Here is a 55,581-nt window from a genome sequence, read left to right as displayed (position 1 = left end):
GTCTCATAATCGAGTACTGGTTCGTGTTCAAATTTTTCATAAGAAACATTTGTTTTATGTAGTAAAGCAAGTACATCTTCGTACATATGGAGTACTACCCCTTTCTATTGTTAGTACAGTTTCTTCTCGCGGCGTCAACTGAATGTTTCGGAAAGGGATATTACTTGGATGGCACGTCCCATAAGCGTTTTATGATAGATTGTTCATTTAGTGTAATTTCGTAAATATCAGGATTGGTTAAAGTTTTCCATTCATGAAAGCCAATGGAAGAATCAAAGTGCCTTAAAATTAATGTAAGTAAGTTTCCATGTGTAACGAGTAATGTTGTGTCATGCTCTAGTTTTAAAATGTCTTGGATAAGCGATATGGCACGGTCTGTTGCTTGTTTTGTTGACTCTCCGCCTGAGAAGGCAATATCTATGTTTGTAAAAGTGGATTCTAATTTTTGCATCCAATCATCCATTGGAACGTCGCTTAATATGCGTTCAGCTAGCCGTTCGTCTTCTTGGATAGATAAGTTAGCTTGAAGCGCATAGGGCCGAATGGAATCGATAGCTCGGACAAATGGGCTTGAAATAATATAGTTTATTTGTAGGTGATTTTCTAAGAGGAATGTAGCAAGGGTGTTTGCTTGTTCTCTTCCTACGTTTGTTAATTCGGCATCACGTTCTTGGCCAGTTGCGGAACAATGTCGTATTACAATAAGTTTCTTCATAATTCATCCCCATCTTTCATCCCCATCTTTCAAGTTGACGCTTATATACTTCGACAAAAGTGGAAAATATTCCTTTTTTCTCGGAAAGGGCATAGTGATCTGAGTGTGTGGAAAAGTAATGTGGATAATGAAAATTGAGGTGCCATTATGAAAAAAATGATATGTATCGTATTCATGATTTGTTTTCTTGCGCAAATATCCACAACATATGCACAATCCAATCAAAAGTTAGACTATCCAAGCAATCGAAATAAGCCATTTGTAAGTGAGGATGTGTTTTACGAACAGTTAGATAAGAAAATTTATAAAGAATACAACAATGCAGCGTATAGCGTTCGTAAAAAAATTTCATTTAAAGAAGTGGCCGATGAGGAATCTTCTTTCCGACAAAAAATAGCCGTGGGTTGTCGAAGTAAAGTGGTGCTGCAAGATGCTTTTGTTCACCCTGATCGCCAAGTGTATTTTTTCGCTTCCTTTTCTCAAAATGAAGTAGAAGAGTTTCATAAGTATATTGTTATAGATGCGGAAACAAAGAGAGAACTGCGAGCAGGGAAAAGTTATCATCATTACGATAATCCATATAAAGTTCAACTAATAATCAGTGCGGGATAAAAAATAACCCACCAATTGGTGGGTTATTTTTTTACTCCGGTACACTCATTAATTTTGCTTTCATTTTGCGAATAAGAACGACAGCACCAATTGTGAAGAGAAGGGTAATTCCTTCTGCAACAAAGATGTTAATTGTATTTGTTTGGTAAAGTGCCGCGAAAAAGTCTACAAATGCGTGGAATAGTATAGCGTACACAAGGAATATATATTTCTTCTGTTTTACTGCGTATAAAACAAGCATTGTAAAGGCGATTTGTAGCACGAGTGCCATAATTCTTTCTAAGCTACCAAGGAAGTATAAGTAGGCAGGTTGCTGGATTAGCATGTCTTGTATAATGCTGAGCTCAGGCTTCTGTTCAACCAATCGAGTGAAGCTACCATCGTTAATAGAATTAGCAAAGATTAATGCTTGGAATGCAGAGAATCCGCCAACTAAAATAGATTCAATGCCGCCGTGACCAATTCCGTAAGCGAAGCCATCTTTATATTCTAGATATTTTTTTAGTAAGAAGAAGAAGGCAACGAAGCGTCCTAATTCTTCAAAAATACCAGCAGTCAGTCCGCCATAAAGTGCGAAGGCAAATGGATTTTCTAAAATTGGAGCGATTGCTGGATTACCGCGCATAAATAGTTGGAACGGTGTTTCGAGAATTTGGGTAAATCCGATAAAGATAAGAACACCAACGCCGACTACTTTCCAATTAATATTATATTTTTTACGGAAATAAACGAGTACAATAATTGGGACCAGAATCGAGACAATGAGTTGAAAGATGATGCTGGCAATTACAGTATTTGAAACCATACTTTCACCGCTTTCTAATATATGTACATATCTATTATGCATGAAATGTGGGAGAGATGAAACTTTTAGTAATAAAATGAATTTACTTATTGACTCTAACGTTGCGTCATACTTTATCGTATGTACTAAGGGGGAGATACAAATGGCAATGAGAGTAAAAGAAGTAGCTGATTTAGTTGGAATTAGTGTGCGCACACTGCATCATTACGATGAAATTGGATTGTTAACCCCAGACGAGACGACAGAGTCTGGATATCGTCTGTATTCCAATGAAAATTTAGAGACATTGCAGCAAATCTTATTTTTTAAAGAGCTAGGCTTCCCTTTGAAGAAAATTAAAGAAGTTATCATGAGTCCATCATTTGATCGCGAAGAAGCGCTACAGCTTCATAAGAAAATGCTTCTTGAAAAGCGAGCTAGGTTAGATAAAGTGATTGCGACGATTGATAAAACCATTCAGCATACAAAAGGAGAGATTGAAATGACGAACAAAGAGAAATTTGAAGGATTCGATTTCAGCCATAACCCATATGAAGAAGAAGCACGTGAAAGATGGGGAGATACAGCTGTAGATAAAGCGAATGAATATGCGAAAGGCATGTCAAAAGAGAAGCAAGAAGAGTTTAATGATATTTATAGAAATTTAGCGGCGCTTAGACACGGAGCACCTGATTCTAAAGAGGCGCAGTCCGCTATTAAAGTATGGTACGATTACTTGCAAAACTTTGGTCACTATTCGTTAGATGCTTTTAAGGGACTTGGCCAAATGTACGTCGCTGATGAGCGCTTTACGAAAAATATCGATAAGTTCGGCGAAGGGTTAGCGCAGTTTATGTGTGATGCGATGGAGGTTTATGCGGATCGTAATAAAAAGTAAAAAAGGGTGGAGGTTATCTCCGCCCTTTTTTACTTTTTAATCATATCATTCAAAGTCTGATTCTCCGTATTGTTCAAATGAGGATTTTTGCTCATTTCACGTTTTAACATATCGAGGCTTTGCGTATATTCTGTATCATTTAAGCTACCTGATTGAAGGCCTTGAATTTGAGAAATCAACTTTTGGTTTGTTGATACATATGCTTTATAATAGCGAGGGACGATGGACAAAGCAGTTTTATATACTTGATCTGCTACGAGTTTCGGATCTGTTGTATTTGCACGGTATACAACAAATACTTCATCATCGGTAACGAGCGTAGCAGCATTTGTAACGTCGGGAAGTTTGACTGTCATGCTTGTAATCATTTCAGCGACTTTCTCGCGGTTAATGGCTCCTACTTGTTTGTTAGATACTTCATGTTTTTGTTTAGATGAATAGCCGACCCTTGTAAGCCGTGTATTTGTATTTTCCGTATGATACATGTCGTTTTTATTGGAAACAAGAACACGACTTCCTTCTTCACGTTCCATTTCGGCTTTATTCGTTGATTGACAGCCTGCAAATAAGGAAAGAGTGAGGAGAGAGAGTATAATTTGTTTTTTCACGATGTATCACCTCCTTCTCCATAGCATGCACTAATTTTCAATTTTTTGTATTTGAAATTGTTGGTTGGTATGCTTTGTGATACGATAAAAAGAAGAATGCTTAGAGAGGAAGTTAATGATGGAGCAAAAGCAAGAGCAAGAGATGCATGCTACGGTGAGCATTAATAATGTTCAGTACGAAGTAATTAAAAACTTTCGTGAGGGTTTTAGTGAAGAAGCATTTAAAGAGCGTTATGCAGAAATTTTAAATAAATATGATTACATCGTTGGGGACTGGGGTTATGAGCAACTTAGATTGCGCGGTTTCTTTGACGATAGTAATCAACGTTCGACATATGATACGAAAATTAGTACTTTATCAGAGTATTTATACGAGTACTGTAACTTCGGTTGTGCACACTTCGTATTACGAAAAGTGAAGAAATAAAAAATCCTCTTACGATTGTAAGAGGATTTTTTGCATATTCTCATTCACAAACAAATCGAAATAGAATCTCCTTCAGAAAGGAGTGTATTTGGTTTCATTTGTTGTCCGTTCAATTGAATATCCCCACTTTTAATTTTATCCACAATGAGTGTACGGCTCCAGTCGGAAATATATGTGGATAAAGCTTTATCGATTCGGTGGGAGCCGAAAATGAGATCTAATACGATCGTGATTTCGGCTATGCCGTTTTCTTTATGTTGCATAATGGAAATAGTAGTACTTGTTTCCGTTTGATCTTGCTGGGGCATATCGACTGTTTCAACGTGATCAGTAAATGATTTATAAATACGCAGTTTTTGATTCCACGTATGATCTTTCGGACATTTATAAATGGCAAAGCGGTATATGTTTTTTCCATTGGCGTTATGCCTGCGAATATTTGTGTCAGTAAATAGGGTAGTACGTCCGCAATTTTTACAATATTTTTCGATTGTGTGTTGCTCGTTTTCATATAAACTCCAAGAAAGTTGCACTTTCTGCATTTTCCTTCACCTCTTATATTAGTGGCAAAGGAACGTAATACAGCTATTTGGATGTCTTGTAGTATGAAGACATGGGAAGTAGACAAAAATAAAAGGAGGTTCCCTTAGGAACCTCCGTAAACATCATACTACAGATGCGTTACGTTCCTTTGTAATGGGAATGGGCAGACTACTCCCTTGAAAAAGCACGGTGCTTTTTTGAGAGTAATGCTATCCAATTGCTGGTCCATTACAAAGTAAATGTTGGCATACGTAGATAACGTCCTTTCTATCCAAATAGATTTATTCTTCATTATAACATAGAAGATTGAAAATTCAAAACTCTTATAATAAAAAAACACCAGCTAAAATAGCTGGTGCATACGATAAATTATATAAGTTCAAATAAAAATGAGCGTAGTTCTTCTGCAATTTCTTCAGTCATAGAAAATGCGTGCTCTAAGTAGCCTGGTTCGTTTAAATCGTCAGGACCGATGATTGCAAATCTATTGCGCTGCATATCAAGGACAATTGTTTTACCGTAATGACGATCGGAGTATAAAAGCGCTAAATCATGACGCTCATTTTCTCCCATAAAGCTAACGAAACGAGTTCTTGTAGCGACAGTGTCGTCGTACAGAAAGAAACGTTCTTCCATACACATGGCTCCTTTATTAAATATCTAAGTTTAAGTGTGGTTTATGATCTAAATGGTGGTGCGTTTTAATGAATCGTACCGTTCTTGTTTTGTAACGCATAACGATAGAATATGTTTCAGCTAAATCTCCGCCAAGGAATTTCACGCCGTCTAATAACTCACCAGCAGATACACCTGTTGCTGAGAAGATTGCATCATCCCCAGATACTAAGTCATCTAACATAAGAAGTTGACGAGGATCTTCTAATCCCATTTCACGACAACGAGCTTCTTCTTCTTCGTTCATTGGAACTAAGCGAGCTTGCATTTCACCTTCAAGGCATTTTAATGCTGCTGCAGAAATAACGCCTTCTGGAGCTCCGCCGATACCTACAAATAAGTCGATACCCGTTCCAGGTAGTGCTGTTGCGATTGACGCACCAACATCACCATCACCAAATAATTTCACGCGTGCACCTTTTGCACGAACACGGTCAATAATATCTTGATGACGTTCACGTTCTTGAACGATAACTGTTAAATCACGAATTTTTTTATTGTTAGCTTCTGCTACAATTTCAATTGTTTTTTCAATTGGATCATCTAAGCTAATTTTACCAGCTGCTTTTGGACCAACCGCGATTTTTTCCATGTACATATCAGGAGCATGAAGAAGGTTTCCTTTATCTGCGATTGCGATAACTGCCATTGCATTTGCAAGGCCTTTTGCAACGATGTTTGTACCTTCTAATGGATCAACGGCGATGTCTACTTCTGGACCGTTACCTGTTCCTAGTTCTTCACCAATATATAACATCGGTGCTTCATCAAGTTCTCCTTCACCAATTACAACTGTACCTGCCATGTTTACTGAATCGAACATATCACGCATTGCTGTAGTTGCTGCATCATCTGCTTCATTTTTCTTTCCGCGGCCCATCCACTGTGCGGATGCTAAGGCTGCTGCTTCTGTTACACGGACAATTTCTAGTGCGAGTTCACGTTCCAAGATTCCATTCCTCCAATTTCAAAAATCATACAAATATAACTATAACAAATAACGGAGAAAAGGTGAATTCGAAAAATTGTCGATTTTTTCAGAAGAAAGCGTTACAATTAAAATGTAAATGCTTTAATTTCCAGGTAGGTGACATTCATGTATTTTGTAGACAGAAAGAAAATAGAACAAATGCTAGTATGTTTAGAACGAGCAACAAGTACATTTCAAGAGAAAAAGATATATGAAACCGAGTTTGAATTTTACGCATTAGAACGCATAGCTCATTTAATTATTGATTGTGTATTAGATGTAGGGAATGCGATGATTGATGGATTTATTATGCGCGATCCAGGAAGTTATGAAGATATTATCGACATTTTGATGGACGAGCGAGTGATAAGTGCAGAAGAAGGACAAGCAATGAAAGAAGTGATCCTTCTTCGAAAAATGCTTACGCAAGATTATATTCAAATGAATCATGATGAATTATATAAGACGATTCAAAAACATATTGCAGTGGTAGAGAAATACCCAGCAAATATTCGCGGTTATTTAGAAAAGGAATTAGGACCTGTATCTGCATTTGTACCAGAATAATTGTGCTTATAAGATCCCCAGGAATACCTTTTGGGGATCTTATATTGTGTGTGTGAAAGAAAAGGGAGATGGGTGAAGCATGGGGGGAGCACGTACGACGAAAGACGAGATTGTCCAAGTGTTGAAAGTAAAGGGAGAGCATACAGTAGCGGAACTAGCTGACGTTTTAGAGATTACAGAAATGGCGATTCGAAGACATTTAAGTAATCTTGAAAAAGAGGGACTTATTTATTCTAAGATGGTAAGACAACATGTCGGAAGACCAACTTATTTGTATGGATTAAGTGAAAAGGGAGAAGATACATTCCCAAAAGAATATAAGCAATTTGCGATTGATGTGCTAGAAGATTTAGCTCGAATGGGTGATGAAAAAATACTTCGTTACGTTTTAAAAGAGAGAACGAAGCGAATGGAAGAACAGTTGCAAAAGAGAGTGAGTAATCAAAAGAATTTAGCATATAAAGTGCAAGAGATAGCAGCAATACAAGAGAGAAACGGTTACATGGTTCAAATAAAGAGAGATGGAGAGAACTCTTTCATAATTGAAAAACAAAACTGTCCGTTAAAAGAAATTGCAGAGAGATTCCCGCAAGTATGCGAAGATGAAAAAGAGATGTATAATCGTTTATTTGCAGGGGCAGATGTAAAGACGCTAGCAAACATGTGCGAGGGCGATTGTAGTTGTTCTTACCAAGTAAAAGAGAAAAAATGAACGTTATGGGGCGCTTTAAGGTAAAGCGTTTTTTTCTTTTGGAAAAACGGGTAATATAAGAGTAGTATGATAGGTGAGAACGTTAGCATAGAAGGAGAGACATAATCGATGTATAAAGGTTACTTAATTGACTTAGACGGTACGATGTATCGCGGAGAAGAACAAATTGAGGAAGCAAGCGACTTCGTAAAAGCATTAGGAGAGCGCGGCATTCCGTATTTATTCGTTACGAATAATTCAACTCGCAAACCAGAACAAGTGGCAGAAAAACTTGTTCGTTTCGATATTCCAGCTAAAGCTGAGCAAGTATTCACAACGAGTATGGCGACAGCAAACTTTATTTATGAGCGTAAACAAGATGCAACTGTATATATGATTGGTGAAGAAGGCTTACACGATGCACTTGTGGAAAAAGGATTTGAACTTGTGGATGAAAATCCTGACTTCGTTGTTGTCGGTTTAGATCGTGATATTACATATGAAAAATTAGCAAAAGCGTGTCTTGCTGTGCGTAACGGCGCAACGTTTATTTCTACAAATGGGGATATCGCTATTCCAACTGAGCGAGGATTGCTACCAGGTAACGGTTCATTAACGTCAGTTGTAGCAGTATCAACAGGTGTGGATCCAATCTTTATCGGAAAACCAGAATCAATCATTATGGAACAAGCGTTAAAAGTGCTTGGCATAGAAAAAAATGAAGCATTAATGGTTGGGGATAACTACGATACAGACATTTTAGCAGGAGTAAATGCTGGCATGCATACCCTGCTTGTCCACACTGGAGTAACAACTGTGGAGAAGTTAACAGAATATGAAGTACAACCGACGCAAGTTGTGCATAACTTGACGGAGTGGATTGAGAAGATGTAATGGAAAAGGAGGTGACTAAAAAAGTCACCTTCTTTTTTTATTAAAACGCTCGATTCACAACATCTTTAACCTCTTCAAGATATTGTTTACGCACATCGTTATCCACAGAAGGGACGCTTGTATAGAATGTATGCTCAAGCGTTTCAATGCCTGTGAATTCAAAAATACCAACATCTGCAGTTTTCTTCATCGCTTCAAACATACCGCCGGCTAGGTATGCTTCTTTTGTATTTCCCATTGTAGATAATAACAATCCTTTTTTACCGCTTAATAACTTTTCAATGCCGTTTTCGCCGTAAGCATAAGCGAAGCCATGGCTAAATACGCGGTCAACGTATCCTTTTAAAATAGCAGGAAGTCCCGCCCACCAAACTGGATAAATGAATGTAATGCTATCAGCCCAAGAGATATATTCTTGCTCTTCTTTAATATCTTCTGGTGTGTTTCCTTGAGAAAATGAGATGAAATCGGAAGCGCCTAATACTGGATTGAAGTTTAATTCGTATAGATCGCGAACACGTACTTCATGACCTTTTTCTTCTAATTCACTTTTTACCGTTTCTAAAATCGCATGGTTGAAGCTTTCCGTATTTGGGTGTGCATAAACGATTACATGTTTCATTGTTCTTCCTCCTATTTGTGGATATGTGAGTAGTTTTTTGTATTCGTGTAACTAGTATGGTTACTTTTTTGACGAGAGTCAATTTTTCTGACATGAGAAATGTTAGTATGTGACAAAAAAATACAAAATAGTAGGGATTTTGCATTTTTGAATAGAATATATAGATTGGTAAATTGAGAGAGAAGGGGATATAGGGATGAATATTATTGAAATGGAAAGGTTAGAAAAATCGTTTGATATTGGGGATAGTAAAGTCAAGATATTAAAAGGTATCAATCTTCAAATTCAAAAAGGAGATTTTGTTTGTATTATGGGGGCAAGTGGGTCGGGTAAAACGACGTTGCTTCAGTTATTAGGTGGATTAGATATTCCAACAGTAGGTAGTATCCGAGTTGATGGTACAGAGATTTCAACATTAAAAGAAAAAGAGCTCGCTTTATTTAGAAGGCATAAAATTGGTTTTATTTTTCAGCAGTTTAATTTAATTCCAGTGTTTAGTGCGGAGGAAAATGTGGGATTGCCGTTACTGTTAGATAATGTCTCGCAAAAGAAGGCAACAGTGACAGCAAACCGTTTATTAGATCTCGTTGGGTTAAAGGGAAAAGAAAAGCATTTACCAGCACAGTTATCAGGTGGACAACAGCAAAGGGTAGCGATAGCAAGAGCTTTTGCAAATGAGCCAGCTATTATATTAGCAGATGAACCAACAGGGGCTTTGGATTCAGAAAATAGCAAAAATATAATCGCAGCACTCCGCAATGCATGTGATGAGTTAGGACAAACAGCTGTCATTGTAACACATGATCCATTCGTAGCGGCTCACGCCGATAAAGTCGTTTTCTTATTAGATGGGGAAGTGATTCATGAACATGCTGAAAGTAAAGGATGGAAATTTCGAAATATCCCGCAACAAGTTACTCACATTCAAGAGATTATGAATCGTCACTTTAAAGTAGGAGGTAAAGGTGATGCGATGGGTAATTAAATATGCAGTAAAATCGATGAAACAAAATTGGTTGCGAAATATGTTGATCGCTCTCGGTGCAGCTTTAGGTGTTATGTTAGCGACGATGTTATTACTAGGCAATCAATCAGTAGAGCAAAGTGTGAAGGAACAAGTAGTAAGTAGGTATGGAGATTATAATTTGCAATTTGGCTATATAAAAAATGATATGTATTTAAATAACGAAAGTTTAAAAGGAATAGATGGCTTAGAAAATGCTGAAAAAATATCAAAAGTACTTATACCATATCCTTTTCCAAATTATAAAGAGTTATCGGGAAAACCGTCTTATTGGGGTGTTGAGCAAGATTCTCCAGAAATACATTCTTATAAAATATTAGAAGGTCGATATCCGAAAGAAGGGGCTGAAGTAGCACTAACAAAAGGGTATACAGACCGTGAAAATATACGGGTAGGAGATACGATTAAACTACCATTCCCGCAACATGGAGAAAAGACTGTGAAAGTTGTTGGGATTTTAAATCCGCCGTTAATGGCGGCAATGGGGCACGGTGCTTACTTTCCAATTCATTGGCTTCAAAAAGAATTAAATCTACCAAATCAATTCAATCTTGTTCAAGTGAAAACACCCGATGTAAATGTGAAGAGAGCAATTGCTCTTGATGTAAATAAGAAGATAGAAAATATAAAAGTGGATCAACGTACTTATGTTGATAAGGCATTTGAACGATTAAATGTAATGAAGCCGTTAATTTTTAGTTTAGGTGGTATTGCTTTATTTGTTGTAGCTCTTTTAATAATGGGAAGTTTCTTCTTATCTGTCAGAAGTCGATTTAAGCAATGGGCATTATTACGTGCACTTGGCAGTAATCCTAATCAAATTATATTAGTCGTTTTATTAGAGGCTTTATGTATTGGAGCGATTGGATCGTTAGCGGGAGTTATTCTTGGGGCAGGTACGCAAACAATTGCAGCATCATTCATTAATAAATGGGTGAATATTGAGGGGACAGGGAAAGCATCATTCTCGATTTCAGGTGAGATTTTACTCATTACGTTTTTATTAGGGATTGTTATGTCTGTCATAGGGGCTATTATACCAGCTTTCATGGTTAGAAAGATTCCACCAGTGCAAGCACTTCGGCCAGGGCTTCCTAGTAATGAGAAAAAAGAAAAGAGATGGAGTGCTTTTAGCCTTAGCATTTTAATCATTGGTACCGTTATTGGACTCACGGGTAACATATTAGAGCAGTATATCGGTTTTAATCCAAGTGCGATAGGAGCGCTGTTATTTGCAGTTGGTTTGTTATTCGCGATTCCGTTATTTATTCGTATGATAGCACCAGTGATTGCAAAACCGTTTCAAATGATATTACGAGTTGAAACGACGATTAGTAGCCGGAATGTAGTTCGTTATCGGAATAAAGTAGCTGTGTCGGTTGCCATACTAGCATTTGGTTTTATATTAGCGCTTGTTGGAACGATGTATGTAAACTCTATGTATGAAGGTATGAAAAAAGGATTACAAAAACATTTACCAGCGGACTTAGTAATAAGAATTCCGGTAGAGTCGCAAGGAATCGAAACATTACCGTTTAGTTGGATGGAGAAGGTTAGAAAAATTGATGGTGTAGAGGCGAGTGTCGGGAATGCTACTGACTATACAGCAAAGCTTGTAAATTATGATTTTAAAAAAGCAAATCAAGAATGGTATGAATTTGCGAAAAAAAATAATTTTAATTACGATTCAATCGAAGTTGTAGGTAACGATATTGTGTCGTATGAGAAAGTAACAAAGGCGAAAGTGATTGCAGGGCAAAAATTAAACAAGCCATTACAAGAGGGAGAGGGAGTCGTTACGAAGGAAACGGCTAAAAATTTAGGACTTCAGTTACAGGATACGATTGAAGTACAAGGGAAAGGAAAAGAAAAGCAAACGATTAAAGTCGTTTCGATTATTGAGCAAGGATTAAGGCTAAGATCATCAGATGTTTTTGTTAATGAACAATGGGCCCGTGATAAGTTTCACGTGCAAGGATATGAAGCGATTCAAATTATGACAAATTCTAATCAATCATTTGAAGCGATTAAGAAGCAAGTAAAAGAAATTACAAAGAATAAAGAGAACGTAGAAGTTATTAATAGCTATGACTTATTAAAAGAACAGGAGCAGCTATTATCGCAAATGATGATGTTAATTCGTTTGTTAGTTGTCATTATTTTTATTATTTCTGGTATAGGATTAATGAATGCGATTGTTGCAAGTTTACATGAAAGACGTGCAGAAATTAGTATGATTCGTGCCGTAGGAGCTATTCCGAAGCAAATGAGACGGATTGTTTTATTAGAGGGAACTTTACTTGGAGCGATAGCTGGTTGTATTGGCATTTTTGGCGGGATTTTGTTTAGTTATATTGTGTTATCAAGCTTAGAGTTAACGGTTATTATTATTCCGTATAATCAAGTTTTCATATTGGCTCTAGCTAGCGTGGTGCTTGGAGCAGGGGCAGCATTGATTGCTTCATTACAACTAAGAAAGTTCAAATTAAGTGATACTTTAAAGGAGTTATCAGCATAAAAGATTGCTATACCCCGCTCATACAAAGAACAAATAAAACAAATAAAATGATGACGATACCAATGCCAAAGTTAAATACGAGAGTACTATCCATATATGTAACCCCCTTATTTGAAAGTAAAAAGCACTCTAACGAAAGAGTGCTTTTTTATTTTGAGTCTACTTCAAAACTGTGAGAAAGGAATTCATGGGTGTAAAGAGTTACATTATTGTATGTGTTTATGTTTTGAAATGAGTAAGTCCTTGTGAAATATAGAAAAAAAGACATTCTTTCGAATGTCTTTCATGATGACAGAAGATGTCAATTGCTTGAATTTGATAAGACGTCAATTTTCCGATTAACGTCCTTTCTTAATCAAGAAGTGTAACAACAGCGATTCAAATAAATTGTAGCATGTTTGAAATGAGTTTGCGTATGTAATTATGCATATTACGATTAAAGGGAAATCGGATGTGAAAAATGAATGAGTACATATACAAAATATTCGATAAGGGGCGAGAGGGATGGATATACATAAGTTAACAGAAGAAGAAGCGATGGAGATAACGATGTGGACGTACGAGGACCCGTATAATTTATATAGTTTCTCAGGAGGGGCTGAAGTAATAGAAGAGTTGCTCGAGGGGACATATTATGGCTGTTGTGACGATAAGGGAGAACTCATTGGTTATTTTTGTTTTGGGGAAAATGCACAAGTGCCAGGTGGAAGAGATGCTCATTTATATGGTGGAGAAGATGTAGTCGATATCGGAATTGGCATGAAGCCAGCTTTAACAGGAAAAGGGATGGGGAAAACATTTTTTCAAGCTGGGATAGTCTTTGCTGCGACAGCATTTCATTCGAAACATTTGCGACTCAGTGTAGCAACATTTAATAAAAGAGCGATTACGTTATATAAGAACATAGGATTTCAAGCAGGACCAGTTTTTTTGAGCCGTGGAAGAGAATTTATGCTTATGGAATATGAAAGGCCGTCAGTATGAAACTGACGGCCTCGATACTTTATTCTGAATGCTCAGCTCTGTGCGCTAAGCGGCTTGAAGCAGCGGCAGCGATTCCGCCAACGATATCATCAAGGAATGTATGCACTTTTCCAGATGATTTATCATTTAAGTATTCTAAAATACCAGGTTTTAATTTATCGATATATCCAAAGTTCGTGAAACCGATAGAGCCGTACACGTTAACGATAGAAAGTGCGATAACTTCATCAATTCCGTATAAGCCTTCATCACGTTTTACGATATCTTGTAATGGCTGACTTAGCATTCCTTTTTCAGCGAGAACATCAAGTTCAATACCAGTAATAAGTGCGTTTTGTACTTCGCGTTTTGATAGTACACGCTCAACGTTATAACGGCATTCTGACATCTCTAGATTTGTATGGTATTTATTTTGAAGAAAATGAACAAGTTCAGCAATGTCGTCAATTGTTACACCACGTTCTTGTAATAGTTGTAATGCTCTTTCTTGTAGTTGATTGGATTCTTTCATGTTTATCACCTTTTTTTCTTTTTAGTATTTGTATACGTTTCGTTGCTTTATCATGTGCATAGGAATGAAAGGCGAGCACAAGCTCATATATATAAAGAAAAACCATAGGTGGCGACTGCGATGATTCAGCATATTTATGAGCATTATCACATGCATGTTAAAGAATTAATCCCCCTTGGCCCCTATAAAAGCTTTTGGATTCGCAACAAAATTTATGTACTTGTTCCAATTGGAGAAATGGAGGAAGAAGTACTTGTAGAGATGAAAAAGCTCAGTGATTATATGAACCAGCAAGGGGATATAACTGTTGCGACTTTCGTTCCGACTATACACGGCTACTATGTAAGTGAGATAGAAGAAAAAAATTACTGCTTATTAAAAGGTATGCGCACGTTGGAACGACATGCTATATCATTAGGAAGCGAGCTTTCTATATTTCATAAACGTGGTGCATTCTTTCCAGAAGAAATCGAGCAATTAAGCCGCATTGGTGAATGGAAAGCGTTATGGGAAAAAAGGCTCGATCAATTAGAAAGGTTTTGGCAATCACAAGTGATGAACCACCCTACAGACGTATTCGATCAATTGTTTATCGAATCCTTCCCGTATTACTTAGGAGTTGCAGAAAATGCAATTCAGTATGTTGTCGATACAGAGATGGATGATACGCCGCAAATGAGTGATGCGGCAACAATTTGCCAAGAACGATTTACACCTTTATTATGGCATCAAACGAAGCGTCTAAAACTTCCTTTTGAGTGGGTGTATGATCACCCAACTAGAGATATAGCAGAGTTGATTCGCTATATGATGATAGAAAAAAAGAAAGACTGGGAGCAAACAATCGTTCAATTTGTTACAGATTATGAACGTAATTATTCGCTATCCTCATTTGGTTGGCGCTTATTATTTGCAAGGCTCCTGTTCCCGCTCCACTATTTTGAAACAGTTGAACGATATTACCAAACTGGAAACGAAGAACAAAAAAGCATATATAGAGATCGCTTAGAAGCCATTTTACACGATGTGAACCGCTCAGAGCAATTTATGAGGCATTTTTATGGATCACTTCGTTTACCAATCGATAAGTTAGGGATTAGAAAATTAGATTGGCTGTCTTAAAATAAAAAGAGACCGATTGAGGTCTCTTTTTTTATACTACAATTGTATGTAATACATTATGCCCCTACCTGTTGATCTGCACATATATTTAAAATGAATTGATGTTTTTCGATTTTTTCATTTACTTTACTCAATAATTCTTGCTGGATTTCTTTAAATAAAAATTGATAGCTCGCATTCCATGTTGGTATAACGGATGAAAGGTCTAATAAATACTCTTTTTTCTTTTCTAGTTCTTGAATTGTTAAAAAAGTGTTCCCCATTTTTGGCATGTGTCGTCCCCCTATGTTTTTTAATTTATATGTGTGAACGATTCACTATATAGTATCAATTATCTCATTTTTTGAGAAGGATTTCCAATTTGGTTTTATGATGTTAACGGATAATGGATATTTGAATAAAAAAAGAGACCCAAATGGGTCCCTTTTTAGCAAGCGATTCTGAACGAGCCGCTTCCGCTTTTAATAATATCCAGCTCCAGCGGCTAAAATGTTCGGTGGCTTCGCTTCTTCCGCCGAGGCAAAAAGCGCCTCTATGTCAGAAGCTCCATCCCCCTCACATTTTGAACGAGCCGCTTCCGCTTTAAATTAAAATACTTGTTCTACTTCAATAACGCCTGGTACTTCTTCAAGTAATGCGCGCTCGATACCAGCTTTTAGTGTGATTGTAGAACTTGGGCAGCTTCCGCATGCACCCATAAGGCGTAATTTTACGATACCTTCTTCAATGTCTACTAATTCAACGTCTCCGCCATCGCGAAGTAAGAATGGACGTAATTTATCTAATACTTCTAGTACTTGTTCTTGCATATGTGGGTTTTCCATTTTTATCGACTCCTTTCATCAGTTTTATTATAATCAAGATAGAGGGGAAAATCTATTTTTTCTGTTCTTGTTTTATTGTCGAAATATTTTATCATGTTTATAACGTGTTTTTTCAGTATAGGGGTATGGAATAAGTTTGTAAAATGATGTGCTTATGTAATAAGACATCTGAATATACTGTTAGAACAAGAAGTGGGGGAGAAGAAATGGTTAATGTGCAAGTGTATGGGACGAAAGTAATTTGTGCGAGCTGCGTTGGAATGCCATCTTCAACAGAAACGTTTGAATGGTTACAAGCGGCAATTGGTCGTAAATATGAAGGACAAGAAAATAAATTTAATTTCGAGTATATTGATTTTCAGGAAGAACAAGAAGATGAAGATAAGAAAACATTCGCAGAGCGAGTAGTGGAAGAAGATTTATTTTATCCAGTCGTTCTTGTAAATGGAGAAATTGTTGGAGAAGGAAATCCTCGTTTGAAGGATGTTTACGAAGAAATCGAGAAATATTTATAAAACAAGAAGTCTTTGCAAATTAGCAAAGGCTTTTTTTATATGGAGGGATCGATGTGGAAAATGTAGTGAAGCATGCTCTATCAGAAGAAGTAAAACAGTTAATGGGGCAGTACATTGCAGAATTAAAAGAGATTTTTTTAGATGAAAAAATAGTCGGCGTATATATTTACGGGTCTATCGCACTCGGTGCATTTCATGTAGAAACGAGCGATGTAGATTTTGTTACAGTAATAAGTGATTCCGTGAATGAGGCTGAAAAACAACAACTTGTAGAACTGCATAAGAAACTAAGTGATAGTACGTTAGGGAAACGAATGGACGGCATGTATATTCCGCTCGCTGATTTAGGGAAATACAATGATGAAATGAATGAGTACGTGTATTGTGCAGATGGTAAGGCGAATGTAGGACATTGGGATATTAATGCAGTTACATGGTGGACATTGAAAAATCAAGGTATTACAGTTACCGGGAAAGAAGCAGAAGACCTTCCGTTTCAAATAAGGTGGGATGATGTAGTACATACGATGAAATACAACGTAGAACAGTACTGGAGTGAAAAGGCGAAGCAGCCATATTTATTCTTTATAGAAGAGTGGGTAGAATCAGCGGTTGTTACGATGGGGCGTATTTTATATACACTAGATCATAAAACAATCGTTTCAAAGGATAGAGGATTGCAATACTTGTTAGAATGTTCAGTGGAAGAATGGGAGCTTTTATTAAAAGAAGTAGCGAGAATACGGGAGAATCCAAAAGAAAAGCGAATGCTTTCAAGGTGGAGAAGGGCAGATATGACGAAGAGGTATTTGCTGCACTTAATTGAAACATGTAGAGGGAAATGGTAGGAGGAAAACAGACGATGCAGTAGATTGTATCGTCTGTTTTCGTGTTAATAAATGGTATATAATGGTTAAAAAGGTTTAATTATACTGGAGGGATATAATGGACACAGAATTAGTTACATATAAAGAAAAGAATGTACAAATGAGTATACTCAAAGCAATTAGTATTATAGTAATTATTTTTGTGATAATGCATGGAATTGGTTATTTGAACTTTTTATATGACTCCTCATTATATCCGTGGTATGTAGATCATCTTATTCCATTCGTCACATTTTTTACGATTGTTTTAATATATTCACCAGCAAGAAATTACTGTTTACAATTAGTAAAATCAATACAGTTCAATAATTTTAAGCATTATGTAACGATAGTAATGACAATGATCGTCCTCCTTATATACCTTGCAGTATTAACTTTAGTTCTACCAACGGAATTTAGTATGGAGGAGTCTAATATAGTAATAGAGCCTACTATAAATGAACTAATTCTATACGTAGTTGTGCTCACAATTTTTGCACCTGTTTGGGAAGAAATTATATTCCGAGGTATGTTTTTTACGAAATTATCTCAGCGCTTTTCTACAATTACTAGTATTGGTATAAGTGCTTTTATATTTACTTTAGGTCACCCACTTACTTTAGGAAGTATTTTATATATTTTTGGTTTAGGTGTATGTTTAGCTTACACTTATAAGAAAACAAATAATTTACTCGTTCCAATTGGGATTCATGTATTAAACAATTCGTTTTATTTATTATTAAATTTTCAACTGTAAAAAGACGTCCTTTTGAAAAGGGCGTCTTTCCTATTTTGTAGTAGATGGAAAAGGCTTTACAAGTAACGTGTACAGGAAAGATAATATAAAAAATATGTGCATGGAGGAAGATGATGAGTAAATATAAATTACATATAGATAAAGAAGGGCTATGGAAAGGGTGCATTTTAAAGTCGATTGCATGCGCAATTTTTGTAGCGCATGCGCCTGATTTTGCGCATGAAAGTTCATGGGATGGAATTAACTATAGTATGCAAGATAGTCAAGGTGGACAAGGGACAATTACTTTTCATCCGAAATACACAATCGTATGTCTTCAAGACGTGAATAGTGAGAGAATTGACGATTGGATTGATGCAGCAAATTATTTTGAAGGGGCACCTTTGGAAGTGATAGAAATTGCGAAAGAGGAAGCACTTCAATACGTATTAGAAGAAGTAGAAGGTGAAACAGTTCCTTTCATTACAACAGCTTTTTGGATTGAGGATAGCGGTGCGTATTCAATCGATTCATTTGAAGAAATGGAAGAGCACGGTGGATTCTTATTAGAAATTCCATTACTGGATACGGAATCAGCAATGGAAAGACTGGAAGAAGAGTATGAGCTAACAGAGGAACAAATAGAGCTTTTACAACTCGTGTATGAGAGAAAAATCAAAAATCCAAATGAGGAAATTAAGTTATCCAAAGAAGAAGTAGCGATGATTGGAACGGATGATAGTGAAGGGTTAGAAGTTAGTAAAGCGTCGTTTGAAGAAATGAATATTATTTGGGAGTTGTAGGAGGGAATATAAAAGCGTGATAAAGGACTAGTGGGAAGTGCAATGTGAAGTTATATTGCTTTTTCTATTAGTTTTTTTATATAGTTGTAGCGAATTAAAACTGGTAGCAAGATAATAAGAAATATAGATAGTTTCATGTGAAACATTTTTATTATCAAATATGTAAAATGCTTAACTTAGTGTATTAAACGTATCATTCATAAGTATTCTAATATATTTAAAAGTAAAATGAAATAAGAAACGGGTAATTGTCGGAATATATTCGATTTCCGTTCATTTTTATGAAATATATGTACTTTTTGTTAGATTCCTTCATTTTGTATGTATACAATAAAGTTATATAGAAATAAGAGAAGGATGATGTACGTGAAGGACACTGTTTTACAAGAAACAATTTCTACGCAAGATTTACATAAAGTTGTTAAAAAGAATACAGCTTATTATGACTTTAAGTGGGGCAAAGTAGAAAATCCAGCGCAAGGAAATACGTGGAATTGGGTAGCCTTTTTCTTCCCAACTTTTTGGTTAGCTTATCGTAAAATGTATAAGTTGTTTATTATACTTACGTTATTGGCGATACCTAGTATCGTTGTAACTCCTTTTATAGATATTCCAGATGGGATTTATTTAACATGTAGTTTAGCTCTTCAATTAGGAATGATGATATTTACTGGATGGCAAGGAAACCGTTTATATTATAAGCATGCTGTTCGTGTTTTACATAAGGGAGAAGATATGCCTGAGCATGAAAAAGCGTATTACGTGCAATCAAAAGGCGGCGCTAGTTTTGCTGGCATGATTGGTTTACAAGTTATAATTGGGATCGTGTTTGGTGGAGCGATGTTTGGACTCTCTCTTTTACCAACTGAGCCAAATATTAAAAATGTTGTTCGTTCAAGTGGTGAAGGATTTACTTTAGAGGTTATGACTGATAATCCAACATGGAAGTTTGTGAAGAAAGAAAAAGAGTATGATGTAGTAGAGTTTACTGGTTATGATTATATGGAGAAGAAAAACGTGAAAATTAAATTTGCTGTTTATTTTAGTGAAGACTATTTTGAATGGCAAGAAGTACATGAGAATAATAAAAAGTTGAGTGAAGAAGAGTTAGAAGAGTATCAATTTTACATTGAAGAAAATAGTTGGGGGCTCTAGTGAGAACTCGTTCATTTTGAAAAGAAGAATCTTGTGAAGGTTCTTCTTTTTGTATATTAGAAAAGTAAATGCTATTAGGAGGAAAAAGTAGTATGATGGATGTTCATTTTTATGATTGGGCTAAGAAACGGCCTAAAAAACATTATAATCGTTTACATGAAATGAGAATTTTTGAATTGATTTTTTCAAAGAAGTTAAGTAGCTTGGATCTTGGATTAGAAACTGTAGAAAATATAGATATATATTGCCTAGCAAACCCTAATAAAGATATTTCTTATGAACTACATGAGGTCCTGGGGGAGATTTGTATATCCGTACCTTATGATTATATGCAATTTTTAAATCTAGAATCAGTTGAGGAGAAATATAAGCATTTTTGTGAGTTGGTTCACCTCTATGTTGTACCAGCTATTGAAAAATATTCAACACTATCAATAGAAATGATTAAAGAGCATGTGAATGAAGCGCTTCAGGAAATACAGAAGGAGAATTACGAGATTGTATTTTTAGTAGATAAAACACCGAAGAAGAGCCCAAGCCGAAAGAAAACGGCTATATTAAAAGGAATTCATCGTTCGGAAGGATTTCAGCTAATGTGTGAAGTGTATAACGATAAAGGGCTAAGAGTAGTGAATAAATTACTCGTAGAAGAGGTAGGGAATGCAGTAGTCTACTCTAGATTTTTAGGCAAACTAAAATGGGAAAATGAGCACTTAATAGTAGTGAAATCCAAGACAAGTAGCTGGATGGAAGAAGTACATGTCGAATAAGCTAATTAACGAAACATGTGAATACAAAACACCATACGAATTGAAATTTTGTAAAATACAGTCAACTACCCCCGCTGAGATAAAGCGTTTCAGTGGGGGCTTGAGTTAGAACACTAGGTCTTTTCATCTATCACTAGACAGTTGACGCTCTAGCATTCATGCCACCTTATGGTAACACCCCAAGTAAGTTTTTGGTTGGTACTGGCAACGAACGATTGTTTTCCCACTTGCACCACCCTTTCGAAAAAGAGCAGTTCTTCTTTATGGAAGAAGCCACCACTCAGATGAATCCGGCGTGTGCTACAAGCCCCGACGCGTCGAGTACACATAGATGGTTGACGCACCCACTAAGCTATGCGCGAAGCAACAGCCTTACGTTTTTGCACTTCTAATAGAATCGGCGTTTTCACTTTGAGGTTGTCATCCAATTCTACAACTCTGGATTTTCGCAATGTATTCAATGCGCCATTCATATCAGCGTGAATACATGTCCCTGATTTACTTTGGTACAGGCCACGAGTGATTCGTTTGCCACTAAAGCGATACTGTGTCCTATCGTCCTTAGCCCAAACTGGAACCGGATCTTTATCCAGAAAACTAGCTTTTGAAGTATAGCTTTCTTCTTGTTTTAAAAATCGAATACCTTCTTTTATACATTTATTCTCAATTGCTGCAATCAGTTTATGAAATGGAATTTGAACAAATGTTTGATTGTTCTTTTTTCCCATATCTGATTTTTGTTTCCAAGCAACATTATACCCTATGACAATCGTATCTATGTTGCATGCTTTCACTTTTTTGAACAACAGGCCTACAGCTTGTGAAATATAACCATTTATTTGTCTTTCTCGTTTCTGCCAAAGTGCAGCCATTTTATTCGTTACAACACGTTTTGAAAGTCCATTTTCCATATTTTTCAGTTGCAGATTACGTATCATTTTGTTGAAGTACTGGTTAATGGATTTAAGTTTTTTTCCATCAATTAAAAATGCATCACCTGTATTTGTTACGCAACTTACTAATCTATCTACACCTAAATCGCAACTCAAAGCGTTACTAGTGGTCGTGGATTGTTTCTTCATTTGAGAAACGTGCATTTCATATGTGTAATGCACCTCAAAGAACCGACCTTTTTGCTTCGGTACAATCTCAATGTAGGAGATTTTTTTATTTCTTAAATTTTTTGGCATACGTATTTTAATAGAACCGAATTTTTTTCTAAATGTAACATTCATTGGAATGATCCAATACCCGTTCTCATCCACTTTTGGCACTTGATAGATTTCAATGATTCGTTTGTCAGTGGAACGAGAATAATTCGGAAACTTCGGACGACCTGTGAACTTCTCAGGATGTTTCTTCCACTGTTCCAACGCTTTAAAAAAGCTCTTCACTTCTGTAAATAAGGCTCTACGAATCGCTTGAACAGAGTTTGATTGAACGCCCGAGTAGTTCATATCAGCCTGCATGGCATTGTCCACTTCTTTTACAGTAGCCATCCTGTTATCGTTCAAATAACTTTGTTTTATCGTGTACAACCCAACATTTCGCAGTGCTTTTGAACTATGCGACATGCGCTGAAGTAAACGAAATTCTTTTGCAGTAAGGCAAGCTCGTCCGATATTCTGTTTCTGCGTGAACCGTTGCATCGTTTCTCTTTTCTTTTGTTTCCGTAATACTTTCACTGCCTTCTTTCTAGCCATTTTTTTCACCACCTTTCTTAGAGAGTTCATTAAAATGATTTCTTTCCTTGTGATTCAATGTAATTACGAATGGAATCTATAGGTGCACCGCCCATTGTTAAAAGACAATAACTTCGAGACCAAAACATTTCTTTCGATAGATTATGTTTTATCTTAGGAAAATCTCGTTTCACGAAACGGAACAAAATGTGAACATGGTCTTCATCGTAATTCCTTTTGGTTCAAGTAACCGAATGTTATCCAATTTCGTTGTCTTACAATATATTCCCTCCTTATCTATGAAAGATTATATCGTAAGACAAAAAAACAAATATTAGCCCTCAACAAATTGTTATGAACGAAACAAAAGAGTTCAGCCTACCTTCTGACGACAATTAATCTCCACCTGAATTGTTGGGTTTCACCCGTAACACAAATCAGATGGAGTCTTCTTGCCGAAAAGGATAAAAAATGAGAATTTGAGGTAGGCTTGTCAATAACGTGAGACTATGGCACTATAAAGAAATGCTATACAAATTTTATTTATCGAGATGTAAACATCAATTTTGATTTTTACGTATAAATAATGAACGGAGGAAATGAATTTATGGCTACTTTACCAAATTGTCCAAAATGTAATTCAGAATATACGTATGAGGATGGCGTTCTTTTCGTATGTCCAGAATGTGCTCATGAGTGGGGCCAAGATGCAGAAGCTGAAAATAATGATGGTGCAAAAGTTGTGAAAGATGCGAACGGAAACGTTCTTCAAGACGGCGATGCTGTTACTGTCATTAAAGATTTAAAAGTAAAAGGAACGTCTTCAGTTGTGAAGATCGGTACGAAAGTAAAGAGTATCCGTCTAGTTGATGGCGATCACGATATTGATTGCAAAATCGACGGTTTCGGAGCTATGAAGTTAAAATCACAATTCGTTAAGAAGGCGTAGGGAAAAGAGGAGGCAAAATTACATTGCCTCCTCTTTTTATTTTCATTACCGTGCACCATAATCTACTTCTTTCAACTGACAACGCTTATTAAAGAATGTCTTATATCCAAGCTGTAAGAAGATAATAACAGCGAAAGCAGTACTTCCTGAAATACCGAGTATAATGGCGATTTGATATTGAATGGCTGTGAATGGTGATACACCAGATAAGATTTGACCAGTCATCATGCCTGGTAGACTTATAATTCCCATTCCGACCATAGAGTTGATCGTTGGTAAAATGGCAGAGTCAAAGGCGTCACGAATGAGCGAAGCAGCGGCTTCTTTCGGTGTTGCGCCGAGCATAAGTGCTCCTTCAATTTGGCCTCTTTGCGATTTCATACTGTTTAAGAACGTATTGGCACCGAGAGAAACACCTGTCATCGCATTCCCAACTAACATTCCGGTAATCGGAACGATATATTGCGGTGCATACCAAGGGTCATGACCGATAATAACAAAGATAAATAGTAGAAGTGGCCCAATTGATCCGGCGACCATAGAAAGGGCGGCGACTCGTTTTAATTCTTTAGACATTGGGATGTTAACTCGTTTATAAATATTAAAAATTGCAAAGGTAGTAATAGAAGTAATAAGAGCAATTGTATAAAATGGGTTACTATTTTCAAATACGTATGTTAGGACGTATGCAACGAGTACGAGCTGAATTGTCATACGGAACGTTGCGAGCGCGATTTGTTTTTCGCGAGGTATGCCTTTTAATTTTACAAGTCCAATTAAAATAAGAATGAAAATATATGCAGCGGCAAGTTGCCAAATTTGGAGTTCAATAACGCCCTTCAACTGAGAGCACTTCCTTTCTAGTTGCACCGTTTGCTTTACTAATCTCAATAATATCGTCCGCGATTTCTTCTGGAAGTTGTTGTGAGTGTGTGATGAAGATAACTGTTTTTTTCTTTTCTCTTGCCAGTATAGTAAATTGTTTCATAACGCGGCGTTCTGTATCACTATCTAGCGCCGAGGTTGGTTCATCTAATAAATAGACAGGTGGATCCATAAGTACAATACGTGCGAAAGCAAGTCGTTGTTTTTCCCCGCCTGATAATGAATTAGCGTTGTCTTCTAATTTTTTTTCTAAGCTAACAGTCGTTAATGCGCTTCGCAGGGCATCGTCATTTGGAAATGGCTTTTCTGAAAGACGAAGTCCCATTAATAGATTTTCTTTAATCGTGCCATCAAAAATAGGTGGAGTTTGCCCAAGCATGACTACGTCCCGTCGTAATTGAATAGGGGGATAATCAGAAATTAGTTTTCCGTTATATTCAATTGTACCGGATGTTGGAGATTGTAAATCATTTAGCATGCGGAGCAATGTGCTTTTTCCGCTCCCACTTTCCCCGATAATACATGTGATTTTTTCTTTTTGAATCTGTAAATAAGGAATATTTAGTATATCTTTATATGTAATGTCTTTTAATATAAACATAAATTGCTCCTTTCTGATTCTAGTTATCTCGCTATTCACCGGGCTGCCCGTAAAAGCCCAATTGGTGAAGGCTAATAATCAGTGAGGGATGAACAAAACCCCCACTGATTAAAGTTTCACTTTATATCGTATCAAAAAAGAGAGAGAAATAGAAAAATAAGGTTATAAAGAGCACCGTTTCTTTCTCGTTTTAATCTCTAGTAACAAGTTAAGTAAGCGATCCAATTCTTGGCTGAAAGAAATTACCTTATCATGACTGAATCCGTACTTTTCAACGAGATAGACCAATTCTTTCTTCTTCATTTCTATTCGATCGTTTAGTTTCGTTACATTCATAAGTGAATTGTAATGCCTCCTAAAAAAGTATGTATTACATAAAAAATAAGACCGAATGAATTCGGTCTTAAAGGAAATAATAAAACAACTTATAAATAGCATACACTTTTCATCCGTAGTTTTTAATATGAAAATGAAAAATAAAACATGATCCATGTTGAGAAAAATATGTCTGATAATTATTTTTTATGGGTGCAAAGAGGCTGCCTACATTGTAGACAGCCTTTAAAGTATTAACCTTTATGATATTTGTACATCCAAAGAAGACCAGATTTTAATAATCTCGGTACACGCCCCATTAATGGTTGATTTGCTAGTAAACCAAATCCGTGTTTTTTACCGAGAGAACCGAGAACACCTTTTAATTTTATAACAGGTAATTCATCAGGAAGTGACTCATTATTCCAACGTTTTAATAATATTTGGACAATTTGTTCTCCTTGACCTTCAGCAAGCTGAGCAGATGGTGCATGTGGAAGTGCTGCACAATCTCCTACAACGTAAACGTGCTCGTTATTTGGAATATTGTGATATTTTGTTAAAACAACCCGTCCGCTACCATCTTGTTCAACTGGAAGGTTTCGAACAACTTCATTTGCTTGAATACCAGCTGTCCAGACGATTGCATCACATTCAAGTGGTTCATCGTGGTTGTACACAATATTCGGTTCTACTTTTGTAATGTTAGAGTTTCGTATAATGTTAACGTTATGCTTTACAAACCATTCTTCTACATATCTACTTAATTTCTCTGGATATGGGAATAAAATTCTATCTTTTCGATCAAATAAATAGATTTTTAAATCAGAACGGCTTTCGCGAAGTTCACTTGCTACTTCAACGCCACTTAAGCCAGCGCCAACAACAGCAACTGTTGCATTCGGTTCTAGGCCATTTAATTGTTCATATGTCTTACGTGTTTGTTCAATCGATTGTAGACTGTGTGTATATTCCTTCGCCCCAGGAACGTTATGATATTTATCTTCACAGCCAAGTCCAATAATTAAATCATCATATTGGATTGCTTCGCCGCCATCAAGATGAACAGCTTTTTCTTCGAGATCAATATTTGTTATTGTGCCGTATTGAATATTGAGGCGTGGATGTTCAGGAAACGGTATGCGAATATGCGTTTCTGAAATTGTACCCGCTACTAATGCATAATATTCAGTTTTGAAACAATGATATGGTACTTTGTCGATTAATGTCACTTGTACATCATCCGGAAGTTGGTTGCTTGGAAGTAGCCGTTGCAGAATTCTCATTCCACCGTAGCCGCCACCCAGTATTACGAGGTGTTTCATGATGGATTACCCCTTTTCTGTTGAAATATCCCCTAATCCTAAAATTTTATATTAATAAAATATTTCGACTTTACTCAATCAAATTATATCGAATTTGTGAACAAATAACAATGCATGAATGAATACTCTGTTGTACAATAAGAAGAAAAGTAAAGTAAACTGTTTTCTTTCTTTAGTTACTATTTCATTGTGAGGCGCGAAAAGCGCCGTCATGAATATATTTATATAGAGAAACATATTTACTTTGAAGTAAAACAGTGAAGGAATTGAATAGTTTAATAAGTGTGACGAAAACAACGAGAAACAGCTTAGTTTTCTTCTTATAGATAAAGTCAGAAAGTAATTTGTTTTGTAGTACAGGGGGGAGAATTTTGATTAAACCATTAATTGAATTTTGTGTAGGTAACCTTGCAAGTGGTTCACAAGCAGCGTTAGAGAAATTAGAAAAAGATCCTAATTTAGATGTAATGGAATATGGTTGTTTAGGATATTGTGGCATTTGTTTTGAAGGACCATTTGCACTTGTGAATGGTGAAGTTGTACAAGGTGCGACAGTAGAAGAACTTGTAAATAATGTATATGATTATTTGGATGAAAATCCAATGTTTTGAGGTGTTGCGAATGAGCAGCGCCTTTTTCATTTTATCCCGCTTTAATGGGCAGTAAGACCCCCACCTCAAAATTCAGCGAAAGCAAAGAAGTTAGGTGGGGGGTCGGGCTGCCCATAAAAGTCCGATTGGTGAGGGCTGATTAAAGTTTCACTTTATTTTAGATAAAACGTTATTTTGGAGGGTAGGTTATAGATAAATAAAAAAAGGCCCTTTTAGAAGGGCTTTTTTCTTACACACTGTGTGTAAGAATGGCTTATCGCCAAACGTTGTCAAATATGAGAAACGGGGGACATTCATATTGTGTTCTAAAAGCATGCATTCTATACTTAAAATAACAAATTATTTTTGGAGTGAATATAAATGAGCCAATTTTCTTTTACAAAAATGCATGGTCTTGGCAATAGTTATATATATGTAAATATGTTTGAAGAACAAATTCCTGAAGAAGATTTAGCTCTTGTGGCGGAAAAGGTTTCAAATATTAATACTGGTATTGGAGCAGACGGAATGATTTTAATTTGTCCGTCTGATGTAGCTCCGGTGAAGATGCGTATGTTTAATAATGATGGATCAGAAGGAAAGAGCTGTGGTAATGGTTTGCGCTGCGTAGCGAAATATGCGTATGAGCATAAACTAGTAGAGGAAACAGTTTTCACAATTGAAACGTTAGCTGGCATTGTAACGGCGGAAGTAACGGTAGAAGAAGGGAAAGTTACATTAGCGAAAATCGATATGGGTGCACCACGTTTAACACGTGAAGAAATACCGATGCTTGGCGAAGGTGAAACGCCATTTATTCGTGAAAACTTCTTATACAATAATCATCGTTATGCATTTACAGCTGTTTCAATGGGGAACCCGCATGCGGTTATTTTTGTTGAGGATGTAGAACAAGCACCTCTTACAACACTTGGTCCAGTTCTTGAGACACATGAAATGTTCCCAGAGCGAGTGAACGTTGAATTTATCGAGATTTTAAACGATGAAGAAATGAATTTTCGCGTTTGGGAACGTGGTTCTGGTGTAACGCAAGCTTGCGGAACAGGGGCATGCGCTGCCGTTGTAGCTGCTATTTTGAATGGGAAGATGGAACGTGGTAAAGAAATTACCGTTCATTTAGCTGGCGGCGATTTAATGATTGCGTGGACAGAAGAAGGAAACGTGTTAATGAAAGGACCTGCGGAAGTAATTTGCCGCGGAGTGTATGAGTACAAGATAGAAGCGTAAAGATGTATAATGGAATGAGAACAGAAAGGATGGTGTATTTCATGATTGAAGTAACAGAACAAGCAGCTTTTCAAATTAAAGATATGTTAAAAGATGCTGAAGATGGAGAGAAGTATGTGCGCCTTGCTGTACATGGCGGCGGATGTACTGGCCTTTCTTACGGCTTAGGATTTGAAGTAGAACCAAAAGAAGACGACACAGTTCTTGAGTTTTTCGGTGTTGAATTTGTTATCGATACAGAAAGTGCTCCAATTGTTAAAGGAGTAAAAATTGATTATAAACAATCTATGCTTGGCGGCGGATTCACAATCGATAATCCAAACGCAATCGCATCATGCGGATGTGGATCATCTTTCCGTACAGCGACGAATGCTGGTAAGCCAGAAGAGTGCTAAGTTTTTAGCCGAAATAGAAAAAGACCTTTTTAGCGATGGAATAAAATCGTTAAGGAGGTCTTTTCTTTTGCCGTAAAAGCCTGATTACCAAGGCTAATCAATATTTCACTTTATTTTTGCATAGATGCAAGTATCAGTTAGTTGTTTGCCGTCAGCTGAAAAATCTTCATTACGTAATATCCCTTCAAGTTCAAAGCCTAGTTTTTCAGGGAGTGCACGACTTTTCGTGTTATTACATTCACATCGTATTTCAATCCTTCTAAATTTGAATAACTGAAATCCAAGGTTTGTTAACGCACTTACTGTTTCTGTCATATATCCACTGCCACTAAATTGCGTGTTAATCCAGTATCCAATTTCACATTTAGAAACCTTCCAATTAATTCGATGAAGACTAGCAGTTCCAACAAAATCATTCGTCTCTTTATGATAGATAAGATAGCGAAAGCTTTCTCTTTTCAAAAAATCTATATGTGCATTTCTCAGAAGAATTTCCGTTTCTTCAACAGTAGGAATGGACTGAAATAAAGACAACCATTGCTTTAATTCATTAATGGAATCTTTAATAGCTTGTTGTACTATATCCCCTTCACCAGCTTGAAGCGGTGCTCGAAGAATGAGTCTGTCTGTTTCTATTTGTAACGGAACATCTAATAAAATAGGATTCATATTATTTCACCTCTCGAAAACTTTGAATTAGGAAAGAATGAAACTTATGTAAAAAACTTTCGCTCAAAAGTTAGAGAACAATAAATATATATTCAATTCATCACTTAGAAACCCTTTTTCATCTATTGACTTCCAATTTCTTTATCATTTATTTGAGCTTCAAGTTCTCTTTTTTCCAGTTATAATGGAAGGATAGAAAGAGGGGATATGTACTGGAAGATATTTTTGAATTTATATTGAAGTACGTTATAGGTTCTATTTTTAGATTTATAAGATACCTTGTGATAGACATTATAATAGAATGCATAATAGAAGGTGTAATAAACGGTATAAGGAAATTACGTGATAAAATCCGTGATAAGTGGCGAAACTGGCGTGAAAGACGTTATTGGCGGTAATAGGTACAATAGAAAAATTGCTAGTAAAGAGATAGCGGATAAAAAGCCTTAAGGGAGATGAATTATAAAATTCATCTCCCTTAAGGCTTTTTATAATGAAGTGGTAGCAACTCATCCAAAGTTAGAATCTGTACTTATTCCAATTGGTGACGGGATGACGGTTTCTAGAGTGAAGAAATAATTATTATCTTACAAAAGTGTAATGTTCATGTCATGTTTTTGAATTTCTTCTTTAAGCTTGGGGCTTTAAGATAAGAATATAAGAAAAAACATATGAGGTGAAGGAAATGAAAAGATACATTGCACTGTTTAGTATTTTAGTTGTATTTGCAAGTTTGTTAGTTGGTTGTGATATTAACCGTATGGGTAAAGATGAGTACTACGTTCAAATTACAACTGATGGAACTGAGAAGAATGAAAAAGCTGATAACGGTGAGCCGCATAAATCATTCGAGTATAAGTTACCTGCATTTGATAAAGAAGGTAAAGAAAAAGAATTAGAATTTACAGCTGTGAAAAACCTTCGTAAAGAAGCATTCTTACGTGTATATCACTCAGATAAAAAAGGTGTAACAGCTTGGGAAGAAGTGAAGAAAGACGAGCTTCCAGCGAAAGTGAAAGAAAAATTAAGCGTGAAATAAGACAGATAAAAAGGAATTGACGAACAGGGTCAATTCCTTTTTTGATTTTCAAAATCTTCTTCTGAAATCACTGTAAAGCCATGTCTTTTAAATAAAGCAGTTGTTACCCCGTAACCGGTTTGTTTATTACCGTTAAATTCTCCAGTGTAAATCGTAGAACTACCACAAGATGGACTACGTTCTTTTAAAATAATATATTCCGGGTGTAAATCTTTAATTTGTTCTAATGCTTTATAAGCACCACTCACGAAAGCTTCTGTGACATCTTCACCATCTTTCGTCATCACTTTCGCTTTTCCATCCAAAACGTCATCGCCATTTCCGCCAATAATTTCAGCTGAGGGGCGAGGCGTTGGTAGCCCTCCTAATACTTCAGGGCAAATGAGGACTGTATCTTCTTGTTGCAGTAACTCCTCTATTTTTGAAACGAGGTTGTCATTCCCGTCATAACGGCAAGCGATACCACCTAAACAAGCGCTAATTACAATCATATTTTCATCTCCAGTAAAAAAATATTTAGTATCACGCCAATTTCCCTTCCAGCCTCTTACTTATATATGAGGTGATATAAATGGGAAGCTTATATAATTTAATGAAACCATACAGTGAATTTCGAAGTAAAGAAGAGTTTAATACATACCAAAGACAAGTTTTGAAGTGCTATCGATTTCAATTGAATAAAACTGATTCTATCATTATTCATTTTTTAGGGAAATATGCGGTAAATGAGAAACAAAAAACAGTAGGAGTTGCTTGTCCGTTAATGGAGACGATTGCGACGAATGTTGGAAAGAGTATTCGTACAGTACGCCGTTCCATTGCAAAGTTGGAGGAATTAGGAATTATAAAGCGTGTTGCGACAAAAGAGAGACATAAGCGCGGTGGGTATAGTGCGAACCTATATGTTTTTCTTACATCTGCAATTGACCGCATGGATGACCGTATGAAAATGTCCGCATGTGAAAGTGAGGATTATGCAGCTGGCTGTAGTAAAAATGAGCAAAAAAATGAGGGGGAAACAATTCTTTCTAAAAACCTTCCACAAATAAAAGAGAAAAGAAAAGTAACGTACGAGCTTGATGAAACGTATTGTCGTCATGATATACCGAAGCCTTTTATATACGCACTTGTGCCAATGACGAGTAGCCCGAAGAAGATTAACTTACTGTGGAGTAAGGTGGAGCTTGCTTATAAAAAGAGCGGGTTACTAGAGCAAGGTGTTTTACTAGAGCAAATATTAGCTGATGAAGAAGTGAACGGAAATTTCATTTGGCGCGTGAAAAGTGTTGTGAGGGCAGATAAATATGGGGAAATTCGTAAAGACATTGGGGCTCTTTTATATAGTACAGTGCGAGATCTATTTTTAGAGGTTGGATTAGAGTGGGGAGCTGCATTAAGGAGAAGGAAGGGGATATCGCTGTTTGATCCATTTGAAAAAGAGCCATGCGTATAACACATGACTCTAATTATCTAATCGAACTTTCTTACAACTGGCACACGAATCGCTACAAATAGTACGAAGACAATAACCGCAATTGCACCGCTTTTCATAACGGTTACGATTGGAATTCCCATTGCAAGCGCGATTGATGTGAATGCATAAGAGAGCGGGATAAAGCCCATTGATGATAGCATAAGCAAGCTCATTACGCGTCCCATCATTTCTTCTTTTACTGTCGATTGAATCATAGCCATAAGCGGGACGATCGCCATTGCGATTGTAATACCGTAAAACATGCCGGCTAATAATGCTTGCCAAAGTACGGTGCTAAAGTTGATGGATAAGAAGAATACACCAGACAGTAGCATCATGATAATGCAAAATAGTCCGCGTCTACGATTAATATTTTTTAATCCGACAATGACAGCGCCTATTGCCATTCCACCGCCTACAGATGCTTCTAAGTAACTGAACTGGAGCGAGTCACCGTGCAGCACGTTTTTGACAAAGAGCGGGAAACCGACTTGCATCGGACCAATTAAAAATAAGTTTAGAAAGGCGCTACAAATAAGGAAAGTGGAAAGGAATGGTGATTCCTTTACGTATAAGATTCCTTCTTTTATAGAAGTGAACATGCCTTTGTCTGTATTTTGCTGTTCTGGCACTGTAAAGTGTATTTTTTGAACGAGTATGGCTGCGACGATCAGCAGTAAAATCGTAATTGAAAAGATTGTTTCATAGTTCGTAAATTTGATGAGAATACCGCCAAGTACAGGGCCTAGGATGACCGATGCTTGGTTTGTCATTTGTGTAAGTGAATTTGCTTGTGTTAAACGGCTTTTTTCTACTAGTTCCGGCAGAATTGATCCGTCTGCAGACCAGAAGAAAGCGTCAGCAAGTCCAAAGAATAAAGCGAATAAAGCAAATGTATATAGTGTTACATCACCAACGATAAACCATGTGAGAATGGTTGCGACAAGAATCGCACGAATAATGTTGGAGTAAAACATAATATTTTTTTTCGGGAATTTATCAGCTACAGCGCCGCCGACAATCATAAAAATAAGCCTTGGAACACTAAGGGCTACGAAAACAACACCGAGTGAAGCTTCAAGGTTTAATGTTTTTGCTATGTACCACGTTTGTGAAAATGTAAAAAAGGCTAAAGCAAAACTTGAAAAAAGAGTAGCTGCCCAAAGAAAAAGGAAATTCGTATTTTTTAATAACGGTTTCGCATTCTCTTCTAAAGCAGATTTATTTTGTTGTAGTTCCTCCATATTGCTTCCTTTCTATATGACAAATTTAAACTAAAAAACCAGTTAACAATCGTTTTGTCCCGCGTTAACGGGTAGTAAAACCCCGAGTGGGTATAGTTTCACTTTATACAGTTTCTAATATTTCTATACTGCACTTTCTCATTGTAGACAATAATGTCGGATTTGCACAGTGGCTATTTAACGACAAAAAAAGACGCCGAAAGGGCATCTTTTTTAAACTAACGCAATATAAATATCTAATTGTACATTATTTGGATCTAACGCTCTTTCATCATAAAGCTCAAAGTCTGTTGTAAAAGCGCGTTTATTTTCTTTCGACCATTGCCAAATATATTCCCAAGCTTCGCAAACGACTTCAGCAACTGGCCCTTTTCTCGTTGTAAATACCGCGTATGTAGCAGCAGGTATTGTTAAAGATGTCATATTTTCAGGAACGCTTTCTAATGAAGAAACAGGCATACCGATTGTAAATTGATATGTACCAGTTTCATCTGATTCGTAATTTGAATAGAAAGCGAATGTTTCTTTCGTTTGTTGATTTGGAATGTGTTGCATCATTTGTTCTTGGAAGTAGCGATTCCAAAGTGCTGGAATTTCCCCCTCAGTAGATGCCTCTTTTTCATTTGTCGTCGTAATTGAAACACCAATTGCTTGGAAAGCTTCTTTCTTTACGATAATCGGTTCTTTCATTTTATAATCCCCCTATAAACGAAACGTATGTTCTTATTTATTGTAACATATTTTGGAAGAGGGAGATAGTATGATAAAAAGAACTCCTTTCATGTAAAAGGAGTTCTTTTTGTGTCTATATTAAAACATACTTGAGCTATGCATCGGTTGAAGTTTTGCATTTGGATCGAAGTAAGCTTTTGCATTGTTTACTGCTGTTGGTGCTTCGCCAAAGCCGCAAGCAATGAGTTTTACTTTTCCTTCATATGTACAAATGTCACCAGCAGCATAAATACCAGGAATATTTGTCTCCATTTTCGAGTTCACGAGAATGCTGTTTTTTTGAATATCTAAGCCCCAGTTTTTAATTGGACCAAGAGAAGAAACGAAGCCGTAGTTTACAATTACGTCATCCACATCAATGATAACTTTTTCTTCCGTTTTTACGTGTTGAAGAACGACTTGTTCAATGTTGTCATCCCCAATGAGTTCAACTGGAACATATGGTGTACTTACTTCTGCGCGAGAATTTATTAAATTTTCGACGCTATGTTCATGGGCACGGAATTTATCGCGGCGATGAACGATTGTAACTTTGTCAGCGATTGGTTCTAACATCATTGTCCAGTCTACCGCTGAGTCGCCGCCACCAAATACTACGACGCGCTTGCCAGCAAATTTATTCATATCATCAACAAAGTAATGTAAGTTTTTCTTTTCATACTTTGCTGTGCCTTCTAATTCTAAGCGGCGTGGTTGGAAAGCACCATTGCCAGCAGTAATAATGACTGATTTAGAATAGTGAGTTTGTTTATTCGTAACAAGCTTGAATATACCGTCAGCTTGTTTTTCAAGCGTATCAACAGCCTCTTCTAAGCAAACAGTTGGATCAAATTTCTTCATTTGCTCTTTTAAGTTATCAACTAACTCTTGTGCACGCACTTTTGGAAATCCAGCTACATCATAAATGTACTTTTCAGGGTAGAGTGCGGATAATTGTCCTCCAAGTTGAGGTAAGCTTTCAATGATTTTGACACTTGCTTGTCTCATACCGCCATAAAATGCTGTAAATAGTCCTGTTGGACCACCACCAATAATTGTTATGTCGTAAACTTTTTGATTTTCTGCCACTTTCATTCCCCCTATAGATGGAATTTTGATATTGATTTCATATATTGTTCATATGTACACGAAAATCCTGCAAATGATGACACTTTCAAATAAATGATAGCATATTTCAGTTCATAATACTTCTGAAAACGACTGAATTGTGTGTAAGTTTTCGCATAGATGTTTTTAACATTGTATAAAATATACAGAAAGGAAAATACATGAAAAAAAGGCTGAAAAACCCTTGAAAACGCTATGTTATTTTAAAATATTGATAATTCTCTAGGTGCTTGAATTCTGGAATAAAACCGACTAATATAGGGAAGTATTATGTTAAATTTCTATGACAAAATTCGTACGATTTTTTGACTGCGTTTTGTTACGATATAGAATGTGATAAATTCCACATTCTTGACAAATAGAGTTTTTAGTACTTGGTATTATTTTCATTACTATTATATAAAGAAAAGGGTTGTGATTTGGTGAAGACTCCAAAAATCGTAGTTTTAGGTGCAGGTTATGGCGGGATGATTACGACTGTTCGTCTGCAAAAAGCATTATCTGTAAATGAAGCTGAAATTACGTTAGTAAACAACAACAGCTATCACTACCAAGCAACTTGGTTACACGAGAGCGCAGCTGGTACATTACAAGATGAAAAAATCTGTCTAGATATTCAAGACGTTATCGATACAAATAAAGTGAACTTTGTACAAGATACAGTAGTAGAAATTAAAGCTGCTGAAAAACGCATTATCTTAAAAGACGGCGAGTTAGAGTATGACTACTTAGTAATCGGTCTTGGTTTCGAATCAGAAACATTCGGCATTACAGGACTAAAAGAGCATGCATTCTCAATTGCTAACATTAATGCAACTCGTCAAATTCGTGAGCACATGGAAGCTAGTTTCGCTAAATATGCGGATGAAAAGCGCGATGAGTTAGTAACAATCGTTGTTGGTGGTGCTGGATTTACTGGTATCGAGTACGTAGGTGAGCTTGCAAACCGTGTTCCTGAACTTTGCAAACAGTACAATGTACCACGTGAAAAAGCACGTATCATCTGTGTAGAAGCTGCTCCAACAGCACTTCCTGGTTTTGATCCAGCATTAGTAGAATATGCTGTAAAACAACTTGAGAAAAAAGGCGTAGAATTCCGCATCGGTACAGCAATTAAAGAAGGAACTGAAGAAGGTATTATCGTTGCAAACGGTGATGATACTGAATTAATTAAGTCTGAAACAGTAGTTTGGGCTGCAGGTGTTCGTGGTAATGGTATTGTGGAAGAGTCTGGCTTTGAAGCAATGCGCGGCCGCGTTAAAGTTGATGAGTACATGCACGCTCCAGGATACGAAGATGTATTCATGGTTGGTGACGCAGCGTTAATCATTAACGAGGAAATTAACCGTCCATACCCACCAACAGCACAAATTGCAATTCAACAAGGCTACAACATTGCACACAACTTAACTGTGTTAGTTCGTGGCAAAGGCGAAATGAAAAAATTCGCATTCGACAATAAAGGATCTGTATGTTCTTTAGGTCATGACGATGCAATGGGCGTTGTTATGGGTAAAAAGTTAACAGGTTGGAAAGCTTCTTTCATGAAGAAAGTTATCGATAACCGTTACCTATTCTTATTAGGTGGACCTTTATTAGTTCTTAAAAAAGGTAAATTGAAGTTATTTTAATATATAGTAGAAAAAGCAGAAACGGCTATGAGCTGTTTCTGCTTTTTTTGTATAATACACGTTTTTGATATAGGAATAAAAAATAATTGCGTTTCCGAAGAAAGGAAATGCAGATTCGGGAGGCTACTGTTTCGTTTTCTTCATACTTCCGTTCCATATAGTTTCTTTAGCAAATAATTGTCATTCATCAAATACAGAAATAGACATACAAAAACGCCATTCTTTCTTATGATCATACAGAAAGAATAGCGTATTTTTTCATTTTAGGGGATTTTGTTCAACTGGACAAAATGAGGGGAATATGAAAGCATCTTTCGCTAGATAACCATCTTTACAATGATTTTGCCATCGTTCTACTGAATATCAAGTTCACTGCAATCACGATGACTGCACCGATAAGGGTTGCAAATACACGGTCGAACAGAATGGTAAACTGGAACGGCTTGCCCGCTTCCATGATCAAAATAATGAGCGGAATCATGGTTGCAGAGTATACAAGGTAATTTCGAACCTTTAGAAGAGGTCGAACACCTGCGAATAGCCCGATACTTATAACTAATCCCCAAATTGGTAGACTAGTTGCGAGAAGCAAGCTCGCAACAATCACGCCGATTATTGTACCAAGCACTCGTTGTGTTGTTTTGATTGGAAAGAGTTCTATTTTCCGCTGAATAAGGATCGCCACGGTAATTGCAATCCAATAGAAGTGGTGCTCGGGCCAAAGTATTCGTAATCCCTCAGCTATAACTAGACATAATGCGAGCCTGATTGGGAATTGCCAACTGGATAGGTGTGCAAGAGAATCCCACCATATAATGATTTTTTTCGATGTTGGCCCTTTCATAGCTCCATCCAGCGATGATTTAAAACAACGGTGTACCCAGATACCTAGTACCAAGCTGATACTGACGGTCCAAATCGCTCCTGATAAGATTGAAAAAATTAGTGCCATCGGGTACTCCGTCTGGTCTAACATATTGAGGATGATGATCAGGAATATAACAAATCGTGTTGTTCCCACGGTCAAGGAACGACTATATCCGCCAATTAACGTAGCAAGGATTACCAGCAGAATCAAGACTCCGAATGTCAGGTAACCTTGTCCGAAAGAGAGACTAGCAGCAATTGCAGCGAGTGCTACTGATATGAGCGCTGACGCCAACTTTTCCCCGTGATTTATAAAACTCGAGCCGACTTTCACGCTACTGACTGCCAAACTTCCGACCGACGCAGCAAAACCAAGAGCGGGATAGCCGAGAAATGTGGCGAACAGAACAGGTCCGGCCATACCTATGCCAGCGGAAATGAGTTCTACTATTTCTACTTTGGACTCCTTAGACCAAGAAAACAGTTGAGCCCTATATGCTTTTACATTCATCTATAGCACCTCTTACGACCCAAAGAGTAGGGCACAGTTTAATAATAGGCTCTTTCTTTAATCCATGGACATGTGGTGATACTTATGTCCATCAGGCTGATATTTTGAAGTATCCCCAAAATGAAAATTTTATCCCGCATTAACGGGTAGTAAGACCCCCACCTCAAAATTCAGCGAAAGCAAAGAAGTTAGGTGGGGGTCGGGCTGCCCGTAAAAGCCCGATTGGTTCAACTAATAATCAGTGAGGGATGAACAAAACCCCCACTGATTAAAGTTTCACTTTATCTTTCCAGAGTTATTTATAATAATTGAGCTCATTTTTTTCGATATGGGGAAATGCCAATTTTTTTAAGTTGGTGGCAATGGGGCATTATTCTAAGAAAGGAAAAGTCACAGTGTACTTAAAAATATAGTATAATATATAAAAAAGAAAGAATATTCTGTTCTCTCTAGTGGAGGAGGTTGCATCATGGGGAAGCGCGGGAAAGTATGGTTAGCTGTTAGTGGCTTAGTAGCGACAAAAGATGGCAGGTGGCTATTCGTTAAGAAGAAATACAGTGGATTAAAGGGGAAATGGTCTTTGCCGGCTGGTTTTGTGAATGAAGGTGAGACGGTTGATGAAGCTGTGAAACGTGAAGTGTTAGAAGAGACAGGCATTGTCGCTCATGTGAAGGGCATCATTGGTGTTCGATCGGGCGTTATTCGTAATGAGATTAGTGATAATATGATTATTTTCCTTTTGGAGCCTGAAGGGGAAAATATTATTGTACAGGAGAAGGAATTGTCTGAAGTAGCGTTTTTACATCCAGAGACTATTGCGGACGATCCAAATACGTCTGTGCTTATTCAATATTTGCTAGAAGGACGATCAGAACTACATCTTGAAATGGACAAAACATTAAATCCAGGAGAGCAATTTGGTTATACGGCGTATCACGTGTTTACGGCGCATGCGAAGGAGAGGGAGAAGAAGTGAGTATACCGGTATTACTTATTTCAATGATGCTATTCTTTATTTTGTTTTTTGGAATTGGATTTTTACTCAACATGATATTGCGAGCTACATGGGTAATGGTTATTGTGTATCCGATTGTTTGTATGCTCATTATTAATAAAGCGAGTGTGTGGGATTATTTTTCAAAGCCAAAAGAAACATTTTCTTCATTTGGGACAAGTGTATCGCATTTAGGACAAGCAGATGTATTTATTTTATCTACGGGGTTAGTAGGGGCTGCTTTAGCGGGAATCGTCATTAAGAAACTTCGGAACAGTGGATATCAAATGTTTTAATCTCCAATTTACTTGGAGATTATTTTTTTGCATATTCCTTCATCGTATAGGGAATGATTAACGATGAAGGAGTGTGGAATATAAAAATGTTAAAACGATATTGTATTCGCATTATGATGACTTGTTTACTTGTATCCGCATTATGCGTAACATGGAATGCTTTCACAGGAGTTTCTTTATTAGAGATTGTAAAGAAATATGAGGGAACGAGTGCAAAAGAAGTACATGCAGCAGAAGTTAAAAAAAATGTTGCTCCGAGTAAAGAAGTGATAAATGCTTTAGAACAGGCAAATGACTGGTCTAAATATCGTACAATTGAAATGACGGCAACGGGTTATACTTCAGGAGTGGAGTCGACTGGTAAGAGTCCAGGGCATCCGGAGTATGGTATTACATATTCAGGTGTGAAAGCGAAACGGGATTTATATTCCACAATCGCAGCGGATTTACACGTATTTCCGATTGGAACGATTCTATTCGTGCCAGATTATGGGTATGGGGTTGTTGCTGATAAGGGCGGTGCTATAAAAGGAAACCGTCTTGATTTATACTATGATACGGTGAAAGATGTTTATAGCCAATGGGGTAAGAAAAAGGTAAATGTATATGTAGTGAAAATAGGAAATGGTAAGTTTACAGAAGAAGAGTTAACGATGTTAAATGAAGATGAAACGATGCAAGTGTTTCGAGGACAATATTTAAAGCAAAGATAGTCTAGTGGTAATAGCACTAGACTTTTTTAATTTCATAATAGATAAAATTGGATGAGCGTGGATGTTATATATGACATAACAGAATTTAGAATTGTCGCATTTTATCGAAAATAAAGTTATAATAAAGACAGAGTAGAGAAACTTAGGGGGTCTGAACATGTTTCAAGTACAAAAAGAATTAGCAGGTCATGAAGCGGTAATTGTTGCTTTATTTGAAGAAGATAAAACGAGTAGTTTTGTACAAGAGCTGGATAAAGCATTTGAAGGACAGTTACAAGTTTTATTAGAAGAAAAAGAACTTTCTACGAAGAAAAAGGTTATTTCAAAAGTACATAGTTTAGGGAAAACAAATGTGAAACGTTATTATTTTGTCGGTTTAGGTAAGAAGGAGTCTTACACGACAGAAACGTTACGTGCGGCTCTTGGTAAGGCGTTTAAAACACTGCATGCAGCAAAAGTACAAGATGCAGCGATCTTACTAGACTCTTTCGTAACAGAGAAATTGGATGCGATTGATGTAGCTCATATTGCAGCAGAAGTACAAGGTCTTGGTACATATGAATTACAAACGTATAAAACAGATAAAAAGGATCGTGTAGAGCTAGAGAAGTTCACGGCTATTACAGCGGAAGATGCACAAGAAATTGAAGCTGCATTAACAGTTGGCTACGTACATGGACGTGCAACAAATTCAGCTCGTACGCTTGTAAATATGCCGCCAAACGTATTAACAGCGACGAAACTTGCTGAGTACGCTGTTGAGTTAGCGGAAAAATATGATATGGATTATAAGGTTCTTGAGAAAGAAGAGATGGAAGAGCTTGGTATGGGTGCATTACTTGCAGTAAACCAAGGTTCTACTGAGCCACCGAAAATGATTGCTCTTATTTATAAAGGTAAAGAAGAGTGGACAGATGTAATTGGATTCGTTGGAAAAGGAATTACATACGATACAGGTGGTTATTCTTTAAAACCGCGTGAAGGCATGGTAGGTATGAAAGGTGATATGGGCGGTGCAGCTTCTGTTTTAGGCGCGATGGAGATCATTGGAGAACTTCGCCCAGAGCAAAACGTGATTGCTGTTATTCCTTCAACTGATAACGTTGTAAGTGGTACAGCATTTAAGCCAGACGATGTGATTACATCTATGAGCGGAAAAACAATTGAAGTATTAAATACAGATGCAGAAGGTCGCTTAGCGTTAGCTGACGGTATTACGTACGCGAAAAAACTTGGTGCAAACTACCTTATTGATGTTGCAACATTAACAGGTGGTGTAATTGTTGCACTTGGAAATCATACGACAGGCGCAATGACAAATAATGAAGAACTATTTGAACAAGTGTTAGAAGCTTCAATGGAAACAGATGAGCCAATTTGGCAATTACCGATTTTTGACCGTGATAAAGAACGTGTGAGAAATAGTAAATTTGCTGATTTAAATAACTCACCGGGCCGTGAAGGACATGCAGTGATGGCGGGTACATTCCTAGGTGAATTTGCAGAAGATACACCGTGGGTACACTTAGATATCGCTGGAACATCTGAAACAACAGGTGCGCATGATTTAGGACCAGCCGGTGCAACAGGTGCAATGGTACGTACACTAGCAACACTTGTTGAACGTTTTGGAGAAGAATAATTTTTGGAAGAAAAGGCTGTCTCAAATGTTTGAGACAGCCTTTTCTTTTTTGTATAAATGGATTTATTCTACAATTTCATTCGTCTTATAAAGAAATCGTATATAAGGTCCCATTTAAAGCAAATGAAGTGCGACCTGTTTCTTCAGAGACAACTAATATAAGTGCATCGCTTTGTTCTGATAAGCCAATTGCAGCTCTATGACGTGTTCCTAGCTCAGAATCAACCTCGGTACTTTTCGTTAATGGAAGAATATTAGCTGCTGAGACAATATGATTATTTTTAACGAGAACGGCTCCGTCATGAAGCGGGTTACCTGGATAAAAAATGGATTCGAGCAATGGTGCGGTTAAATGAGCGTTTAACGTTGTTCCAGTTTGAATACAAGATTCAAGTGTCTCGTTTCGTTGCACAACAATAAGAGCACCATGTTTCCGGGCGCTTAAATGTTGGACAGCTGTTGTAATGAATTGTGAGCTTTCCGTATAAGGTGATAAATAAGCTTGAATATAGTATGTAGCTGCCAATGTTTGTACATTTGCTAACATATGATGAATATCTTCCATTTTGCACAAAATACATTCATCTTCTTTATCAATGGCATTCCTCATAATTGATAATTCTTTCTCGGCAATTTCAATCATTTGCTTTGTTTGTATTTTGAGCTCTTCTGATAAGCCCCATTCCTGCATAATCCTCATTCCCTTTGGTGGAGTATTTAAGCATAGTGTATACAAATATTCCTAGTAAAATCCTGTTAGATTTTAAAAAATATTGAGATACAGGTTGTTTTTTTCATATAATAAAGGTAAGACAAATGAGAGGAGATAGAAGAATGAATTGGAAACAAGAGTTTAGTCGCTGGCTTTCATATGCAGAGTTAGATGCAGAATTAAAAGAACAGCTAGAAAACATGAAACAAGATGAGAAGAAAATTGAAGACAGCTTTTATAAAAATCTAGAGTTTGGTACAGGTGGTATGCGTGGTGAACTTGGTGCTGGGACGAACCGTTTAAATGTATATACAGTTCGTAAAGCAACACAAGGATTAGCGAAGTTTATTGAAAAATTAGGTGAAGAAGCGAAGAAGCGCGGTGTTGTTGTAGCGTATGATTCTCGTCATAAATCACCTGAGTTTGCAATGGAAGTAGCTGCTACACTTGGTGCACATGGTATTACAACATATGTGTTTGAAAGCTTACGTCCAACGCCAGTGCTTTCTTTCGCAGTTCGTTATTTACATACAGTGAGTGGAATCGTTCTTACGGCAAGTCATAATCCGCCTGAATATAATGGATATAAAGTGTACGGTGAAGATGGTGGGCAGTTGCCTCCAAAAGAAGCTGATGAATTAATTAGCTACGTAGACGCAGTAGAAGATGAATTAACAGTTGAGGTTGCAGATGTGGAGCAATTAAAAGCTGACGGTTTATTACATATTATTGGACAAGAAGTAGATGATGCATATGCTGCAGAATTGAACAATGTCATTATTAATAAAGAAATGGTACAAAATGTTGGGAAAGACTTAAAAATCGTCTTTACACCATTACACGGAACATCAAATATTTCTGTACGCCGTGGTTTAGAAGAAGTTGGATTTACAGATGTAACAGTAGTAAAAGAGCAAGAGTTACCAGATCCGAACTTCTCTACAGTAAAATCACCAAACCCAGAAGAACATGCTGCTTTTGAGTATGCGATTCGTGACGGTGAAAAAATTGGAGCTGATGTGTTAATCGCAACGGATCCTGACGCAGACCGTCTTGGTGTAGCTGTTCGTAATCATGATGGTGAGTTCCAAGTATTAACTGGAAACCAAACAGGTGCATTAATGCTTGATTACTTATTGTCTCAAAAGAAAGAAAACGGAACACTTCCAGAGAACGGTGTTGTATTAAAAACAATCGTAACTTCTGAAATTGGCCGTACAATTGCAAAAGCATACGGTTTAGACACAGTTGATACGTTAACTGGATTTAAATTTATCGGTGAGAAAATTAAACAGTATGAAGAAAGCGGACAATATGAATTCCAATTCGGTTATGAGGAAAGCTATGGTTATTTAATCCGCCCATTCTGCCGTGATAAAGATGCAGTACAATCTGTTCTATTTGCATGTGAAGTAGCTGCATACTACAAATCACAAGGCAAAACGTTATACGATGGTCTATTAGAAGTATTTGAGAAGTACGGTTTCTTCCGTGAAGATCTTGTATCATTAACGTTAAAAGGAAAAGACGGAGCGGAACAAATTCAAAAGATGATGGCAACATTCCGTGAAAATCCTCCGAAGGAAGTAGCTGGCTTAACAGTCGTAGCAGTTGAAGATTATAAAGCAAGCATCGTTACATCTTTACAAGATGGACATAAAGAAGAGATTCACTTACCGAAATCAAATGTGTTAAAATATCAATTAGAGGACGGTTCTTGGTTCTGCTTACGTCCATCTGGAACAGAACCGAAGATCAAGTTCTACTTTGGTGTACAAGATAATTCTTTACAAAATAGTGAACAAAAGTTACTTACTATTAAAGAAGATATTATGAATCGTTTATAATATAAAGTAATTTTAAGTAGTAGGGAGCAAAAGGGAGCGAAATCTCCCTTTTGTTCTATGTAAGGAAATAATCGTTATTGATTCTGACAGAAGAGAGGGTATTTTGTGATGAAAAAAGTAAGAAAAGCCATAATCCCAGCAGCTGGATTAGGAACACGTTTTTTACCAGCAACAAAAGCAATGCCAAAAGAAATGTTGCCGATAGTAGATAAACCAACTATCCAATACATCGTAGAAGAAGCAATACAATCAGGAATCGAAGATATTATTATCGTTACTGGTAAAACTAAGCGCTCTATTGAAGATCATTTTGATAATGCATTTGAGTTAGAGCAAAACTTATTAGAAAAGAAAAAGTATGAGTTACTTGAAAAAGTACAGGCTTCTTCAAAAATGGTAGACATTCATTATATTCGTCAAAAAGAACCAAGAGGATTAGGACACGCTGTTTGGTGTGCACGTAAATTCATCGGTGATGAGCCATTTGCTGTTTTACTAGGTGATGATATCGTTCAAGCTGAAAAACCATGTTTACGTCAATTAATCGAAGAATATGATAAAACGCTTTCTTCTGTTATTGGTGTACAAACGGTTCCAGAAGATGAAACACACCGTTACGGAATTATTGATCCGTTAGAGCAAGAAGGACGTCGTTACCAAGTTCGCAATTTCGTTGAGAAACCAGCAGCAGGTACAGCACCTTCAAACTTAGCAATTATGGGACGTTATGTTTTAACGCCTGAAATTTTCATGTTCTTAGAACAGCAAAATGTCGGCGCTGGCGGTGAAATTCAGTTAACAGATGCAATCCAAAACTTAAATGAAATTCAACGTGTATTTGCTTACGATTTCGAAGGAAAACGCTACGACGTAGGTGAAAAGTTAGGATTCGTTCAAACGACAATTGAAATGGCCCTGCAACACCCAGAATTACGTGGTGACATGGTTACAATGATGCAGAGAATTTTAGCAGAACATACGAATCAAGAGTCTTAATATAAAAAAGGAGTTGTTCCTACTGGAACAACTCCTTTTTCTTATGAAATCGTTGAATGAGAATGCTGATAAGCAGAACGACGTACAGCGTAGTATATGCGAGGTGCGATAATAGCACCGATAATTGTAAAGACAATATCTTTTACTGCAAACCACATCATAATCATCCAAGCAGCTTTATAGCTCATATTACCGCCCATGAAGAGATTGACCGCTCCGTACATGTAAGTAGTACCGATAATATAAGTTAAAATAATTCCTGTGAAAGAGGCAATCGCAAATGTACGGAATGTTGGTCTTTCTTTTTGTTCTACTAATTTTCCAGATACGTAAGCAACAATAATAAATGCGATAATAAAACCACCAGTAGGGTCTAAAAGTGCCCCGAATCCAGCTTTGAAGTTAGCGAAGATTGGTGCGCCGGCTACGCCAACGAGCATATATACCGTCATTGATAATGCCCCAAGTCTACTTCCAAGAAGAAGTCCTGCTAAAATCGCGAAAAATGGTTGCATAGATAATGGGACGCCCGCTACTTGTAAGAATGGTGCCCAAGATACAATGTTTGCACCGATGGCCATAAGAGCAACGAACATGGCAGCTAATGCTAAATCTAAAACGTGAAATCTTCTCATAATGTTAACCTCCTGTTGTTTTTAGGTTAACATTATCGTAGCGAAACTATTTACTTGTTGTCAATTAAAATATTTTGATAAGAAGGTTTCAAATAGTCTCTTAGCAACGTATATGGAATACGAAATTGTGGAATTCCACTTGAATAAGGAGCAATCTCATATAAAGGGAAATAAATGACGAGATTGTCCGGTTCTAAAAAGAAGTGGAATTTTTTCGTACTCATTACCTTTTCAGTTGCATCAGGAAAATAAATGCTTTCATTTCGTTTAATTTGTCTTACAATCTCTGCACGAACTACTTCTTTGTATTTATCCTCTTGCTGAAATAAATCGTCTAAGTGTAGTAATTTTTTTTCGTTTAAATCAAATGTGTTTGCTTTCCACGTATAAAGACCGTGTGCTCCGCCTGTATATTGATAGTAATTCACATATAAGCTGAGAAAAGGTGGTTTATTTAAAGAAACTTTATAGTCAACATTTGCTACGTATGGATGAAATGGAGTACTAGACCCTTCTGTTTCTTTATAATATTTTTTGGCGTCTTTTTCTAATTTGCTTTTAAACTTATCTGTAGATTTTTTGTAATAGAAATTGAGCTTCTGTTGAAATTTAGAGTCGGAAAAGTTGTGAAAGGAAGGTCTGTTAATTTGATATTCTATATAAGGTTTCTTACCTTTTTGCGTGACAGTCTTCACATCGATTGTCAGGTTGGATGCTTTGGCTGCTAGTGTACAATTTGGTACAATAGTCAGCAAGGAGAACATGAGCAGTAGTATACAGAATTTCTGTTTCATTTAGGTGAAACCTCCTTATATAAGTGTTATAGGTAGTTTGAAAACAAATAGGTAAAATTATACATTCAATTAAAACGAGAGAAGGGGGAAACGAGATGGCAAAAACTTTAATGGATTCGCTTGGGATTGAGTTGTTAGAGATGACAGAAGATAAGGTGGTTGCTACGATGCCTGTTGATGGGCGGACGCATCAGCCGTTTGGATTTTTACACGGGGGTGCATCTGTTGCATTAGCGGAAACAGTGGCTAGTGTCGGTTCATACAATTTAATTGATCAAGAGAAATGTATTTGTTTCGGTTTAGAAATTAATGCAAATCATATTCGTTCAAAGCAAGATGGAATTGTAACAGCAATCGGGACACCAATACATAGAGGGAATTCAACGATGGTTTGGGATATTCGTATCATTGATGAAAATGATGACTTATTATGTATTTCAAGATGTACAGTAGCAATTAAAGAAAAACGTGAAAAATAAAAAAGAGGCTGCTCAGGTAGAGCGGCCTCTTTTTCTTATAATTAGAACTGGATTTTCTTCTCTAAGAAACCTTTTAGTTCGCTAATTGGCATACGAACTTGTTCCATTGTGTCACGGTCACGTACTGTAACAGCTTTGTCTTCAACTGAGTCGAAGTCGTATGTGATACAGAATGGAGTACCGATTTCGTCTTGACGACGGTAACGTTTACCGATAGAACCAGTCTCGTCAAAGTCTACCATGAAGTCTTTAGCTAATTCAGCGAATACTTCTGTAGCACCTTCAGATAGCTTTTTAGATAATGGTAAGATTGCTGCTTTATATGGTGCTAAAGCAGGGTGGAAACGAAGAACTGTACGAGAGTCGTTCTCTAATTGCTCTTCTTCATATGCATCACATAAGAATGCTAATGTTACACGATCTGCACCTAAAGATGGCTCGATGCAGTATGGTACGTAACGCTCATTCGTTTGTGGATCGATATAGTTAAAGTCTTCGTTAGAGTGTTCCATGTGACGTTTTAAATCGAAGTCTGTACGAGATGCTACGCCCCAAAGTTCGCCCCAACCGAATGGGAATTTGAACTCAATATCAGTTGTTGCATTACTGTAGTGAGATAATTCTTCTTCACCGTGGTCACGAAGACGCATGCTTTCTTCGTGCATACCAAGTGAAAGTAACCAGTTCTTACAAGTTTCACGCCAGAATGCGAACCACTCTAAATCTTCACCAGGCTTACAGAAGAATTCAAGTTCCATCTGTTCGAATTCACGTGTACGGAATGTGAAGTTACCAGGCGTGATTTCGTTACGGAAACTCTTACCGATTTGGCCAATACCAAATGGAAGTTTTTTACGCATAGAGCGTTGTACGTTTTTAAAGTTTACGAAAATACCTTGTGCTGTTTCAGGACGAAGGAAGATTTCGTTTGTGCTAGACTCTGTAACACCTTGGAATGTTTTGAACATTAAGTTGAACTGACGAATTTCAGTGAATTCTTCGCTACCGCAATCAGGACATTTTACTTCATGTTCTTTCATTAAGTCAGCCATTTGGTCGAAAGTAAGACCATCAACAACCATTTCGATGCCTTTTGCATCTAATGCATCTTCAATTAATTTGTCAGCGCGGTGACGAGCTTTACATTTTTTACAGTCGATCATTGGATCGTTGAAGTTACCAACGTGACCAGAAGCGATCCAAGTTTTTGGGTTCATTAAAATAGCTGCGTCTAAACCAACGTTGTATGGAGATTCTTGAATGAATTTTTTCCACCAAGCTTTTTTAACGTTATTTTTTAATTCGATTCCAAGTGGACCGTAATCCCAAGTGTTTGCAAGACCACCGTAAATTTCAGAACCAGGGAAAACAAAACCGCGATGTTTCGCTAAGTTTACTACTTGTTCCATTGAATACATAAGAAAATCCTCCTTTTGAAAGTTAACGTATTGGCGATGACGTGCTCAGATAACTTGTGAAACGCGCAGTATATGCTTTGAAAAACATAAAAAAACGCTCATCCCAAGGCTTAATTGCCTAGGGACGAGCGTTTGCCCGCGGTTCCACCCTAGTTGATACACAAAAGGGTGCATCCACTTTATCACGTATTGCTCGAGACTGCCGTTTCCTTGCGGCTTCAGGCTTTCACTATCCCTGAATCGCTTTTTGTGCAAGTACTTATAAGTCCGTCATCGCTACTTATATTAATAATAATGAACATATTCTAACACGTTCTTTTTTAAATCTCAATAGAGGAACGCGTCTATCTATGATAGAGTCTCGCCTATTTTTTCATTATCTATTCCATAATTTTGTTTAATGTGCTTAATTGCTTCACGTTTACTGAGCGGGGCAAGCTCGTTATTTTGCACGTATTCCCAAACGACATCTGGATTTGTTTTTGCGTATTCACGAAGGACCCAGCCAATCGCTTTTTGAATGAAAAATTCTTTTGAAGAATGGAGTTGTCCAATAATCCAAAAAAGAAGTTCTTCATCCATTTTTTCTTTATATTTCAGTTGGAATAAAATAGCGGTGCGTTGTAACCATATGTTGTCGGATGCAATCCATTTTGGAATATAGGCAGAAATTAATTCTGGATGTTTTAAAAAGATACCACCTAAAAATGTAGGGACGATGCTATCAACAGAATCCCACCAAGACTTCGTGACAATGAGCTCTTCTAAGAAGGGGATATGAGTTTCGTTTATATGCTTTTTATATTTTTGCATAATATCAAGAGCGGCTGCTTGAAATTCACGCTCTGGTAAGTCCCAAAGTTCATGTATGATAATTTGGAAGTCTTTTTTATCTGGGAGAGTATGGATTTGAATGACGTCTTTTAATAATTGTCTTCTCTCGGGAGTTTGAATACCGAGAAACGGGAAGTGATTTTTCATATAACGTGCCATCGGTTCTGCTTTTTCAGGATTTTGATGAGCTGTAAAATGTTCTTGTAATGCTTGTACAAATGGATGCATAAGTGTTTTCTCCTCTCTCATTATCTTGCTCCTATCATTATACAGAGAGTTTGGTTAATTTTTAAAACATAACTTGCAGTGTAATGAAATATGTTGAAAGTAGAGAGGAGAGGATAAGATGGAAGATCAAGGCGTACTAGCAGGTTTCTTTGCTCTTAGTTTTGCGTTTATTCTTGTTATATTAATTTGGGCAATTATTTCGTATTTGTTAACGGCTTTTGCACTGTATACGATGGCGAAAAATGATGGTGCAACGGATGGTGTTCTTGCTTTTATTCCTTTTGTAAATAGTAAGATATGGGGCGACTTAGCGAAAGACAAATTACCCGATTTCTTGAAAGAAGAAGCAGGATGGAAAGTATTCGGCATATATGTCGCATGTTTCATTTTTAATTTCGTACCAATTCTATATTTAATAGCAACAGCTGTATCGATTGTGTTGTCCATTTATCTCATCTACGCTATTTTAGACAGGTACGGAACGAACTCTATATTATTTACGATTATTCATACCATCACATTTTCAGTGTTCTTGCCGATTCATTTGTTCATTATTCGAAATGAGCCGGTGAGGTATAAGGAGTAGTATATATAATATTTGAGACAGAAAAAGCGCCCTGAAAGCAGGGCGCTTTTTTCTACTACATAAGGTAGCGTAAATAAATATAAATATGAGAAATGATTAAAGAAACGATCATAATTGGGAAACCGACTTTTAGGAATTCCATGTAGCTAAATCTATGTCCCTCGCGATTTGCGATTCCAGCTACAATTACGTTAGCGGAAGCGCCGATTAATGTTCCGTTTCCACCTAGACAAGCTCCTAATGCTAATGCCCACCATAATACATCGATTTGTGCGTCAGAAGGTGATAAACCGAGCCCAACTGCCATATCGTTAATAAGCGGGATCATTGTTGCAACGAATGGAATGTTATCGATTGTTGCAGAGGCGATACCAGATACCCATAAAATAAGGATTGATGCTTGAGAAATATCTCCGCCTGTTATACCAATTACTTTTTGAGCAAGTGTTTTGATTAGGCCGATATCAATAAGTCCTCCAACGAGCACGAATAGCCCTGCGAAGAAGAAGATTGTTACCCACTCTACGCTTGCGAATACTTCTTCGATTTCATGTTCTTTCACACCGATTAACATAAGGACAGTAGCACCAGTTAAGGCGATGATAGCTGCATCAACGTGGAAAATGGAATGAGTCATGAAACCTACAATCGTAAGTCCAAGTACTGTTAAAGATTTTTTCATTAATACGGGATCTTTAATGTATTGTTTTTCATCTAAGCTCATTAACTTTTTAACTTGTACAGGATCAGCAATTAATTGTTTGCGGTACATGAAGTAAAGTATTGTTGCTGTCACACCAATAATAATAATTACGATTGGTGCTAAGTTTAGCAAGAACGCATTGAAGTCTAAATGCTTATTTGCAGAACCAATCATAATGTTAGGTGGATCACCAATTAAAGTTGCTGTTCCTCCAATGTTTGAAAAAATAATTTCCGAAAGTAAATATGGAACAGGATTTACTTGCAGTATGCGCGTAATAGATAAAGTAACTGGAACAACAAGAAGTACAGTTGTAACGTTATCTAAAAATGCGGAGCCAAGCGCGGTAAGTAAGGAAAGTGAAATTAAAATTTTAATTGGATCTCCTTGTGCACCTTTTGCTGCTTTAATGGCAACGTATTGGAAAACACCGGATTTACTTGTAATGTTCACCAAAATCATCATACCGATGAGTAGTGTAATTGTCCCCCATTCGATATGTTTCGTAAAGGCGTTGTGTAAATCAACGACTCCCACAATTACCATGAGTGCTGCACCAAGAAGTGCGATGACAGCGCGATTAATTTTTTCAGAAATAATAATGGCATATGTAATTAAAAAGACTGCGATAGCAAAATAATACTGCCAGTTTGCGAGCTCTTGCGTTGTTTCGTGCAAAACTCTCATCTCCTTTCATTCACTTTTCTTAGTGTGTCAAAAATTAACTAGATGAAACACACATACCGTCATTATAAAGTAGGAAAATGGCGGATGTAAATGAAAGGGGGTATTTTGTCATATTTTCTGCATAGGTCATTTTTTCTTATTTTTAAAAATATTTGTGGGCATTTGACATATATATAAGATACATCCAATCTGAATATTTAAAATAGAATTGGCATTCGAGCTTGTTCGTGTAAGAGTATCAAATAGAAAGGAATGATAAAAATGATAAGGAAGGGATCGTATGGATGAACAACGATTTTTATTTTTGGATTTTGAGTTTACGATGCCCCAGCACAGAAAAAAACCAAAAGGATTTTTCCCGGAGATTATTGAGGTAGGGCTCGTTTCAGTTGTTGGCTGTAAGGTTGAAGACACGTATTCAGCTCATGTTAGGCCGAAGACTTTTCCTTCTTTAACGGATCGATGTAAGAAATTTTTAGGGATTAAACAAGAAGTAGTAGATAAAGGAATTTCGTTTCCAGAACTTGTTGAAAAACTTGCAGAATATGAAAAGAGATGTAAACCGACCATTGTTACGTGGGGAAATATGGATATGAAAGTGTTGAAGCATAATTGCGAAATGGCGGGAGTACCTTTTCCATTCTTCGGACAATGTCGTGATTTATCACTTGAGTATAAGAAGTTTTTTGGAGAAAGGAATCAAACAGGGTTGTGGAAGGCAATTGAGGCATATGGAAAAGTAGGGACAGGAAAGCATCATTGTGCGCTTGATGATGCGATGACGACATATAATATTTTTAAATTAGTAGAAAAAGATAAAGAGTATTTAGTGAAACCGGCACCTCCAACATTAGGGGAACTCGTTGATTTTTCAAAAGTGTTAAAGAAAGTGAGTACACAGTAACGACCAAATTGCACAGTATGTAATTTGGTCGTTTTGTTTTTTAAAGTTTGTAATCTTGTTTCAATTGCGCTAGTGTTTCAAGACTACGTGCTGCAAAAGGTGAATCATCTTCAGAAAATGAATTCATTTGAGTTTCTAATGCTAACTTTAGTGATTCTGTATAATCGGGGATTTCTCCGTCATATTTTTTCACTATTTGTGCTGGAATGTTCGTTTGTTCACGAAAAGCTAAAGCACGTCTTTCATGGAAAAATGGTACGTCTGCTTGTTTTACGTTATGTAGATCACCTTGCACTGGATGCTTCACAACAGCTAATACTTTTACAACGTAACTACCAGGACGGCTATTTGTAATTTCGCCGATGTATTTTCCTGTTTTATAAATACCAGTAACGATTTCACCAATTTCAAATGTTTCTCTCATATTTTTCACCTCAAGTTTATAGTAAGGAAAGTGTGAGAAGGAGTCAAAGAAATCATTCGTTTTCGGAACGCCCCTTGAGAATATGACGGGCTTCAATTATAATTTAAGATTATAAAACAGAAAATTCTGATGTTTTTACAAATCCTTTGATAAGGGGTGTTCCATATGATGCCTTTATATTTTCCAGAAGATAAGACAGAATATATTATTCCAGGGATCGTTTGCGTGCTATTTATTATCGGTGCGGTTGCGACGTGGCGCATGTTTATTCGCGTTTCCAAACGAGAAGCGGAGCGATTACAAAAAGTAGAAGAAAAACTTTTAGCTGAAAAGAAACAGTAATGCATTTTTGTATGTTTCCCTCTATGCTCGGACAATCTAAGGGCAGAATGTATTTTGGAGGGAATAGAATGAAAAGACGGCTTTTTTTCAGTTGTTGTTTATTATTTCTGATGGCAGGTTGTGACCAAGGAAAGCCGAAAGAAATTGACGTGAAATTACATAATGCTTCAGGAGATGAAGTGGCAACTGCAAAAGTAGCTCAGCAAACAAGCGGAGTGAAAATTACGATTAAAGGAGAAGGTTTCGCGCCGGGTCCGCATGGCATACATGTACACGAAATTGGAGAGTGTAAAGCACCAAGTTTCGAATCAGCTGGGAATCATTTTAATCCAGATGATAAAAAGCATGGGCTTCTCAATTCGAAGGGACCGGAAAATGGAGATTTACCGAATGTAATTGCAGACAGTTCAGGAAAGATTAAAGCGGAAATCGATGCACCGCATATAACGCTTGAAGAAGGAAAAACGACGATCCATAGAAAAGATGGCGCGTCTATTATTATTACAGAAAATCCAGATGATGGCATGACGCAACCAACAGGTAAATCAGGTGATCGAATTGCTTGTGGTGTAATTGTGAAAAAAGCATCGGATATGAAGAAGAAGTAGAAGCTACCTTTCACGGTAGCTTTTTTGTTAAACGTCGATAGTAGCAACTATAAATAAAAGGAGGTTGCCTTAACAAATGGGGCAGCCTCCTTTGCTATTATGAAAATGTATGGCGCAGTCTGTTTAAAATTTCCTCCAAAACAGACCTTGGACAACCGATGTTAATTCGAATGTGTTCTTCTCCGCCTAATCCGTACTTCTCGCCAGGTTCAACTATTAGTTTTCCTTTTTCCTCAAGTAATGTGGTGCGCTCATGTTGAGAAAGGTTTAGGCGAGAGCAATCAATCCATAATAAAAAGCTACCTTCTGGCTTTGTAACAGAAAGGGTAGGTATGTGCGTTTCAATGTATTCACATGCAAAACGAGCATTCTCTTCTACATATAAACGGATTTCACTTAACCAATCATTACATTCTGTATAGGCGCTTTGCATCGCGGTATAAGCAAATGTATTTAGCCCATGGAACCCTTGGCGATATTGAATAGACATAAAGGTGTTGCGTAGTGTTTCATTCGGAATAATAATGATAGATGCTTGTAATCCAGCTATATTGAACGTTTTGCTTGGAGCCATGCAAGTAATGGTGCGTGCTGCTAATTCTTCAGATAAAGAAGCAAATGGTGTATGTGTACGATCTCCGTAAATAATATCGGCATGAATTTCATCAGAGATAACAATTACATTATATTTTGTACATAACGTTCCAAGCTTCGTTAGTTCGTCTTTCGTCCAAACGCGTCCGATAGGATTGTGAGGACTACAAAGAAGCAGGAGTTTGATCCCTTGTTGAAATTGTTTTTCTAAATGGTCGAAGTCTATCATATATGCGCCATCTTGTTTATATAATGGACTCACGCATAATTGTCTGTTGTTTGTTGTAACCATTTCGAAAAATGGTGGATAAATAGGTGGTTGTACAAGAATGGATTCGTTTTCTTTTGTGAAAGCTTGTATGCTCGTACTCAGAGCTGGAACGATCCCTGCACTAAAGACAATCCATTCTTTTTGAATATCCCAGTTGTATTGTTTCTTTGCCCAATTACAAATAATATCCCCAATAGTTTCAGGTGGAAGTGTATAGCCGAAAATAGGATGCTCGATACGTTTCTTTAAAGCGGATTGAATGGGTTTTGGTACTTCAAAATCCATATCAGCAATCCAAGCGTGAAGAAGTTCTTCATTTTTGTAGGTATCCCATTTTGTACTATGTGTTCCACGTCGATTTACTGTTTTATGAAATAGTTGCATAAGTTTGCCCCCTTCTTCTGTAAAACCGTTGAGTTATGAAAGTTCTCTCTCTTCTTATAGAATAGCTGATGTGATAGGATAAAGAAAAGCATTAAAAAGTGAAAAGGCGGGAAGCGAATGGGTACATATGAAAAGATGATAGAGGTTGTGAAGAATTGGGATCCGTTTCAAATGGGACCGGAGTTTTATGAAACAGAGGCGAGCGATGTTTTGAACGTCGTAAGCGTGTTTGACGATCCAAAATACATCGCAAAGAAGATTCAACATATATACTTTATGTCTTTTGAGGAAGTGCCTGCGCTTGAAAAATGTGAGAAGTTAGCTGTGGAGTTACTTGTAATAAAAGAAGGCGGAAGTTGTTCATTATAGGCTGTCGGAATTTCCGACAGCCC

66 protein-coding genes and 1 pseudogene (1 of these 67 only partly in view) are annotated in these 55,581 nt (G+C 37.0%); 36 read left to right on the top strand and 31 right to left on the bottom strand.

Translation table 11 applies throughout. The annotated features are described in order from the left end of the window. A protein-coding gene (locus tag BAQ48_RS20980) for a YbaK/EbsC family protein (RefSeq protein WP_071712693.1) crosses the window boundary here: on the bottom strand, positions 1–86 show its start. The gene continues 382 nt to the left of window position 1, outside the view; 86 of the gene's 468 nt are visible here — the first part of the coding sequence; its start codon is at positions 84–86; its stop codon lies off the left edge, out of view. A gap of 74 nt (positions 87–160) precedes the next feature. Further along, positions 161–715 carry a histidine phosphatase family protein gene (locus tag BAQ48_RS20975; RefSeq protein WP_071712692.1) on the bottom strand — a complete coding sequence of 185 codons (555 nt, stop codon included), beginning with the start codon at positions 713–715 and terminating at the stop codon, positions 161–163. A gap of 147 nt (positions 716–862) precedes the next feature. On the opposite strand from BAQ48_RS20975, the gene BAQ48_RS20970 reads away from it, so the two are divergent. Beyond that, positions 863–1,327: a hypothetical protein gene (locus tag BAQ48_RS20970; protein ID WP_071712691.1), complete on the top strand. Its 465-nt coding sequence runs from the start codon at positions 863–865 to the stop codon at positions 1,325–1,327. Between the two features lie 31 nt (positions 1,328–1,358). Here BAQ48_RS20970 and BAQ48_RS20965 read toward each other — a convergent pair whose 3' ends face one another. Continuing rightward, positions 1,359–2,174, bottom strand: a complete 816-nt coding sequence (locus BAQ48_RS20965; protein WP_071712690.1) for a YhfC family intramembrane metalloprotease — start codon at positions 2,172–2,174, stop codon at positions 1,359–1,361. A gap of 100 nt (positions 2,175–2,274) precedes the next feature. On the opposite strand from BAQ48_RS20965, the gene BAQ48_RS20960 reads away from it, so the two are divergent. Continuing rightward, on the top strand, positions 2,275–3,009 hold the full coding sequence (locus BAQ48_RS20960) for a MerR family transcriptional regulator (RefSeq protein ID WP_071712689.1): 735 nt from the start codon (positions 2,275–2,277) through the stop codon (positions 3,007–3,009). A 29-nt stretch (positions 3,010–3,038) separates the two neighbouring features. Here BAQ48_RS20960 and BAQ48_RS20955 read toward each other — a convergent pair whose 3' ends face one another. Further along, positions 3,039–3,617 carry a YhcN/YlaJ family sporulation lipoprotein gene (locus BAQ48_RS20955; RefSeq protein WP_071712688.1) on the bottom strand — a complete coding sequence of 193 codons (579 nt, stop codon included), beginning with the start codon at positions 3,615–3,617 and terminating at the stop codon, positions 3,039–3,041. 115 nt (positions 3,618–3,732) lie between these two features. On the opposite strand from BAQ48_RS20955, the gene BAQ48_RS20950 reads away from it, so the two are divergent. After that, positions 3,733–4,044: a YutD family protein gene (locus BAQ48_RS20950; RefSeq protein ID WP_084064961.1), complete on the top strand. Its 312-nt coding sequence runs from the start codon at positions 3,733–3,735 to the stop codon at positions 4,042–4,044. Positions 4,045–4,088: 44 nt separating this feature from the next. On the opposite strand, the gene BAQ48_RS20945 is transcribed toward BAQ48_RS20950, so the two are convergent. The 3 genes from BAQ48_RS20945 to glpX form a co-directional block, all read right to left on the bottom strand. After that, positions 4,089–4,586: a cytoplasmic protein gene (locus tag BAQ48_RS20945; protein WP_071712686.1), complete on the bottom strand. Its 498-nt coding sequence runs from the start codon at positions 4,584–4,586 to the stop codon at positions 4,089–4,091. A 370-nt stretch (positions 4,587–4,956) separates the two neighbouring features. Then, positions 4,957–5,223, bottom strand: coding sequence for a DUF3055 domain-containing protein (locus BAQ48_RS20935; RefSeq protein WP_000392616.1), 267 nt, complete (start codon positions 5,221–5,223; stop codon positions 4,957–4,959). A 16-nt stretch (positions 5,224–5,239) separates the two neighbouring features. Continuing rightward, entirely contained in the window at positions 5,240–6,211 is a 972-nt protein-coding gene (glpX, locus tag BAQ48_RS20930; protein ID WP_000439090.1) for a class II fructose-bisphosphatase, read from the bottom strand. Between the two features lie 147 nt (positions 6,212–6,358). On the opposite strand from glpX, the gene BAQ48_RS20925 reads away from it, so the two are divergent. The 3 genes from BAQ48_RS20925 (at position 6,359) to BAQ48_RS20915 (ending at position 8,384) form a co-directional block, all read left to right on the top strand. After that, positions 6,359–6,799: a DUF86 domain-containing protein gene (locus BAQ48_RS20925; protein ID WP_000274002.1), complete on the top strand. Its 441-nt coding sequence runs from the start codon at positions 6,359–6,361 to the stop codon at positions 6,797–6,799. A 79-nt stretch (positions 6,800–6,878) separates the two neighbouring features. Further along, entirely contained in the window at positions 6,879–7,511 is a 633-nt protein-coding gene (locus tag BAQ48_RS20920; RefSeq protein WP_071712684.1) for a helix-turn-helix transcriptional regulator, read from the top strand. Positions 7,512–7,619: 108 nt separating this feature from the next. Continuing rightward, entirely contained in the window at positions 7,620–8,384 is a 765-nt protein-coding gene (locus tag BAQ48_RS20915) for a TIGR01457 family HAD-type hydrolase (protein ID WP_063537924.1), read from the top strand. Positions 8,385–8,424: 40 nt separating this feature from the next. Here BAQ48_RS20915 and BAQ48_RS20910 read toward each other — a convergent pair whose 3' ends face one another. Next, on the bottom strand, positions 8,425–9,006 hold the full coding sequence (locus tag BAQ48_RS20910; protein WP_071712683.1) for an NAD(P)H-dependent oxidoreductase: 582 nt from the start codon (positions 9,004–9,006) through the stop codon (positions 8,425–8,427). Positions 9,007–9,202: 196 nt separating this feature from the next. Between BAQ48_RS20910 and BAQ48_RS20905 the strand changes: the two genes are divergently transcribed. From BAQ48_RS20905 to BAQ48_RS20890, 3 genes are all read left to right on the top strand, one after another. After that, positions 9,203–9,991, top strand: coding sequence for an ABC transporter ATP-binding protein (locus tag BAQ48_RS20905; RefSeq protein ID WP_071712682.1), 789 nt, complete (start codon positions 9,203–9,205; stop codon positions 9,989–9,991). Further along, positions 9,975–12,548, top strand: coding sequence for an FtsX-like permease family protein (locus BAQ48_RS20900; RefSeq protein WP_071712681.1), 2,574 nt, complete (start codon positions 9,975–9,977; stop codon positions 12,546–12,548). The genes BAQ48_RS20905 and BAQ48_RS20900 overlap by 17 nt, the downstream gene beginning before the upstream one ends. Positions 12,549–13,052: 504 nt before the next feature. Next, on the top strand, positions 13,053–13,532 hold the full coding sequence (locus BAQ48_RS20890) for a GNAT family N-acetyltransferase (RefSeq protein ID WP_071712680.1): 480 nt from the start codon (positions 13,053–13,055) through the stop codon (positions 13,530–13,532). 19 nt (positions 13,533–13,551) lie between these two features. On the opposite strand, the gene BAQ48_RS20885 is transcribed toward BAQ48_RS20890, so the two are convergent. Continuing rightward, positions 13,552–14,043 carry a phosphatidylglycerophosphatase A family protein gene (locus BAQ48_RS20885; protein WP_071712679.1) on the bottom strand — a complete coding sequence of 164 codons (492 nt, stop codon included), beginning with the start codon at positions 14,041–14,043 and terminating at the stop codon, positions 13,552–13,554. Between the two features lie 120 nt (positions 14,044–14,163). Here BAQ48_RS20885 and yutH point away from each other — a divergent pair, with 120 nt between their 5' ends. Further along, entirely contained in the window at positions 14,164–15,165 is a 1,002-nt protein-coding gene (yutH, locus tag BAQ48_RS20880) for a spore coat putative kinase YutH (protein ID WP_071712678.1), read from the top strand. Positions 15,166–15,221: 56 nt separating this feature from the next. Here yutH and BAQ48_RS20875 read toward each other — a convergent pair whose 3' ends face one another. Both BAQ48_RS20875 and BAQ48_RS20870 read right to left on the bottom strand, forming a co-directional pair. Beyond that, positions 15,222–15,437, bottom strand: a complete 216-nt coding sequence (locus BAQ48_RS20875; protein WP_001125487.1) for a hypothetical protein — start codon at positions 15,435–15,437, stop codon at positions 15,222–15,224. 315 nt (positions 15,438–15,752) lie between these two features. After that, a complete protein-coding gene (locus BAQ48_RS20870) occupies positions 15,753–15,989 on the bottom strand; it encodes a NifU family protein (protein WP_000431159.1) in 237 nt (78 codons plus the stop codon). Positions 15,990–16,195: 206 nt separating this feature from the next. On the opposite strand from BAQ48_RS20870, the gene BAQ48_RS20865 reads away from it, so the two are divergent. The 6 genes from BAQ48_RS20865 to BAQ48_RS20840 all read left to right on the top strand — a co-directional run bounded on the left by BAQ48_RS20865 (position 16,196) and on the right by BAQ48_RS20840 (position 20,834). Further along, a complete protein-coding gene (locus tag BAQ48_RS20865; RefSeq protein ID WP_000248592.1) occupies positions 16,196–16,504 on the top strand; it encodes a YuzD family protein in 309 nt (102 codons plus the stop codon). A gap of 53 nt (positions 16,505–16,557) precedes the next feature. After that, the gene (locus BAQ48_RS20860) at positions 16,558–17,352 is read left to right on the top strand and encodes a nucleotidyltransferase domain-containing protein (RefSeq protein ID WP_071712677.1); all 795 of its coding nucleotides are present in this window, start codon (positions 16,558–16,560) and stop codon (positions 17,350–17,352) included. A 97-nt stretch (positions 17,353–17,449) separates the two neighbouring features. Continuing rightward, positions 17,450–18,127, top strand: a complete 678-nt coding sequence (locus tag BAQ48_RS20855) for a CPBP family intramembrane glutamic endopeptidase (RefSeq protein WP_071712676.1) — start codon at positions 17,450–17,452, stop codon at positions 18,125–18,127. Positions 18,128–18,240: 113 nt separating this feature from the next. Beyond that, the gene (locus BAQ48_RS20850) at positions 18,241–18,909 is read left to right on the top strand and encodes a hypothetical protein (protein ID WP_071712675.1); all 669 of its coding nucleotides are present in this window, start codon (positions 18,241–18,243) and stop codon (positions 18,907–18,909) included. A 360-nt stretch (positions 18,910–19,269) separates the two neighbouring features. Next, positions 19,270–20,064, top strand: a complete 795-nt coding sequence (locus tag BAQ48_RS20845; protein ID WP_071712674.1) for a DUF2628 domain-containing protein — start codon at positions 19,270–19,272, stop codon at positions 20,062–20,064. Between the two features lie 92 nt (positions 20,065–20,156). Continuing rightward, the gene (locus tag BAQ48_RS20840) at positions 20,157–20,834 is read left to right on the top strand and encodes a hypothetical protein (RefSeq protein WP_071712673.1); all 678 of its coding nucleotides are present in this window, start codon (positions 20,157–20,159) and stop codon (positions 20,832–20,834) included. A gap of 347 nt (positions 20,835–21,181) precedes the next feature. Here the strand turns inward: BAQ48_RS20840 and BAQ48_RS20830 are convergent, their stop codons facing one another. Together BAQ48_RS20830 and BAQ48_RS27285 are read right to left on the bottom strand one after the other, a co-directional pair. Next, positions 21,182–22,537 (bottom strand): RNA-guided endonuclease TnpB family protein, encoded by a 1,356-nt coding sequence (locus BAQ48_RS20830; protein ID WP_071712672.1) that lies wholly within the window; start codon positions 22,535–22,537, stop codon positions 21,182–21,184. Between the two features lie 29 nt (positions 22,538–22,566). Continuing rightward, a pseudogene (locus tag BAQ48_RS27285) lies at positions 22,567–22,749 on the bottom strand (transposase); the annotation flags it as partial. 374 nt (positions 22,750–23,123) lie between these two features. On the opposite strand from BAQ48_RS27285, the gene phnA reads away from it, so the two are divergent. Beyond that, positions 23,124–23,465, top strand: coding sequence for an alkylphosphonate utilization operon protein PhnA (phnA, locus tag BAQ48_RS20820; protein WP_000212735.1), 342 nt, complete (start codon positions 23,124–23,126; stop codon positions 23,463–23,465). A 45-nt stretch (positions 23,466–23,510) separates the two neighbouring features. Here the strand turns inward: phnA and BAQ48_RS20815 are convergent, their stop codons facing one another. The 4 genes from BAQ48_RS20815 to BAQ48_RS20800 all read right to left on the bottom strand — a co-directional run bounded on the left by BAQ48_RS20815 (position 23,511) and on the right by BAQ48_RS20800 (position 26,591). Further along, positions 23,511–24,308, bottom strand: coding sequence for an ABC transporter permease (locus BAQ48_RS20815; RefSeq protein ID WP_071712671.1), 798 nt, complete (start codon positions 24,306–24,308; stop codon positions 23,511–23,513). Then, the gene (locus BAQ48_RS20810) at positions 24,292–24,951 is read right to left on the bottom strand and encodes an ABC transporter ATP-binding protein (protein WP_071712670.1); all 660 of its coding nucleotides are present in this window, start codon (positions 24,949–24,951) and stop codon (positions 24,292–24,294) included. Before BAQ48_RS20810 ends, BAQ48_RS20815 begins: the two co-directional genes overlap by 17 nt. 162 nt (positions 24,952–25,113) lie before the next feature. Beyond that, positions 25,114–25,287: an aspartyl-phosphate phosphatase Spo0E family protein gene (locus tag BAQ48_RS27700; protein ID WP_071712669.1), complete on the bottom strand. Its 174-nt coding sequence runs from the start codon at positions 25,285–25,287 to the stop codon at positions 25,114–25,116. Between the two features lie 233 nt (positions 25,288–25,520). Next, entirely contained in the window at positions 25,521–26,591 is a 1,071-nt protein-coding gene (locus BAQ48_RS20800) for an NAD(P)/FAD-dependent oxidoreductase (RefSeq protein WP_071712668.1), read from the bottom strand. 371 nt (positions 26,592–26,962) lie between these two features. Between BAQ48_RS20800 and BAQ48_RS20795 the strand changes: the two genes are divergently transcribed. The 3 genes from BAQ48_RS20795 to BAQ48_RS20785 all read left to right on the top strand — a co-directional run bounded on the left by BAQ48_RS20795 (position 26,963) and on the right by BAQ48_RS20785 (position 28,824). Further along, positions 26,963–27,202: a YuzB family protein gene (locus BAQ48_RS20795; RefSeq protein ID WP_000595025.1), complete on the top strand. Its 240-nt coding sequence runs from the start codon at positions 26,963–26,965 to the stop codon at positions 27,200–27,202. Positions 27,203–27,562: 360 nt separating this feature from the next. Further along, complete coding sequence (gene dapF / locus BAQ48_RS20790) at positions 27,563–28,429, top strand: diaminopimelate epimerase (protein WP_071712667.1); 867 nt, start codon at positions 27,563–27,565, stop codon at positions 28,427–28,429. Between the two features lie 41 nt (positions 28,430–28,470). Further along, positions 28,471–28,824 (top strand): HesB/IscA family protein, encoded by a 354-nt coding sequence (locus BAQ48_RS20785; RefSeq protein WP_000573830.1) that lies wholly within the window; start codon positions 28,471–28,473, stop codon positions 28,822–28,824. Between the two features lie 105 nt (positions 28,825–28,929). On the opposite strand, the gene BAQ48_RS20780 is transcribed toward BAQ48_RS20785, so the two are convergent. After that, complete coding sequence (locus BAQ48_RS20780; protein WP_071712666.1) at positions 28,930–29,493, bottom strand: GNAT family N-acetyltransferase; 564 nt, start codon at positions 29,491–29,493, stop codon at positions 28,930–28,932. Positions 29,494–29,952: 459 nt separating this feature from the next. On the opposite strand from BAQ48_RS20780, the gene BAQ48_RS20770 reads away from it, so the two are divergent. Further along, the gene (locus BAQ48_RS20770; RefSeq protein ID WP_071712664.1) at positions 29,953–30,072 is read left to right on the top strand and encodes a methyltransferase; all 120 of its coding nucleotides are present in this window, start codon (positions 29,953–29,955) and stop codon (positions 30,070–30,072) included. Between the two features lie 106 nt (positions 30,073–30,178). Next, positions 30,179–30,532 (top strand): YxeA family protein, encoded by a 354-nt coding sequence (locus tag BAQ48_RS20765; RefSeq protein ID WP_071712663.1) that lies wholly within the window; start codon positions 30,179–30,181, stop codon positions 30,530–30,532. A gap of 29 nt (positions 30,533–30,561) precedes the next feature. On the opposite strand, the gene BAQ48_RS20760 is transcribed toward BAQ48_RS20765, so the two are convergent. Next, complete coding sequence (locus BAQ48_RS20760; RefSeq protein WP_071712662.1) at positions 30,562–31,023, bottom strand: 2-thiouracil desulfurase family protein; 462 nt, start codon at positions 31,021–31,023, stop codon at positions 30,562–30,564. 80 nt (positions 31,024–31,103) lie between these two features. Here BAQ48_RS20760 and BAQ48_RS20755 point away from each other — a divergent pair, with 80 nt between their 5' ends. Then, positions 31,104–31,985, top strand: coding sequence for a helix-turn-helix domain-containing protein (locus tag BAQ48_RS20755; RefSeq protein ID WP_071712661.1), 882 nt, complete (start codon positions 31,104–31,106; stop codon positions 31,983–31,985). A gap of 17 nt (positions 31,986–32,002) precedes the next feature. Here the strand turns inward: BAQ48_RS20755 and BAQ48_RS20750 are convergent, their stop codons facing one another. The 3 genes from BAQ48_RS20750 to BAQ48_RS20740 form a co-directional block, all read right to left on the bottom strand. Beyond that, a complete protein-coding gene (locus BAQ48_RS20750) occupies positions 32,003–33,250 on the bottom strand; it encodes an MFS transporter (protein WP_071712660.1) in 1,248 nt (415 codons plus the stop codon). Between the two features lie 213 nt (positions 33,251–33,463). Beyond that, a complete protein-coding gene (locus tag BAQ48_RS20745; RefSeq protein WP_071712659.1) occupies positions 33,464–33,940 on the bottom strand; it encodes a GyrI-like domain-containing protein in 477 nt (158 codons plus the stop codon). A gap of 120 nt (positions 33,941–34,060) precedes the next feature. Beyond that, on the bottom strand, positions 34,061–35,050 hold the full coding sequence (locus BAQ48_RS20740) for an NAD(P)/FAD-dependent oxidoreductase (RefSeq protein ID WP_071712658.1): 990 nt from the start codon (positions 35,048–35,050) through the stop codon (positions 34,061–34,063). A 461-nt stretch (positions 35,051–35,511) separates the two neighbouring features. Between BAQ48_RS20740 and BAQ48_RS20735 the strand changes: the two genes are divergently transcribed. Beyond that, entirely contained in the window at positions 35,512–36,720 is a 1,209-nt protein-coding gene (locus BAQ48_RS20735; RefSeq protein ID WP_071712699.1) for an NAD(P)/FAD-dependent oxidoreductase, read from the top strand. A gap of 331 nt (positions 36,721–37,051) precedes the next feature. Here BAQ48_RS20735 and BAQ48_RS20730 read toward each other — a convergent pair whose 3' ends face one another. Next, positions 37,052–38,098 (bottom strand): FUSC family protein, encoded by a 1,047-nt coding sequence (locus tag BAQ48_RS20730; protein WP_071712657.1) that lies wholly within the window; start codon positions 38,096–38,098, stop codon positions 37,052–37,054. A 469-nt stretch (positions 38,099–38,567) separates the two neighbouring features. On the opposite strand from BAQ48_RS20730, the gene BAQ48_RS20725 reads away from it, so the two are divergent. The 4 genes from BAQ48_RS20725 (at position 38,568) to pepA (ending at position 41,743) form a co-directional block, all read left to right on the top strand. Then, on the top strand, positions 38,568–39,074 hold the full coding sequence (locus BAQ48_RS20725; RefSeq protein WP_071712656.1) for an NUDIX hydrolase: 507 nt from the start codon (positions 38,568–38,570) through the stop codon (positions 39,072–39,074). Continuing rightward, a complete protein-coding gene (locus BAQ48_RS20720; protein WP_000027020.1) occupies positions 39,071–39,388 on the top strand; it encodes a YuiB family protein in 318 nt (105 codons plus the stop codon). The genes BAQ48_RS20725 and BAQ48_RS20720 overlap by 4 nt, the downstream gene beginning before the upstream one ends. 86 nt (positions 39,389–39,474) lie before the next feature. Next, positions 39,475–40,101 (top strand): 3D domain-containing protein, encoded by a 627-nt coding sequence (locus BAQ48_RS20715; protein ID WP_071712655.1) that lies wholly within the window; start codon positions 39,475–39,477, stop codon positions 40,099–40,101. A gap of 157 nt (positions 40,102–40,258) precedes the next feature. Then, positions 40,259–41,743, top strand: coding sequence for a cytosol aminopeptidase (gene pepA, locus BAQ48_RS20710; RefSeq protein ID WP_071712654.1), 1,485 nt, complete (start codon positions 40,259–40,261; stop codon positions 41,741–41,743). A gap of 85 nt (positions 41,744–41,828) precedes the next feature. Here pepA and cdaS read toward each other — a convergent pair whose 3' ends face one another. After that, on the bottom strand, positions 41,829–42,434 hold the full coding sequence (gene cdaS, locus BAQ48_RS20705) for a sporulation-specific diadenylate cyclase CdaS (RefSeq protein WP_071712653.1): 606 nt from the start codon (positions 42,432–42,434) through the stop codon (positions 41,829–41,831). A 143-nt stretch (positions 42,435–42,577) separates the two neighbouring features. On the opposite strand from cdaS, the gene BAQ48_RS20700 reads away from it, so the two are divergent. Then, entirely contained in the window at positions 42,578–44,302 is a 1,725-nt protein-coding gene (locus BAQ48_RS20700) for a phospho-sugar mutase (RefSeq protein WP_071712652.1), read from the top strand. A gap of 108 nt (positions 44,303–44,410) precedes the next feature. Further along, positions 44,411–45,298, top strand: a complete 888-nt coding sequence (gene galU, locus BAQ48_RS20695) for a UTP--glucose-1-phosphate uridylyltransferase GalU (protein ID WP_071712651.1) — start codon at positions 44,411–44,413, stop codon at positions 45,296–45,298. A gap of 41 nt (positions 45,299–45,339) precedes the next feature. On the opposite strand, the gene BAQ48_RS20690 is transcribed toward galU, so the two are convergent. Then, entirely contained in the window at positions 45,340–45,933 is a 594-nt protein-coding gene (locus tag BAQ48_RS20690; protein ID WP_071712650.1) for a biotin transporter BioY, read from the bottom strand. A gap of 50 nt (positions 45,934–45,983) precedes the next feature. Beyond that, on the bottom strand, positions 45,984–46,727 hold the full coding sequence (locus BAQ48_RS20685; RefSeq protein WP_071712649.1) for a DUF3298 and DUF4163 domain-containing protein: 744 nt from the start codon (positions 46,725–46,727) through the stop codon (positions 45,984–45,986). A 95-nt stretch (positions 46,728–46,822) separates the two neighbouring features. Between BAQ48_RS20685 and BAQ48_RS20680 the strand changes: the two genes are divergently transcribed. Further along, complete coding sequence (locus BAQ48_RS20680; protein WP_071712648.1) at positions 46,823–47,206, top strand: hotdog fold thioesterase; 384 nt, start codon at positions 46,823–46,825, stop codon at positions 47,204–47,206. 41 nt (positions 47,207–47,247) lie between these two features. Here BAQ48_RS20680 and BAQ48_RS20675 read toward each other — a convergent pair whose 3' ends face one another. Next, a complete protein-coding gene (locus tag BAQ48_RS20675) occupies positions 47,248–48,624 on the bottom strand; it encodes a glycine--tRNA ligase (protein ID WP_016135917.1) in 1,377 nt (458 codons plus the stop codon). A 348-nt stretch (positions 48,625–48,972) separates the two neighbouring features. Further along, positions 48,973–49,686: a DNA alkylation repair protein gene (locus BAQ48_RS20670; protein WP_071712698.1), complete on the bottom strand. Its 714-nt coding sequence runs from the start codon at positions 49,684–49,686 to the stop codon at positions 48,973–48,975. Between the two features lie 118 nt (positions 49,687–49,804). Here BAQ48_RS20670 and BAQ48_RS20665 point away from each other — a divergent pair, with 118 nt between their 5' ends. Continuing rightward, positions 49,805–50,272: a hypothetical protein gene (locus BAQ48_RS20665; RefSeq protein ID WP_071712647.1), complete on the top strand. Its 468-nt coding sequence runs from the start codon at positions 49,805–49,807 to the stop codon at positions 50,270–50,272. Positions 50,273–50,327: 55 nt separating this feature from the next. Here the strand turns inward: BAQ48_RS20665 and BAQ48_RS20660 are convergent, their stop codons facing one another. Continuing rightward, complete coding sequence (locus BAQ48_RS20660; protein ID WP_000545229.1) at positions 50,328–51,653, bottom strand: ArsB/NhaD family transporter; 1,326 nt, start codon at positions 51,651–51,653, stop codon at positions 50,328–50,330. A 289-nt stretch (positions 51,654–51,942) separates the two neighbouring features. Between BAQ48_RS20660 and kapD the strand changes: the two genes are divergently transcribed. After that, positions 51,943–52,566: a 3'-5' exonuclease KapD gene (gene kapD, locus BAQ48_RS20655; RefSeq protein WP_071712646.1), complete on the top strand. Its 624-nt coding sequence runs from the start codon at positions 51,943–51,945 to the stop codon at positions 52,564–52,566. A gap of 40 nt (positions 52,567–52,606) precedes the next feature. Here the strand turns inward: kapD and kapB are convergent, their stop codons facing one another. Beyond that, positions 52,607–52,990, bottom strand: a complete 384-nt coding sequence (kapB, locus tag BAQ48_RS20650; RefSeq protein WP_071712645.1) for a kinase-associated lipoprotein KapB — start codon at positions 52,988–52,990, stop codon at positions 52,607–52,609. Positions 52,991–53,155: 165 nt separating this feature from the next. Between kapB and BAQ48_RS28025 the strand changes: the two genes are divergently transcribed. Next, positions 53,156–53,332 (top strand): hypothetical protein, encoded by a 177-nt coding sequence (locus BAQ48_RS28025; RefSeq protein ID WP_000982763.1) that lies wholly within the window; start codon positions 53,156–53,158, stop codon positions 53,330–53,332. Positions 53,333–53,400: 68 nt separating this feature from the next. After that, positions 53,401–53,940 carry a superoxide dismutase [Cu-Zn] gene (gene sodC / locus BAQ48_RS20640; protein ID WP_071712644.1) on the top strand — a complete coding sequence of 180 codons (540 nt, stop codon included), beginning with the start codon at positions 53,401–53,403 and terminating at the stop codon, positions 53,938–53,940. A 97-nt stretch (positions 53,941–54,037) separates the two neighbouring features. Here the strand turns inward: sodC and BAQ48_RS20635 are convergent, their stop codons facing one another. Beyond that, the gene (locus BAQ48_RS20635; protein WP_071712643.1) at positions 54,038–55,189 is read right to left on the bottom strand and encodes a MalY/PatB family protein; all 1,152 of its coding nucleotides are present in this window, start codon (positions 55,187–55,189) and stop codon (positions 54,038–54,040) included. Positions 55,190–55,306: 117 nt separating this feature from the next. Between BAQ48_RS20635 and BAQ48_RS20630 the strand changes: the two genes are divergently transcribed. Beyond that, entirely contained in the window at positions 55,307–55,558 is a 252-nt protein-coding gene (locus tag BAQ48_RS20630; RefSeq protein WP_000537630.1) for a YugE family protein, read from the top strand. Positions 55,559–55,581 lie beyond the last annotated feature (23 nt).

The organism is Bacillus luti, assembly GCF_001884105.1.
Lineage (GTDB): Bacteria > Bacillota > Bacilli > Bacillales > Bacillaceae_G > Bacillus_A > Bacillus_A luti.
The sequence above is the reverse complement of the archived record's forward strand: the minus strand, read 5'-3'. Positions and strand labels throughout refer to the sequence as shown.

Coding starts and splice junctions, on each gene's coding strand:
- BAQ48_RS20810 (WP_071712670.1), bottom strand. CDS start 24,951: ATGTTTATATTAAAAGACATTACATATAAAGATATACTAAATATTCCT.
- BAQ48_RS20950 (WP_084064961.1), top strand. CDS start 3,733: ATGATGGAGCAAAAGCAAGAGCAAGAGATGCATGCTACGGTGAGCATT.
- BAQ48_RS20750 (WP_071712660.1), bottom strand. CDS start 33,250: ATGGAGGAACTACAACAAAATAAATCTGCTTTAGAAGAGAATGCGAAA.
- cdaS (WP_071712653.1), bottom strand. CDS start 42,434: ATGCAGGAATGGGGCTTATCAGAAGAGCTCAAAATACAAACAAAGCAA.
- BAQ48_RS20700 (WP_071712652.1), top strand. CDS start 42,578: ATGAATTGGAAACAAGAGTTTAGTCGCTGGCTTTCATATGCAGAGTTA.
- BAQ48_RS20890 (WP_071712680.1), top strand. CDS start 13,053: ATGGATATACATAAGTTAACAGAAGAAGAAGCGATGGAGATAACGATG.
- BAQ48_RS20830 (WP_071712672.1), bottom strand. CDS start 22,537: ATGGCTAGAAAGAAGGCAGTGAAAGTATTACGGAAACAAAAGAAAAGA.
- kapB (WP_071712645.1), bottom strand. CDS start 52,990: ATGAGAGAAACATTTGAAATTGGTGAAATCGTTACTGGTATTTATAAA.
- BAQ48_RS20850 (WP_071712675.1), top strand. CDS start 18,241: ATGAGTAAATATAAATTACATATAGATAAAGAAGGGCTATGGAAAGGG.
- BAQ48_RS20870 (WP_000431159.1), bottom strand. CDS start 15,989: ATGGAAAACCCACATATGCAAGAACAAGTACTAGAAGTATTAGATAAA.
- BAQ48_RS20905 (WP_071712682.1), top strand. CDS start 9,203: ATGAATATTATTGAAATGGAAAGGTTAGAAAAATCGTTTGATATTGGG.
- BAQ48_RS20680 (WP_071712648.1), top strand. CDS start 46,823: ATGGCAAAAACTTTAATGGATTCGCTTGGGATTGAGTTGTTAGAGATG.
- BAQ48_RS20800 (WP_071712668.1), bottom strand. CDS start 26,591: ATGAAACACCTCGTAATACTGGGTGGCGGCTACGGTGGAATGAGAATT.
- BAQ48_RS20690 (WP_071712650.1), bottom strand. CDS start 45,933: ATGAGAAGATTTCACGTTTTAGATTTAGCATTAGCTGCCATGTTCGTT.
- BAQ48_RS20675 (WP_016135917.1), bottom strand. CDS start 48,624: ATGTATTCAATGGAACAAGTAGTAAACTTAGCGAAACATCGCGGTTTT.
- BAQ48_RS20755 (WP_071712661.1), top strand. CDS start 31,104: ATGGGAAGCTTATATAATTTAATGAAACCATACAGTGAATTTCGAAGT.
- BAQ48_RS20875 (WP_001125487.1), bottom strand. CDS start 15,437: ATGCCAAAAATGGGGAACACTTTTTTAACAATTCAAGAACTAGAAAAG.
- BAQ48_RS20965 (WP_071712690.1), bottom strand. CDS start 2,174: ATGCATAATAGATATGTACATATATTAGAAAGCGGTGAAAGTATGGTT.
- kapD (WP_071712646.1), top strand. CDS start 51,943: ATGGATGAACAACGATTTTTATTTTTGGATTTTGAGTTTACGATGCCC.
- BAQ48_RS20920 (WP_071712684.1), top strand. CDS start 6,879: ATGGGGGGAGCACGTACGACGAAAGACGAGATTGTCCAAGTGTTGAAA.
- phnA (WP_000212735.1), top strand. CDS start 23,124: ATGGCTACTTTACCAAATTGTCCAAAATGTAATTCAGAATATACGTAT.
- BAQ48_RS20765 (WP_071712663.1), top strand. CDS start 30,179: ATGAAAAGATACATTGCACTGTTTAGTATTTTAGTTGTATTTGCAAGT.
- sodC (WP_071712644.1), top strand. CDS start 53,401: ATGAAAAGACGGCTTTTTTTCAGTTGTTGTTTATTATTTCTGATGGCA.
- BAQ48_RS20760 (WP_071712662.1), bottom strand. CDS start 31,023: ATGATTGTAATTAGCGCTTGTTTAGGTGGTATCGCTTGCCGTTATGAC.
- BAQ48_RS20840 (WP_071712673.1), top strand. CDS start 20,157: ATGATGGATGTTCATTTTTATGATTGGGCTAAGAAACGGCCTAAAAAA.
- BAQ48_RS20730 (WP_071712657.1), bottom strand. CDS start 38,098: ATGAATGTAAAAGCATATAGGGCTCAACTGTTTTCTTGGTCTAAGGAG.
- galU (WP_071712651.1), top strand. CDS start 44,411: ATGAAAAAAGTAAGAAAAGCCATAATCCCAGCAGCTGGATTAGGAACA.
- BAQ48_RS20855 (WP_071712676.1), top strand. CDS start 17,450: ATGGACACAGAATTAGTTACATATAAAGAAAAGAATGTACAAATGAGT.
- BAQ48_RS20670 (WP_071712698.1), bottom strand. CDS start 49,686: ATGCATCCATTTGTACAAGCATTACAAGAACATTTTACAGCTCATCAA.
- BAQ48_RS20975 (WP_071712692.1), bottom strand. CDS start 715: ATGAAGAAACTTATTGTAATACGACATTGTTCCGCAACTGGCCAAGAA.
- BAQ48_RS20865 (WP_000248592.1), top strand. CDS start 16,196: ATGGTTAATGTGCAAGTGTATGGGACGAAAGTAATTTGTGCGAGCTGC.
- BAQ48_RS20915 (WP_063537924.1), top strand. CDS start 7,620: ATGTATAAAGGTTACTTAATTGACTTAGACGGTACGATGTATCGCGGA.
- BAQ48_RS20845 (WP_071712674.1), top strand. CDS start 19,270: ATGTACGTGAAGGACACTGTTTTACAAGAAACAATTTCTACGCAAGAT.
- BAQ48_RS20635 (WP_071712643.1), bottom strand. CDS start 55,189: ATGCAACTATTTCATAAAACAGTAAATCGACGTGGAACACATAGTACA.
- BAQ48_RS20910 (WP_071712683.1), bottom strand. CDS start 9,006: ATGAAACATGTAATCGTTTATGCACACCCAAATACGGAAAGCTTCAAC.
- BAQ48_RS20745 (WP_071712659.1), bottom strand. CDS start 33,940: ATGAAAGAACCGATTATCGTAAAGAAAGAAGCTTTCCAAGCAATTGGT.
- BAQ48_RS20715 (WP_071712655.1), top strand. CDS start 39,475: ATGTTAAAACGATATTGTATTCGCATTATGATGACTTGTTTACTTGTA.
- dapF (WP_071712667.1), top strand. CDS start 27,563: ATGAGCCAATTTTCTTTTACAAAAATGCATGGTCTTGGCAATAGTTAT.
- BAQ48_RS20900 (WP_071712681.1), top strand. CDS start 9,975: ATGCGATGGGTAATTAAATATGCAGTAAAATCGATGAAACAAAATTGG.
- BAQ48_RS20925 (WP_000274002.1), top strand. CDS start 6,359: ATGTATTTTGTAGACAGAAAGAAAATAGAACAAATGCTAGTATGTTTA.
- yutH (WP_071712678.1), top strand. CDS start 14,164: ATGATTCAGCATATTTATGAGCATTATCACATGCATGTTAAAGAATTA.
- BAQ48_RS20935 (WP_000392616.1), bottom strand. CDS start 5,223: ATGGAAGAACGTTTCTTTCTGTACGACGACACTGTCGCTACAAGAACT.
- pepA (WP_071712654.1), top strand. CDS start 40,259: ATGTTTCAAGTACAAAAAGAATTAGCAGGTCATGAAGCGGTAATTGTT.
- BAQ48_RS27700 (WP_071712669.1), bottom strand. CDS start 25,287: ATGAATGTAACGAAACTAAACGATCGAATAGAAATGAAGAAGAAAGAA.
- BAQ48_RS20685 (WP_071712649.1), bottom strand. CDS start 46,727: ATGAAACAGAAATTCTGTATACTACTGCTCATGTTCTCCTTGCTGACT.
- BAQ48_RS20970 (WP_071712691.1), top strand. CDS start 863: ATGAAAAAAATGATATGTATCGTATTCATGATTTGTTTTCTTGCGCAA.
- BAQ48_RS20780 (WP_071712666.1), bottom strand. CDS start 29,493: ATGAATCCTATTTTATTAGATGTTCCGTTACAAATAGAAACAGACAGA.
- BAQ48_RS20665 (WP_071712647.1), top strand. CDS start 49,805: ATGGAAGATCAAGGCGTACTAGCAGGTTTCTTTGCTCTTAGTTTTGCG.
- BAQ48_RS20785 (WP_000573830.1), top strand. CDS start 28,471: ATGATTGAAGTAACAGAACAAGCAGCTTTTCAAATTAAAGATATGTTA.
- BAQ48_RS20630 (WP_000537630.1), top strand. CDS start 55,307: ATGGGTACATATGAAAAGATGATAGAGGTTGTGAAGAATTGGGATCCG.
- BAQ48_RS20725 (WP_071712656.1), top strand. CDS start 38,568: ATGGGGAAGCGCGGGAAAGTATGGTTAGCTGTTAGTGGCTTAGTAGCG.
- BAQ48_RS20945 (WP_071712686.1), bottom strand. CDS start 4,586: ATGCAGAAAGTGCAACTTTCTTGGAGTTTATATGAAAACGAGCAACAC.
- BAQ48_RS20960 (WP_071712689.1), top strand. CDS start 2,275: ATGGCAATGAGAGTAAAAGAAGTAGCTGATTTAGTTGGAATTAGTGTG.
- BAQ48_RS28025 (WP_000982763.1), top strand. CDS start 53,156: ATGATGCCTTTATATTTTCCAGAAGATAAGACAGAATATATTATTCCA.
- BAQ48_RS20885 (WP_071712679.1), bottom strand. CDS start 14,043: ATGAAAGAATCCAATCAACTACAAGAAAGAGCATTACAACTATTACAA.